General features: G+C 72.1%; 47 protein-coding genes. 31 read left to right on the top strand and 16 right to left on the bottom strand.

Annotated elements, in window-relative coordinates; translation table 11 throughout:
- Positions 1-204 precede the first annotated feature (204 nt).
- The gene (locus E1182_RS05715) at positions 205-1,539 is read left to right on the top strand and encodes a jacalin-like lectin (RefSeq protein WP_132261603.1); all 1,335 of its coding nucleotides are present in this window, start codon (positions 205-207) and stop codon (positions 1,537-1,539) included.
- A gap of 10 nt (positions 1,540-1,549) precedes the next feature.
- The gene (uvrC, locus tag E1182_RS05710) at positions 1,550-3,493 is read left to right on the top strand and encodes an excinuclease ABC subunit UvrC (protein ID WP_132261602.1); all 1,944 of its coding nucleotides are present in this window, start codon (positions 1,550-1,552) and stop codon (positions 3,491-3,493) included.
- 219 nt (positions 3,494-3,712) lie between these two features.
- Here the strand turns inward: uvrC and recQ are convergent, their stop codons facing one another.
- The 3 genes from recQ to E1182_RS05695 all read right to left on the bottom strand — a co-directional run bounded on the left by recQ (position 3,713) and on the right by E1182_RS05695 (position 7,552).
- The gene (gene recQ / locus E1182_RS05705) at positions 3,713-5,557 is read right to left on the bottom strand and encodes a DNA helicase RecQ (RefSeq protein ID WP_132261601.1); all 1,845 of its coding nucleotides are present in this window, start codon (positions 5,555-5,557) and stop codon (positions 3,713-3,715) included.
- Between the two features lie 247 nt (positions 5,558-5,804).
- Positions 5,805-6,890 carry a HAMP domain-containing sensor histidine kinase gene (locus E1182_RS05700; RefSeq protein ID WP_132261600.1) on the bottom strand — a complete coding sequence of 362 codons (1,086 nt, stop codon included), beginning with the start codon at positions 6,888-6,890 and terminating at the stop codon, positions 5,805-5,807.
- Positions 6,890-7,552 carry a response regulator transcription factor gene (locus tag E1182_RS05695; RefSeq protein ID WP_132261599.1) on the bottom strand — a complete coding sequence of 221 codons (663 nt, stop codon included), beginning with the start codon at positions 7,550-7,552 and terminating at the stop codon, positions 6,890-6,892. The genes E1182_RS05700 and E1182_RS05695 overlap by 1 nt, the downstream gene beginning before the upstream one ends.
- A gap of 121 nt (positions 7,553-7,673) precedes the next feature.
- On the opposite strand from E1182_RS05695, the gene E1182_RS05690 reads away from it, so the two are divergent.
- The 4 genes from E1182_RS05690 (at position 7,674) to E1182_RS05675 (ending at position 11,569) form a co-directional block, all read left to right on the top strand.
- Entirely contained in the window at positions 7,674-8,561 is an 888-nt protein-coding gene (locus tag E1182_RS05690) for an ABC transporter ATP-binding protein (protein ID WP_132261598.1), read from the top strand.
- Positions 8,558-9,547, top strand: a complete 990-nt coding sequence (locus tag E1182_RS05685) for a transporter (RefSeq protein ID WP_132261597.1) — start codon at positions 8,558-8,560, stop codon at positions 9,545-9,547. Before E1182_RS05690 ends, E1182_RS05685 begins: the two co-directional genes overlap by 4 nt.
- Before the next feature lie 26 nt (positions 9,548-9,573).
- Positions 9,574-10,599 (top strand): hypothetical protein, encoded by a 1,026-nt coding sequence (locus tag E1182_RS05680; RefSeq protein WP_207921280.1) that lies wholly within the window; start codon positions 9,574-9,576, stop codon positions 10,597-10,599.
- Positions 10,600-10,798: 199 nt separating this feature from the next.
- Positions 10,799-11,569 (top strand): SWIM zinc finger family protein, encoded by a 771-nt coding sequence (locus E1182_RS05675; protein WP_165942523.1) that lies wholly within the window; start codon positions 10,799-10,801, stop codon positions 11,567-11,569.
- A gap of 77 nt (positions 11,570-11,646) precedes the next feature.
- Here E1182_RS05675 and E1182_RS05670 read toward each other — a convergent pair whose 3' ends face one another.
- On the bottom strand, positions 11,647-11,988 hold the full coding sequence (locus E1182_RS05670; protein WP_132261595.1) for a hypothetical protein: 342 nt from the start codon (positions 11,986-11,988) through the stop codon (positions 11,647-11,649).
- Positions 11,989-12,311: 323 nt separating this feature from the next.
- On the opposite strand from E1182_RS05670, the gene rapZ reads away from it, so the two are divergent.
- The 8 genes from rapZ (at position 12,312) to E1182_RS05630 (ending at position 19,300) form a co-directional block, all read left to right on the top strand.
- Positions 12,312-13,181, top strand: coding sequence for an RNase adapter RapZ (rapZ, locus tag E1182_RS05665; RefSeq protein WP_132261616.1), 870 nt, complete (start codon positions 12,312-12,314; stop codon positions 13,179-13,181).
- Positions 13,178-14,140, top strand: coding sequence for a uridine diphosphate-N-acetylglucosamine-binding protein YvcK (gene yvcK, locus E1182_RS05660; protein ID WP_132261594.1), 963 nt, complete (start codon positions 13,178-13,180; stop codon positions 14,138-14,140). Before rapZ ends, yvcK begins: the two co-directional genes overlap by 4 nt.
- Positions 14,141-14,194: 54 nt before the next feature.
- Entirely contained in the window at positions 14,195-15,175 is a 981-nt protein-coding gene (whiA, locus tag E1182_RS05655) for a DNA-binding protein WhiA (RefSeq protein WP_132261593.1), read from the top strand.
- Between the two features lie 262 nt (positions 15,176-15,437).
- Complete coding sequence (gene gap, locus E1182_RS05650; RefSeq protein WP_132261592.1) at positions 15,438-16,442, top strand: type I glyceraldehyde-3-phosphate dehydrogenase; 1,005 nt, start codon at positions 15,438-15,440, stop codon at positions 16,440-16,442.
- A gap of 37 nt (positions 16,443-16,479) precedes the next feature.
- Entirely contained in the window at positions 16,480-17,679 is a 1,200-nt protein-coding gene (gene pgk, locus E1182_RS05645; RefSeq protein WP_132261591.1) for a phosphoglycerate kinase, read from the top strand.
- The gene (gene tpiA, locus E1182_RS05640) at positions 17,679-18,470 is read left to right on the top strand and encodes a triose-phosphate isomerase (protein WP_132261590.1); all 792 of its coding nucleotides are present in this window, start codon (positions 17,679-17,681) and stop codon (positions 18,468-18,470) included. The genes pgk and tpiA overlap by 1 nt, the downstream gene beginning before the upstream one ends.
- Positions 18,471-18,565: 95 nt before the next feature.
- Entirely contained in the window at positions 18,566-18,826 is a 261-nt protein-coding gene (gene secG, locus E1182_RS05635; protein ID WP_132261589.1) for a preprotein translocase subunit SecG, read from the top strand.
- Between the two features lie 129 nt (positions 18,827-18,955).
- Complete coding sequence (locus tag E1182_RS05630; RefSeq protein WP_132261588.1) at positions 18,956-19,300, top strand: RNA polymerase-binding protein RbpA; 345 nt, start codon at positions 18,956-18,958, stop codon at positions 19,298-19,300.
- 87 nt (positions 19,301-19,387) lie between these two features.
- Here the strand turns inward: E1182_RS05630 and pgl are convergent, their stop codons facing one another.
- The 5 genes from pgl to tkt form a co-directional block, all read right to left on the bottom strand.
- Positions 19,388-20,158: a 6-phosphogluconolactonase gene (gene pgl, locus E1182_RS05625; RefSeq protein WP_132261587.1), complete on the bottom strand. Its 771-nt coding sequence runs from the start codon at positions 20,156-20,158 to the stop codon at positions 19,388-19,390.
- A 129-nt stretch (positions 20,159-20,287) separates the two neighbouring features.
- Entirely contained in the window at positions 20,288-21,304 is a 1,017-nt protein-coding gene (locus E1182_RS05620) for a glucose-6-phosphate dehydrogenase assembly protein OpcA (protein WP_132261586.1), read from the bottom strand.
- 109 nt (positions 21,305-21,413) lie between these two features.
- Positions 21,414-24,593: a glucose-6-phosphate dehydrogenase gene (zwf, locus tag E1182_RS32915; protein ID WP_371687517.1), complete on the bottom strand. Its 3,180-nt coding sequence runs from the start codon at positions 24,591-24,593 to the stop codon at positions 21,414-21,416.
- A 76-nt stretch (positions 24,594-24,669) separates the two neighbouring features.
- On the bottom strand, positions 24,670-25,851 hold the full coding sequence (gene tal, locus E1182_RS05610; RefSeq protein ID WP_132261585.1) for a transaldolase: 1,182 nt from the start codon (positions 25,849-25,851) through the stop codon (positions 24,670-24,672).
- Between the two features lie 16 nt (positions 25,852-25,867).
- Positions 25,868-28,006, bottom strand: a complete 2,139-nt coding sequence (gene tkt / locus E1182_RS05605) for a transketolase (RefSeq protein ID WP_132261584.1) — start codon at positions 28,004-28,006, stop codon at positions 25,868-25,870.
- A 283-nt stretch (positions 28,007-28,289) separates the two neighbouring features.
- Here tkt and E1182_RS05600 point away from each other — a divergent pair, with 283 nt between their 5' ends.
- The 3 genes from E1182_RS05600 (at position 28,290) to E1182_RS05590 (ending at position 30,847) form a co-directional block, all read left to right on the top strand.
- Positions 28,290-29,249 carry a heme o synthase gene (locus tag E1182_RS05600; RefSeq protein WP_132261583.1) on the top strand — a complete coding sequence of 320 codons (960 nt, stop codon included), beginning with the start codon at positions 28,290-28,292 and terminating at the stop codon, positions 29,247-29,249.
- A 339-nt stretch (positions 29,250-29,588) separates the two neighbouring features.
- The gene (locus E1182_RS05595) at positions 29,589-29,921 is read left to right on the top strand and encodes a hypothetical protein (protein ID WP_132261582.1); all 333 of its coding nucleotides are present in this window, start codon (positions 29,589-29,591) and stop codon (positions 29,919-29,921) included.
- Complete coding sequence (locus tag E1182_RS05590) at positions 29,918-30,847, top strand: RimK family alpha-L-glutamate ligase (RefSeq protein WP_243706053.1); 930 nt, start codon at positions 29,918-29,920, stop codon at positions 30,845-30,847. Before E1182_RS05595 ends, E1182_RS05590 begins: the two co-directional genes overlap by 4 nt.
- Before the next feature lie 120 nt (positions 30,848-30,967).
- Here the strand turns inward: E1182_RS05590 and E1182_RS05585 are convergent, their stop codons facing one another.
- Complete coding sequence (locus tag E1182_RS05585) at positions 30,968-31,930, bottom strand: heme A synthase (protein ID WP_132261581.1); 963 nt, start codon at positions 31,928-31,930, stop codon at positions 30,968-30,970.
- A 98-nt stretch (positions 31,931-32,028) separates the two neighbouring features.
- Between E1182_RS05585 and E1182_RS05580 the strand changes: the two genes are divergently transcribed.
- The 8 genes from E1182_RS05580 to E1182_RS05545 are packed head-to-tail and all read left to right on the top strand — an operon-like array spanning position 32,029 to position 38,734.
- Positions 32,029-32,781 (top strand): metalloregulator ArsR/SmtB family transcription factor, encoded by a 753-nt coding sequence (locus E1182_RS05580; protein ID WP_132261580.1) that lies wholly within the window; start codon positions 32,029-32,031, stop codon positions 32,779-32,781.
- Positions 32,778-34,208 (top strand): Fe-S cluster assembly protein SufB, encoded by a 1,431-nt coding sequence (sufB, locus tag E1182_RS05575; protein ID WP_132261579.1) that lies wholly within the window; start codon positions 32,778-32,780, stop codon positions 34,206-34,208. The genes E1182_RS05580 and sufB overlap by 4 nt, the downstream gene beginning before the upstream one ends.
- A 60-nt stretch (positions 34,209-34,268) precedes the next feature.
- On the top strand, positions 34,269-35,411 hold the full coding sequence (gene sufD, locus E1182_RS05570) for a Fe-S cluster assembly protein SufD (RefSeq protein WP_132261578.1): 1,143 nt from the start codon (positions 34,269-34,271) through the stop codon (positions 35,409-35,411).
- The gene (locus tag E1182_RS05565) at positions 35,411-35,737 is read left to right on the top strand and encodes a non-heme iron oxygenase ferredoxin subunit (protein ID WP_132261577.1); all 327 of its coding nucleotides are present in this window, start codon (positions 35,411-35,413) and stop codon (positions 35,735-35,737) included. The genes sufD and E1182_RS05565 overlap by 1 nt, the downstream gene beginning before the upstream one ends.
- On the top strand, positions 35,737-36,510 hold the full coding sequence (gene sufC / locus E1182_RS05560; RefSeq protein WP_132261576.1) for a Fe-S cluster assembly ATPase SufC: 774 nt from the start codon (positions 35,737-35,739) through the stop codon (positions 36,508-36,510). The genes E1182_RS05565 and sufC overlap by 1 nt, the downstream gene beginning before the upstream one ends.
- A gap of 7 nt (positions 36,511-36,517) precedes the next feature.
- Complete coding sequence (locus E1182_RS05555) at positions 36,518-37,822, top strand: cysteine desulfurase (protein WP_132261575.1); 1,305 nt, start codon at positions 36,518-36,520, stop codon at positions 37,820-37,822.
- Position 37,823: 1 nt separating this feature from the next.
- Complete coding sequence (sufU, locus tag E1182_RS05550; protein ID WP_132261574.1) at positions 37,824-38,300, top strand: Fe-S cluster assembly sulfur transfer protein SufU; 477 nt, start codon at positions 37,824-37,826, stop codon at positions 38,298-38,300.
- The gene (locus tag E1182_RS05545; RefSeq protein WP_132261573.1) at positions 38,297-38,734 is read left to right on the top strand and encodes a metal-sulfur cluster assembly factor; all 438 of its coding nucleotides are present in this window, start codon (positions 38,297-38,299) and stop codon (positions 38,732-38,734) included. Before sufU ends, E1182_RS05545 begins: the two co-directional genes overlap by 4 nt.
- Before the next feature lie 54 nt (positions 38,735-38,788).
- Here E1182_RS05545 and E1182_RS05540 read toward each other — a convergent pair whose 3' ends face one another.
- A complete protein-coding gene (locus tag E1182_RS05540) occupies positions 38,789-39,535 on the bottom strand; it encodes a glyoxalase (RefSeq protein WP_132261572.1) in 747 nt (248 codons plus the stop codon).
- Positions 39,536-39,887: 352 nt separating this feature from the next.
- On the opposite strand from E1182_RS05540, the gene E1182_RS05535 reads away from it, so the two are divergent.
- Positions 39,888-40,493 (top strand): LysE family transporter, encoded by a 606-nt coding sequence (locus E1182_RS05535; protein WP_132261609.1) that lies wholly within the window; start codon positions 39,888-39,890, stop codon positions 40,491-40,493.
- Between the two features lie 60 nt (positions 40,494-40,553).
- Positions 40,554-41,207, top strand: coding sequence for an acVLRF1 family peptidyl-tRNA hydrolase (locus E1182_RS05530; protein WP_132261571.1), 654 nt, complete (start codon positions 40,554-40,556; stop codon positions 41,205-41,207).
- Between the two features lie 39 nt (positions 41,208-41,246).
- Here E1182_RS05530 and E1182_RS05525 read toward each other — a convergent pair whose 3' ends face one another.
- Positions 41,247-42,155 (bottom strand): neutral zinc metallopeptidase, encoded by a 909-nt coding sequence (locus E1182_RS05525; RefSeq protein ID WP_132261607.1) that lies wholly within the window; start codon positions 42,153-42,155, stop codon positions 41,247-41,249.
- 239 nt (positions 42,156-42,394) lie between these two features.
- Here E1182_RS05525 and E1182_RS05520 point away from each other — a divergent pair, with 239 nt between their 5' ends.
- The 4 genes from E1182_RS05520 to E1182_RS05505 all read left to right on the top strand — a co-directional run bounded on the left by E1182_RS05520 (position 42,395) and on the right by E1182_RS05505 (position 47,361).
- Positions 42,395-43,999: an ABC-F family ATP-binding cassette domain-containing protein gene (locus E1182_RS05520; protein WP_132261570.1), complete on the top strand. Its 1,605-nt coding sequence runs from the start codon at positions 42,395-42,397 to the stop codon at positions 43,997-43,999.
- A gap of 226 nt (positions 44,000-44,225) precedes the next feature.
- Entirely contained in the window at positions 44,226-44,453 is a 228-nt protein-coding gene (locus tag E1182_RS05515; RefSeq protein ID WP_007462679.1) for a helix-turn-helix domain-containing protein, read from the top strand.
- Between the two features lie 46 nt (positions 44,454-44,499).
- Positions 44,500-45,267 carry an enoyl-CoA hydratase/isomerase family protein gene (locus E1182_RS05510; protein ID WP_132261569.1) on the top strand — a complete coding sequence of 256 codons (768 nt, stop codon included), beginning with the start codon at positions 44,500-44,502 and terminating at the stop codon, positions 45,265-45,267.
- A gap of 111 nt (positions 45,268-45,378) precedes the next feature.
- A complete protein-coding gene (locus tag E1182_RS05505; RefSeq protein ID WP_207921281.1) occupies positions 45,379-47,361 on the top strand; it encodes an ABC transporter ATP-binding protein in 1,983 nt (660 codons plus the stop codon).
- Here E1182_RS05505 and mug read toward each other — a convergent pair.
- The 4 genes from mug to E1182_RS05485 form a co-directional block, all read right to left on the bottom strand.
- Complete coding sequence (mug, locus tag E1182_RS05500; RefSeq protein ID WP_132261605.1) at positions 47,358-47,945, bottom strand: G/U mismatch-specific DNA glycosylase; 588 nt, start codon at positions 47,943-47,945, stop codon at positions 47,358-47,360. The genes E1182_RS05505 and mug overlap by 4 nt on opposite strands.
- Positions 47,946-48,076: 131 nt before the next feature.
- Positions 48,077-48,838: an SDR family oxidoreductase gene (locus E1182_RS05495; protein ID WP_132261568.1), complete on the bottom strand. Its 762-nt coding sequence runs from the start codon at positions 48,836-48,838 to the stop codon at positions 48,077-48,079.
- A gap of 32 nt (positions 48,839-48,870) precedes the next feature.
- The gene (locus E1182_RS05490; RefSeq protein WP_371687516.1) at positions 48,871-49,383 is read right to left on the bottom strand and encodes a hypothetical protein; all 513 of its coding nucleotides are present in this window, start codon (positions 49,381-49,383) and stop codon (positions 48,871-48,873) included.
- On the bottom strand, positions 49,380-50,192 hold the full coding sequence (locus E1182_RS05485; RefSeq protein WP_132261567.1) for a DUF692 domain-containing protein: 813 nt from the start codon (positions 50,190-50,192) through the stop codon (positions 49,380-49,382). The genes E1182_RS05490 and E1182_RS05485 overlap by 4 nt, the downstream gene beginning before the upstream one ends.
- Between the last annotated feature and the right edge of the window lie 45 nt (positions 50,193-50,237).

Genomic DNA, 50,237 nt, shown 5'->3' with positions numbered 1-50,237 from the left:
CTTCGAGGGGGGTGGGGATCATTTCGTGAATAACATTCGGTTACCGGATGGTAAGCGGTTGGCGGTGGGTATCGGAAGGTGTCAATCGTGGCGTCGCCCGGTTGTTACCCAGGAGTATTGAGCGGCTCGGGTTGTTTGGATAGCCTTCGATCCCACTCGGCCGGGATCCCCCGCCCGGCCGCCGCACTCCAGATTGGACCGTCGATGAAGGTCGTCCGTCTGCTCACGTCCGCGGTGCTGCTCGCGGCCGTGCTCCCCCCGACCGGGGCGGCCACCGCCGCGCCCGGCAGCGCCGCGACCACCCCCGCCGCCGGGTCGTTCTCCGTGCTCACCTACAACGTCGCGGGCCTGCCGGAGCTGATCTCCAGCGGCGACCCCGCGACCAACACCCGGCCGATCGGCGAGCGGATCAACGGGTACGACATCGTGCACGTCCAGGAGGACTTCAACTACCACGCCGACCTCTACGCCACCGACCGGCACCCGCACCGCACCCCGACCAGCGGGGGCGTGCCGTTCGGTGACGGCCTGAACACCCTGTCGAACTTCCCGTACAGCGACTTCGCCCGGGTCAAGTGGAACTCCTGCAACGGCACCGACTGCCTCACCCCGAAGGGCTTCACCGCCTCCCGGATCCGGCTGGCCGAGGGCGTCTTCGTGGACTTCTACAACGCCCACCCCAACGCCGGCAGCACCGAGGCCGACCTGGCCGCCCGCCGGTCGAACCTGTCCCAGCTCTCCGCGTACATCTCGGCCCACTCCGCCGGAAACGCGGTGGTCCTGATGGGCGACCTCAACGTCCGCTGGACCCGCACCGGCGACAACATCCGCGACCTGGTGGCCGCCAACGGCCTCACCGACGTCTGGGTCCAGCAGGAGCGGAACGGGACGCCGCCGGCCGCCGGCAGCCCCGCGCTGCTCTGCGACCCGGCGAACGTGACGAACGGCTGCGAGGTGGTCGACAAGATCCTCTACCGGAGCAACCGGCTGGTCCGGCTCGACCTGCGCCGCTACCACAACGAGCACACCAAGTTCCTGACCCCGACCGGTGGCCCGCTCTCCGACCACTACCCGCACGCCGCCTGGTTCGACTGGAGCCTCAACCCGACGCTGCGGGCCAGCGACACCTGGGGCGGCCCGCACGGCACCCCGTTCACCGACCTCGGCGCCGCCGGCTCCCGGGTCACCGGGATCACCCTGCGCGGCGCCAGCCGGCTCGACCAGGTCGCGCTCACCCTCGCCGACGGGCGCACCCTCACCCACGGCGGCACCGGCGGCACCGCCACCTCCCTGGCGCTGGCCGACGGCGAGCACGTCACCCAGGTCACCCTCACCCAGGGCAAGAAGGACGGGCACACCCGGATCTTCTCCGCCCGGCTCACCACCGACCGGGGCCGGGTGCTCGCCGCCGGCACCCCGACCGCCGAGGCGGTGACCTTCACCGCGCCGCCCGGCGGCCGGCTGGCCGGCTTCTTCGGCCGCAGCGGTACCGAGGTCGACCAGCTCGGCGTGATCTGGAGTGTCGGCGGCAACGGATAGTCTCAAAGCCGTGGCAGATCCCTCGACCTACCGTCCCGCGCCCGGCACCATCCCCGAGTCACCGGGGGTCTACCGGTTCCGCGACGGCACCGGCCGGGTGATCTACGTCGGCAAGGCGAAGAACCTGCGCGCCCGGCTCAACTCGTACTTCGGCGATCTGCTGGGTCTGCACGAGCGGACCCGGCAGATGGTCACCACCGCCGAGTCGGTCGACTGGATGACCGTCGCCACCGAGGTCGAGGCCCTCCAGCAGGAGTTCACCTGGATCAAGCAGTACGATCCGCGCTTCAACGTCCGCTACCGCGACGACAAGTCCTACCCCTACCTGGCGGTGACCCTCGACGAGGAGTACCCGCGGCTGCAGGTGATGCGTGGCGCCAAGCGCAAGGGGGTGCGGTACTTCGGGCCGTACTCGCACGCCTGGGCGATCCGCGAGACGCTCGACCTGCTGCTGCGGGTCTTCCCCGCGCGGACCTGCTCCGCCGGGGTGTTCAAGCGGGCCGGCCAGGTCGGCCGCCCCTGCCTGCTGGGATACATCGGCAAGTGCTCCGCACCCTGCGTCGGCACCGTCTCGGCCGAGGAGCACCGGCGGATCGTCGACGACTTCTGCGACTTCATGGCCGGGCGCACCGACAGCATGGTGCGCAAGCTGGAACGCGAGATGCGGGAGGCCAGCGAGCAGCTGGACTTCGAACGGGCCGCCCGGCTGCGCGACGACGTGGCCGCGCTGCGCCGGGCCATGGAGAAGCAGACCGTGGTGCTCGGCGACGGCACCGACGCCGACGTGGTCGCCTTCGCCGACGACCCGCTGGAGGCCGCCGTCCAGGTCTTCCACGTCCGCGACGGCCGGGTACGCGGCCAGCGCGGCTGGGTGGTGGAGAAGACCGAGGAGCTGACCACCGGCGACCTGGTGCACCACTTCTGCACCCAGGTCTACGGCGGCGAGCAGGGCGAGGCCGACGTCCCCCGGGAGCTGCTCGTCCCCGAGCTGCCCGCCGACGCCGACGCCCTCGCCGACTGGCTCACCACCCGGCGGGGCAGCCGGGTCACCCTGCGGGTGCCCCAGCGCGGCGACAAGAAGGCGCTGCTGGAAACCGTCGACCGCAACGCGCGCGACGCCCTCACCCGGCACAAGCTCAAGCGGGCCGGCGACCTGACCACCCGTGGCAAGGCACTCGACGAGATCGCCGAGGCTCTCGGCATGCGTACCTCGCCGCTGCGCATCGAGTGTTACGACGTCTCCCAGATCCAGGGCACCGACGTGGTGGCCAGCATGGTCGTCTTCGAGGACGGCCTGCCCCGCAAGAGCGAGTACCGCCGGTTCATCGTCCGGGGCGCCACCGACGACCTCTCCGCCATGTCCGAGGTGCTGCGCCGCCGCTTCGCCCGCTACCTCGACACCCGTGCCGAGACCGGGGAGATCGGCGAGGAGACCGCGTCGGACCCCGACCGCCCCGGCATCGACCCGACCACCGGCCGGCCGCGCAAGTTCGCGTACCCGCCGCAGCTGGTGGTGGTCGACGGCGGCGCACCCCAGGTCGCCGCCGCCGCCCAGGCCCTGGCCGACCTTGGCATCGACGACGTGGCGCTCTGCGGGCTGGCCAAGCGGCTGGAGGAGGTGTGGCTGCCCGACGACGAGTACCCGGTCATCCTGCCGCGCACCTCCGAGGGGCTCTACCTGCTGCAACGGGTTCGTGACGAGGCGCACCGCTTCGCCATCACGTTCCACCGGCAGCGGCGCTCGAAGCGGATGACCGAATCGGCGCTGGACGACGTGCCCGGCCTCGGTGAGGTACGCCGCAAGGCGCTGTTGCGGCACTTTGGTTCCCTCAAGCGGCTCGCCGCCGCCACCGTCGAGGAGATCACCGAGGTTCCGGGGGTGGGGAAGCGGACCGCCGAGGCGGTTCTCGCCGCCCTGAACGGCGACGCCGCCAAGGCCGCCGCCACCGACTGACCCGGCACGACTGAGCCCAGCCGATCCCCGTCTGCCCGTCGCCGCTGTCCGTCGCCCGTCGCCTCCCCGCCCCCGGGCACGTGCCTGGTCGCCTCGTTTGCGGCAGGTGGGGGTGTCCGGGGTGCTGGTCGGCCCGACATGGCGCAGGCTGAGTGGATCACCGGCGTGGGGGCACCGGCGTGGATCACCGGTGGGTGAGTGGGTGGATCGGTTGGCCGGTCAGGTGGGATCGGCGAGGACGGCGAGGATCTGCTCGCCGTACTTGGCGAGCTTGTTCTCGCCGACCCCGCTGACCCGGGACAGCTCGGCCAACGAGCCCGGCGCGTCGGTGGCGATCTGCCGCAGCGTCGCGTCGTGGAAGATCACGTACGCCGGGACACCCTGCTGCTTCGCGGTCGCCGCCCGCCAGGCGCGCAGCCGCTCGAACACGCCGGTGGCCTGTGGGGTCAGGTCGGCGACCACGGTGGCCGCGCCGCGCGGCTTCGCCGACCGGGACGACACCGACCGCTCCGGCTCGCGGCGCAGGGTGATGGTGCGGCGGCGGCCCAGCACCTCGGCGCTGGCGTCGGTGAGCGCCAGCGTGCCGTAGTCACCCTCGACCGCCAGCAACCCCTCGGCCAGCAGTTGCCGGACCACCGCGCGCCACTCCGACTCGCGCAGGTCGGTGCCGATGCCGAAGGTGCGCAACGAGTCGTGACCGTACTGGCTGATCTTGTCGGTCTGCTTGCCGAGCAGGATGTCCACGCAGTGGCCGGCACCGAACCGCTGGTTGCGCTCCCGGTCGAGGCGGTAGACGGTGGAGAGCAGCTTCTGCGCGGGGACGGTCCCGTCCCAGGTCTCCGGGGGCTCCAGGCAGGTGTCGCAGTTACCGCAGGTGGCGGTGCCGGTCTCGCCGAAGTATTCCAGCAGCTGCGCCCGACGGCAGCGGATCGTCTCGCAGAGCGCCAGCATCGCGTCCAGGTGGGTGGCGAGGTTGCGCCGGTGGGCCAGGTCCCCCTCGGACGTCTCGATCATCTTGCGTTGCTGCACCACGTCCTGGAGCCCGTACGCCAGCCAGGCGGTCGACGGCAGCCCGTCCCGGCCGGCGCGGCCGGTCTCCTGGTAGTAGCCCTCCACCGACTTGGGCAGGTCGAGGTGGGCGACGAACCGGACGTCCGGCTTGTCGATGCCCATCCCGAACGCGATGGTGGCGACCATGACCAGGCCGTCTTCGCGCAGGAAACGCTGCTGGTTCGCGGCGCGGGTGGCCGCGTCCAACCCGGCGTGGTACGGCAGCGCGGCGATGCCGTTGGCGACCAGGAACTCGGCGGTCTTGTCCACCGAGGCCCGGGACAGGCAGTAGACGATGCCGGCGTCGCCCGGGTGCTCGTCGCGCAGCAGGGCGAGCAGTTGCCGGCGCGGCTCCCGCTTGGGCACGATCCGGTACTGGATGTTGGGCCGGTCGAAGCTGGCCACGAAGTGCCGTGCCCCGGTGAGCTGGAGCCGGGTGGCGATCTCGGCCCGGGTGGCGCTGGTCGCGGTGGCGGTCAGCGCGATCCGGGGCACCGCCGGCCAGCGCTCGTGCAGCATCGACAGGGCCAGGTAGTCGGGGCGGAAATCGTGCCCCCACTGCGCGACGCAGTGCGCCTCGTCGATCGCGAAGAGGCTGATCCGGCCCCGGTCGAGCAGTTGCTGCACGCCGCGGGTGCCCAGCGCCTCCGGGGCCAGGTAGAGCAGGTCCAACTCGCCGGCGACGAACGCCCGCTCGACCCGGCGGCGGGCGTCGAGATCCTGGGTGGAGTTGAGGAATCCCGCCCGGACGCCGACCGCGGTCAGCGCGTCGACCTGGTCCTGCATCAGCGCGATCAGCGGCGAGACCACCACCGCGACGCCGTCGCGGACCAGCGCCGGGATCTGGTAGCACAGCGACTTGCCGCCACCGGTGGGCATCAGCACCAGCGCGTCACCGCCGGCCACCACGTGCTCGACCACCTCCTGCTGGCAGCCGCGGAAGGCGTCGTAGCCGAAGACCCGGCGGAGCACCCCGAGGGCGTCGGCGGTGTCCAGATCGGTGGGGGAGGACATCGTGGGATTGTACGAGCGGTGGCCGACAGCGCCCGACATCGACCGCGAGCGCGGCGGATTGTCATACGGGGAGAGGGGTCAATGTCGCCAGCGCATGGGCGATGGCGGCGCGGCCTGCGACTCGGCCCGCCCAGCTGACGTCCTCGGCGGGGCTGCCGCCGTCCTGATGCCGGCTCTTCCTGCTACACCGCCTGGCCGGTCATCTGGTCAGCACCGACCAGGCATTCCGGCCTGACCGCGGTGAATTTCATCCGGGGAACCCGATCTCGATGTCGAGACCGCCGGTGGCCCGGGTCCGGGCGTCGAGGGTTGCCCCGTGCGCCGCAACGATCGCGCGGACGATGGCCAGACCGAGTCCATGCCCGTGTCCGTCGGGGTGCCTGGTCCGGCGGTTGCCGACCTGTCGGAACGGCTGGAAAAGGGCGTCGACCTCGTCGGGTGGCACCATTGGGCCGGAGTTGCTGATCCGGATGGCGCCGCCGGTCGCGGTGGTCGTCGTGCTGATTTCGACCCAGCCGCCCGGAGCGTTGTGCCGCACGGCGTTGTCGATCAGGTTGACAACCAAGCACTCGATCAGGTCGGGGTCGCCGGTCGCCGGTGCCGGATCGAGGGCGGTGTGCATCCGGATGCTTCGCCGGGCGGCGTCCTGATGGCGGGCGGCTACCACCTCGGCAGCGGTGCCGGCGACGTCGAGCGGGATACGCAGTTGGGGGCCCTGTTCGCCGTGCGCGAGGGCGAGCAGGGCCTCGATGAGGCGTTCTTGTTGGCCGTTGAGTGTAAGGACCTCGTGGCAGGCCGACCGTAGGGTCTCGGCGGTGGCGTCCGGGTCGGCGAGCGCGACCTGGAGCACCGTCCGCTCGGCGGTGAGTGGGGTACGCAGTTCGTGCGAGGCGTTGGCGACGAAGTGCCGTTGTGACTCGAACGTGGCCTGTAGCCGCTGAAACAGGTCGTCGAGCGTCTCGGCCAGGTCGGTGAACTCGTCGTGCAGACCGGTCCGGCCGAGCCGGCGGTGCAGGTCGCTGGCGGAGATCTCCCGGGCGGTGGCGGTGATGGTGCGCAGAGGGCGCAGGAACCGGCCGGCGACGAACCAGCCGAGCAGCAACGAGACCACCACCAGGCCAGCGATGGCCCACGCCGAGGTGGTGAATTGCCGGTCCAGGTGACCGGCGTCGCCGGGGACGACGGCGGGGTCCGCGACCGGACCCGCCGGGATGGCCTGCCTGTTGCCCAGCAGCGAGATCGAGAGCAGCACGACGCCGGAGATCAGGAAGGGCACGGCGTAGAGGAGCGTGAGCTGGACGTGCAGGCTCCGCCGGGGAAGCCGGACGCGCATCAGGGTTCGCCGATCCGGTAGCCACCCTCGCGAACGGTGTGGATGATCGGAGGGTCGCCCAGCTTGGTGCGCAGCCTGCGGATGGTGGTCTTCACCGCCGTGGTGAACGGGTCCGCCGCCTCGTCCCAGACCCGTTCGAGCAGATCCTCCGTTGATACGAGCCGGCCGCGCGCGGCGAGCAGGCATTCCAGGACGGCGAACTCCTTCGGGCTCAGCTCCAGCCGGCGTCCTTCGCGGGTCGCCACCCGCCGGCCCGGGTCGAGCGTGAGCTCCCCGTACTCCAGAATTGGTGGCACGGCCGTGCCCGGCCGCCGACCGAGCGCCCGCACCCGCGCCACCAACTCGGCGAAGTCGAAGGGCTTGGCGAGGTAGTCGTCGGCGCCGAGGCCCAGGCCGTCGACCCGCTGTTTCACCGACGAGGCCGCGGTCAGCATCAGCACTCGGGTCGCCGAGTGCTCGTCCACGATCCGCCGGCACACCTCGTCGCCCGGCACGCCCGGCAGGTCGCGATCGAGCACCACCACGTCGTAGCGGGTCACGGCCAGGTTATCGAGGGCCGCGTGGCCGTCGAGGACCACGTCCACCGCTATGCCCTCACGGCGCAACCCGACACCCACCGTACGAGCCAGCACCTCGAAATCCTCGACCACGAGCACGCGCATGATCCCCACCATGCCACGGCCCGGGTGTCAGAACGGTGTCACCCGGCGGCACCGTCATGACACCGGCGTCCGCGTAGAACCGAAACCTGCAAACCGCGTTAGCAGGACGGAAAGGCTACGGATGGACATCGTTCTCGAAACTGATCAGCTCGGGAAGAGGTATGGCAAGGCCTGGGCGCTGCGGGACTGCTCGCTGCGCGTTCCGGCCGGGAGGGTGGCCGCGCTGGTCGGCCCCAACGGAGCGGGCAAGAGCACCCTGTTGCACCTGGCGGTCGGTCTGTTGCGGCCGGACGCCGGCGCCGTACGGGTCTTCGGCCGCACGCCGTACGACGACATCGCCGTCCTGTCCGAGGTCGGTTTCGTGGCGCAGGACACGCCACTGTACCGGGACTTCACGGCGGACGAGCTGTTCACCATGGGCGTCAAGCTGAACCGGCGCTTCGACACCGCGTTGGCGCACCGCCGGCTGGCGCAGATCGGCATCCCGCGCGACAAGCCGGTCGGCAAGCTGTCCGGCGGTCAGCGTGCCCAGGTCGCCCTCGCCCTGGCGATGGCCAAGCGCCCACGACTGCTGTTGCTCGACGAGCCGGTCGCCAGCATCGACCCGCTGGCCCGGCGGGAGTTCCTCCAGGCGCTGATGGCCGTGGTCGCCGAGACGGGCACCACGGTGCTGCTGTCCTCGCACATCCTGGCGGATCTCGAACGCACCTGCGACTACCTCATCGTGCTGCACGCCTCTCAGGTCAAACTCGTCGGCGACGTCGGCACCCTGCTCGCCGCGCACCGGCAGCTGGTCGGGCCCCGAGACGGCGGCCCGCTGCCCGCCGGGGTCGCGCGTGTGGTGCGGGCCGAGCACACCGATCGGCAGTCCACGCTGCTGGTCCGCACGAACACTCCGCTGCGGGATCCGGCATGGAAGGCGCGCGATGTGACTCTGGAAGACCTCATCCTCGCCTATCTCGGCGACGGCGACTTCCGTTCGCATGCCGCGTGGGAGGTGCCGGCATGATCTGGCTCGCCTGGCGGCAGCACCGCAAGCAAGCACTGTTCACCGCGATCGGCCTCGCGATCCTCGCCGTGTTCATGGTCCCCACCGGTCTGGCCATGCGGTACACCTTCGCCGACCTGGGCCTGGACGACTGCGTCCGCGCGCTGGGTACCGCCTCGATGATCCCGGCCGACGCCGACACCTGCGGCAAGGCGTCCATCCAGTTCAACGGCCAGTACAGCGTGATGACCATGATCGGTGTGCTCTTCCTCGTCCTGCCGCTGTTGGTCGGGCTGTTCTGGGGAGCGCCGCTGGTCGCCCGCGAGATCGAGCAGGGCACCCACCGCATGGTCTGGACCCAGGGCGTCAGCCGGGGACGCTGGGCACTGGTCAAGTTCGGAGTCGCCGGCGCCGTCGCGCTCGTCGCCTCGGTGATCTACGGACTGGGCGTCTCGTGGTGGCTGACCCCGATGAGCCAGGCCGGGCAGCACGGCCGCTTCAACGTCTTTTTCTTCGACATGCAGGGCACGGCCCCGATCGGCTACACGATCTTCGCGGTCGTGCTCGGCATCTTCGCCGGCACCATCTGGCCCAAGGTGCTGCCGGCGATGTCCGCCACGCTCGTCGGGTTCCTCGGGCTGCGCATCATCCTGACGACACTCGCCCGGCCGCACTACCTGCCCGCCCGCGTCCTGACCTTCCCGATCAAGGACGCCACCGAGCAGACCAACCCGGCCGCCGGCGACTGGATCCTGTCCTACGGCATCCGCGACGCCTCCGGCAAGATGGTCACAGCGAACGCGCAGATCGCCTGCGCGCCCGACGCCACCGGACCGGGCGCCGCGTGCGGCGCCGACCTCGGCATCGCCTCGGGTGCCTACAACTGGCAGCTCTATCAGCCCGGAACCCGGTTCTGGCTGTTCCAGGGCATCGAGACCGGCATCTTCCTCACCGCCGCCGCCCTACTGCTCTACCTCGCCGTCCGCCGCATCCGCCACGTCGCATGACCGCGAAGCCGTCCAAGGGAGGCCCCATGCGCACACTCACCTACCTCGCCGCCGCGGCCCTGGCCGCCGGCGTGGCCCTGCTGGCCACCATGCCGTCCGAGTCATCACCGGCCGCCGCCACGGGCGCCGGCCCCCAGGACGCCCAGAAGGCCATCCTCGCCGCGTTCGACCGCTATGACGTCGTGGCCGGGGCCAGCCCGAACGACATCTTCCTCGACCTGATCCGCAATCCCGCCTTCCCCGGCAGGGCCGACGTCATCGCCGTCGAGTGTGGCAACTCGCTCTACCAGCCACTTCTGGACCGCTACATCGCGGGCCAGGACGTGCCGCTGGCCGAGGTGCGCCAGGTGTGGCGCAACACCACCCAACCGAGCTGTGGGTTCTCCGTCTTCTACGAACGGCTCTTCCCGCTCGTACGCGAGGTCAACAAGAGCCTGCCGCCGGCGGAGAAACTGCGCGTGCTGGCCTGTGATCCGCCCATCGACTGGAACACGGTGACCAGCCCCGAAGGGCTCGCGCCCTTCGAGGAACGGGACCGCACCATCGCCGCGCTGATGAAGAAAGAAGTGCTCGCCAAAGACCGAAAGGCTCTCATGCTCTTCGGGATCAGTCACCTGCTGCACCGCGGCGGCAGCGCGGTCGCGATGTACGAGCAGGAGTTCCCCGGCGTCACGTACACCATCGCCACGCATTTCGGCTTCCAGAAGGACAACGAGAAGCTGGAGCAGCGGCTGGCCCGCTGGCCGGTGCCTTCGGTCGTACCGTTCGCGGGAACCTGGCTGGGCCAACTCGACGCGTCATACTTCGAGTCCCGGCCCGGGCAGCCGCCCGCAGCCATGGGCTACCCCGGCGCCGACGCCTACCTCTACACCGGCCCCCGGGCCCTCATCCTGCGGCAACAGATCGCCGCCTCCACGGTCCTGGACACGGCCTACCTCGCGGAACTCCGGCGACGAGCCGCCGCCGTAGAGGACCCCCCAGACGGCCTCATGCACCCAGAAACGTTCTTCCAGCGCGAACTCGAGTCAGGCGCATTGGAATTCGGGTCCTAACACATCAGGGGCGAGGAGCTGGGACTCCTCGCCCCTGATGACGCTGACCGGCGACGCCACTGAGACCGCCCAGCCGCAGTCGAAGCGGTAGTCGAACGGCCGGCCGAGAGGGTCGCGAGCGTGTCACCGAGGGGCGCGCCGGTAGGGGGCAGCCGGTCAGCCGGAGGTGATTGTGCCGGCGGGCGGGGGAGCGTCCTGCGTGATCCGGGAGACCGGACAGCCGCCGTACGAGGTATGGGTGGGAATCACCACGGACGGCTTCCACGCCGAGTGCGACTGCCCGGCCGGCGCGGAGCTGTGCGCGCACGCGGTGGCCCTCACCCTCGCTGCCCTGGCGGACGGCTTCGCCTGGTCCTCGGCGGCCACCCCGCCGTCGGTCATGGCGGTCGACCTCCGGGTCGCCGAGCTGGCCGACCTCGCGCGGAGCATCCCCGCCCGACCACTGGCGTTGCTGGTCGCCGAGTGGGCGGCCACGGATCGCGTGCTGGAGACCGCGTTGCGGGCGCACGCCGGCCAGCTCGCCCCCCACACCGCCGCCGAGTTGGACGGCATCCGTCGGACGATCGACAACCTCGCCCACGACGCGAGGAGCGGCCACCGTTGGGATCTGCACGACGTGGAGAAGGCCGGTCGGGCGATCGTCGAGGAGGTCGAGGTGCTCGCCCAACGACCGCCGACCGAGGAGACGTTGCTGCTGGTCGAGCGGGCCGCCCGCGCCTGGGACGGCATCTCCGGCTACCTCTCCGACGCCTGGGAGACGTACGAGGAGGAGCCGGCCGAGATCGGGGGCGCGCTACGGGCGGTCCACGTGCAGCTCTGCGAGCAGGTCCGACCGGATCCGGACGAGCTGGCTGCCCGGCTGGCCGAGATCATCGGGGCGGCCGAGGTCGAGTCCTGCCTCGACGAGCCGTGGGACTACCTCGGCGTGCTCGGCCGCCAGCGGGTCAAGGCGCTCCAGAACCGCCGCTGACGGTCGCCAGCATCCAGGCCGCCGGTACGCCGACCGGCGGGGGCGACCGGTCGGCCCGGTCGCCCCGAGGGGGCTGATCAGGCCCCGGTCGGTCGGTTGGCCAGCGCTCGCGGCGGGGCTTTCATCCCCACCACGATGTCGACAATCTCGATGTAGCGGGCCTTGCCGCCCGTCCGGAACGCCGTGGCTGCCGCGTTGATCTCCTCCAGGGTGTCCGCCTCCACCATGGTGACCTGGTCGTATTTGCCGTTGACGCCGGTGCAGACCACGTGGGTGAGCTGCTTGGCGAAGCGGGCCAGGTCGCGGGCGTGCTCGCGGGAGACCTCTCGGATGCCCTCCTCGCCGAGGGCGAAGTACTCCGGACTGATCTTCATGAACAGGAAGCCGACGTATTTGTTCTTCGCGGCCAGATCGTGCATGGCGCCCTCCGGTTCTGCGGGCCGTCACCTGCGGCGACCACGCAAAGAATGGGCTCGATAGCAGATCGTGAGCAACGAAACGATCTGTCGGGATTGCGACCGACACGGTGCCCCGCTCTGCCCGCCGGACCCGGGCCCGGACACCGCAAGGGCGGACCACGGCCGCCGGGCGTCGGTGTGGGCGGGCGGACCAACCGGCCCGGCGGGATAGAGTCGCTGATCGACCATGCGCGGCCGGGTGGACCGGACCGGCGTCACGGACCCGGGAGTGGTGAGTGAGCGAGGCGCGGACGGCCGACGGGTACGCCCCGGACGGCACGGCGATGACGGAGACGGACACCTCGTTGGTGGTGGTGACCGGGCTGTCCGGCGGTGGCCGCAGCACGGTGGCTCGGGCGTTGGAGAACGTCGGCTACTACGTGGTGGACAACCTGCCCCAGACGCTGCTGCTCGACATGGCCGAGCTGGCGGTCAAGGCCGGCGGCGCCGCCCGGCGTACCGCCATGGTGCTGGACGTGCGGTCCCGGGCCTTCTCCACCGACCTGGCCGGCGCGATCCGGGAGTTGAAGGAGCGCGGCTACTCACCCCGGGTGGTCTTCGTCGACGCCGACGACGAGGTGCTGATCCGCCGGTTCGAGAGCGTCCGGCGGTCGCATCCGTTGCAGGGGGAGGGGCGGCTCGCCGACGGTATCGCCGTGGAGCGTGGGCTGCTGGAGGAGGCCCGCGACCAGGCCGACGTCATCATCGACACCAGTCAGCTCAACGTCAACCAGCTCCGCCGGCGCATCGAGGAACTCTTCGGTGGCGAGGACGCCCGCCGGCTGCGGGTGACGGTGCTCTCCTTCGGTTTCAAGTACGGCCTGCCGCCGGACGCCGATTTCGTGCTCGACGCCCGGTTCCTGCCCAACCCGTACTGGGTGCCGGAGCTGCGCGAGCACACCGGCCGGGAGGAGTCGGTCAGCGCGTACGTGCTCGGCCAGGAGGGTGCCGACGCGTTCGTCTCCGCGTACGCCGACCTGGTCGGCGCGACCACGGCCGGGTTCGAGCGAGAGGGTAAGCGCTACCTGACCGTGGCCGTGGGCTGCACCGGCGGCAAGCACCGCAGCGTCGCGATCGCCGAGGAACTTTCCGGTCGGCTGCGCCGGTCCGGTCTGGCCGCCAACGCCCAGCACCGGGACCTGGGGCGGGAATGACCGCGACGAAGGTGGTCGCCTTCGGCGGGGGGCACGGACTGTCCGCCTCGTTGCGGGCGTTGCGGCACACCGCCGGCGAGCTCGACCTGGACATCACCGCGGTGGTGACTGTCGGCGACGACGGCGGCTCCAGCGGCCGGCTGCGCGCCGAGCGCGGCGGTCTGCCCCCGGGCGACCTGCGGCAGGCCCTCGTCGCGCTGGCCGGTGACCACCCGGCCACCCGGCGCAGCGCCGGGTTGTTCCAGCACCGGTTCAGCGGCGACAGCGGCGACGGCCTGGCCGGGCACGCGGTGGGCAACCTGGTCCTCTGCGGCCTGATGGAGCAGCTCGGTGACCCGGTGGCGGCGTTGGAGCACGCCGGCGCGATGCTCGGCGCGGTCGGCCGGGTGCTGCCGATGTCGCCGCAGCCGGTCGGCATCGAGGCCCAGGTCCGCGGCGCCGACCCGGGGCGGCCCGACGAGGTACGCACCGTGCGCGGCCAGCACCAGGTCGCGGTGACCACCGGACGGGTGGAGTCGCTGCGGCTCACCCCGGACGCCCCGGCCGCCTGCGCCGACGCGGTGACCGCGGTCGGTGCGGCCGACTGGTTGATCTTCGGGCCGGGCAGCTGGTACACCAGCGTGCTGCCGCACCTGCTGGTGCCGGGGCTGGCCGACGCGATCGTCGCCAGCCCGGCCCGACGGCTGGTCACGCTCAACCTGGCGAACGAGAAAGAGACCCTCGGGCTCTCCGTCGCCGACCACCTGGCCGCCCTGCACTGGTACCTTCCGCAGCTCACCGTCGACTACGTGCTGGCCGATTCGAAGGCGGTGGGTGACCCCGAACCGGTCAGCCGTGCGGCAGAATCGCTGGGTGCCCGGCTGGTTCTCGCCCCCGTCGCCGTCACCGACGGCTCCCCCCGTCATGATCCGGTCGCCCTGGGCGCCGCGTTGGTGCCTGTCCTGGGCGCCGATCGTTAAGCACGTACGTAATCACCGGCGACACGCCGGTACCGGTCCGTGGAGGGGCGCACAATGGCGATGACGGCTGCGGTCAAGGACGAACTGAGCCGGGTCGACGTGCCCAAGCCCTGCTGCCGGCGGGCGGAGATGGCCGCGCTGCTCCGGTTCGCCGGCGGGCTGCACATCGTCTCCGGTCGGGTGGTGGTGGAGGCCGAGCTGGACACCGGGGCGGTGGCCCGACGGCTGCGTCGGGAGATCGCCGAGGTGTACGGGTACCCCAGCGAGATCCATGTGCTGGCCTCGGGTGGGCTGCGCAAGGGCAGCCACTTCATCGTCCGGGTGGTCAAGGACGGTGAGTCCCTGGCCCGGCAGACCGGGCTGCTCGACGTGCGCGGTCGCCCGGTGCGTGGCCTGCCGCCGCACGTGGTGGCGGCCAACGTCTGCTGCGCGGTGTCCGCGTGGCGGGGGGCGTTCATGGCGCACGGCTCGCTGACCGAGCCCGGCCGCTCCAGCGCACTGGAGATCACCTGCCCCGGGCCGGAGTCGGCGTTGGCCCTGGTCGGCGCGGCCCGGCGGATCGGCATCACCGCCAAGAACCGCGAGGTGCGTGGGGTCGACCGGGTGGTGGTCAAGGACGGCGACGCGATCGCCGCGCTGCTCACCCGGATCGGCGCGCACTCCAGCGTGCTGGCGTGGGAGGAGCGGCGGGTCCGCCGTGAGGTGCGGGCCACCGCCAACCGGCTGGCCAACTTCGACGACGCCAACCTGCGCCGCTCGGCGCGGGCGGCGGTGGCCGCCGCCGCCCGGGTCACCAGGGCGCTGGAGATCCTCGCCGACGACGCCCCCCACCACCTGACCTCGGCCGGGCGGCTGCGCCTGGAACACCGGCAGGCATCCCTGGAGGAACTGGGTGCGCTGGCCGACCCGCCGCTGACCAAGGACGCCATCGCCGGGCGGATCCGCCGGCTGCTGGCGCTGGCCGACAAGCGCGCCCGCGACCTGGGCATCCCGGATACCGAAGCGGCCGTCACGCCGGACATGCTCGTGGTCTGATAGGACGGTGGGCCGGCGCGGGCGAGGCGGGATCCCACCCGCCGCAGCGCGGCGGCGCACGCTCGGATAAGGTCGCTGCGTACGGCAAGGGGGCCGGCACAGGCACTCCTCGCCGTGCTGCACCGCCTCCGGCGGTCAGATCCTCACGACCGCGGCGGGGTGGCCGAGATGAACCGTCAACGGCCGGCTCCAACGGTCGGCGAAAACACCTCCGCCGGCCCGCGTCTGACGCCGGCGGACAACACGCGAGGAGATGGGACCTGTGACCATCCGGGTTGGCATCAACGGCTTCGGCCGCATCGGCCGTAACTTCTTCCGGGCGGTGCTGGCGTCCGGCGCCGACATCGAGGTCGTGGCGGTGAACGACCTGACCGACAACGCGACGCTCGCCCACCTGCTCAAGTACGACAGCATCCTGGGTCGCCTCCCGCACGAGGTGAAGGCCACCGCCGACGAGATCACCGTCGGCGGCAAGATTATCAAGGCGTACGCCGAGAAGGACCCGGCGAAGCTGCCGTGGGGCGAGGTCGGCGCGGACGTCGTCATCGAGTCCACCGGTTTCTTCACCGACGGCACGAAGGCGAAGGCGCACGTCGACGGCGGGGCCAAGAAGGTCATCATCTCCGCCCCGGCGAAGAACGAGGACGTCACGGTCGTGATGGGCGTCAACCACGACCAGTACGACCCGGCGAAGCACACCATCATCTCCAACGCCTCCTGCACCACCAACTGCCTGGCCCCGATGGCCAAGGTGCTGCACGACACGTTCGGCATCCAGCACGGTCTGATGACCACCATCCACGCGTACACCCAGGACCAGAACCTGCAGGACGCGCCGCACAAGGATCTGCGTCGGGCCCGGGCCGCCGCGCTGAACATCGTGCCGACCTCGACCGGCGCGGCCAAGGCGATCGGCCTGGTGCTGCCGGAGCTGAAGGGCAAGCTGGACGGCTACGCGCTGCGGGTGCCGATCCCGACCGGCTCGACCACGGACCTGACGGTGAACCTCAACCGCGAGACCACGGTGGACGAGGTCAACGCCGCGATCAAGGCCGCCGCCGACGGCCCGCTCAAGGGCATCCTGGTCTACAACGAGGACCCGATCGTCTCCGCCGACATCGTCACCGACCCGGCGTCCTGCATCTTCGACGCGCCGCTGACCAAGGTGATCGGCAACCAGGTCAAGGTCGTCGGCTGGTACGACAACGAGTGGGGCTACTCGAACCGCCTGGTCGACCTGGTCAAGCTGGTGGGTCAGTCCCTGTGAGTGCGAACCCCGCAGTCACGAACGGGAGGCTGGCTCGGTGAGCATCCGCAACCTCGACGACCTGCTCGCCGAGGGGGTGTCGGGTCGGCGCGTGCTGGTGCGCGCCGACCTGAACGTTCCCCTCGACAAGCAGACCGGTGAGATCACTGACGACGGCCGGATCCGGGCCGTCCTGCCGACCCTGGGCGCGCTGGTCCAGGCCGGCGCGAAGGTGGTCGTCTGCTCGCACCTGGGCCGCCCGAAGGGCGCCCCGGACCCGCAGTTCAGCCTCCGCCCGGTCGCCGGGCGGCTCGGTGAGCTGCTCGGCGCGCCGGTGCACTTCGCCACCGACACCGTCGGTGACTCGGCCCGCGCCACCGTGGCGGGCCTGGCCGACGGCCAGGTCGCCCTGCTGGAGAACCTGCGCTTCAACCCGGGCGAGACCAGCAAGGACGCCGCCGAGCGGGGGGCGTTCGCCGACCAGCTCGCCGCCTTCGGCGAGGCGTACGTCGACGACGCCTTCGGCGCCGTGCACCGCAAGCACGCCAGCGTCTTCGACGTGCCGGCCCGGCTGCCGCACGTGGCCGGCCGTCTGGTGCTGCGCGAGGTGCAGGTGCTCGGCAAGCTGACCGGCGAGCCGGAGCGCCCGTACGTGGTGGTGCTCGGTGGGTCGAAGGTCTCCGACAAGCTGGCGGTGATCGAGGCGCTGTTGCCGAAGGTCGACCGGCTGCTCATCGGCGGCGGGATGTGCTTCACCTTCCTCAAGGCCCAGGGCCACGAGGTGGGCACCTCGCTGCTGGAGGAGGAGATGGTGCAGACCTGCCGCAACCTCCTGGAGCGGGCCCCGGGCAAGATCATGCTCCCGGTCGACGTGGTGGCCGCGGACGCCTTCGCCCCGGACGCCGCGCACGACACGGTCCCCGCCGACGGCATCCCGAGCCACCGGCTCGGGCTGGACGTCGGGCCCCGGACGGTGGCGGGTTTCGCCGCCGTGATCTCCCAGGCGAAGACGATCTTCTGGAACGGGCCGATGGGCGTGTTCGAGATGGCCGCGTTCGCGGCCGGCACCCGAGGGGTCGCCGAGGCGATCACCAAGGCCGACGCGTTCAGCGTGGTCGGCGGCGGTGACTCCGCCGCCGCGGTCCGTGCCTTGGGGCTGGACGATTCCGCCTTCGGGCACATCTCCACCGGAGGCGGCGCCTCCCTGGAGTACCTGGAGGGCAAGACCCTCCCCGGCATCGCGGCCCTGGAGAACTGATGGCGAGCGTGAGCCGCCGGCCACTGATGGCCGGCAACTGGAAGATGAACCTCAACCACCTCGAGGCCAACCTGCTGGTGCAGAAACTGGCCGCGAGCCTCACCGAGAAGCAGCTCACCGACGTCGAGTGCGTCGTCCTGCCGCCCTTCACCGACCTGCGCACCGTGCAGACCGCGGTGGACGGCGACAAGCTGCTGATCGGCTACGGCGCACAGGATCTGTCGCCGTACCAGTCGGGGGCCTACACCGGGGACATCTCCGGCCCGATGCTGGCGAAGCTGGGCTGCACCTACGTGGCGGTCGGCCACTCCGAGCGGCGGCAGTACCACCACGAGGACGACGCCCTGGTCAACGCCAAGGTGGCCGCCGCGCTGGCGAACGGGCTCACCCCGATCCTGTGCATCGGCGAAGGGCTGGAGATCCGGGAGCAGCTCAAGCACGTGCCGCACTGCTGCGACCAGCTCGACGCCGCCCTGAAGGGGCTCACCCCCGAGCAGGTCACCAAGGTCGTCGTGGCGTACGAGCCGGTCTGGGCGATCGGCACGGGCAAGACGGCGACCCCGGACGACGCCCAGGAGGTGTGCGGCGAGGTCCGCAAGCGCCTGGTCGAGACCTACGACCAGGCCACCGCGGACCAGGTCCGGGTCCTGTACGGCGGGTCGGTCAAGTCCTCGAACGTGGCCGCGATCATGGCCCAGCCGGACGTGGACGGGGCCCTGGTGGGCGGCGCCAGCCTGGACGCCGAGGAGTTCGCGAAGATCTGCCGGTTCCCGGAGCACACTGCGCGCTGATCGCTCGCTATCCTTGACTCCGCCCGTCCACCGGCCGGTGCCGTCGTGCCCGACCTGTCCGGGCGAGGATCATAACGAGAGGACTGACCCCAGCCATGCCGATCTGGTTCGCATACACGTTGATCGTGTTGCTGGTCATCACGAGCGTGCTGCTCACCATGCTGATCCTGCTGCACCGCGGTAAGGGCGGCGGCCTGTCCAGCATGTTCGGCGGCGGTGTCAGCTCCAGCCTGGCCGGCTCGTCGGTGGCGGAGAAGAACCTGGACCGCTACACCGTCCTGGTGAGCGTCATCTGGTTCGCCTGCATCATCGGGCTGGGCCTCTGGCTCAAGCTCGCGCTCACCAACGGGGCCTGATCCCGTCGGAGTCTCGGCGTACAATCTGCGCGCGGTCCGTCACGGACCGCGCGCAGTTGTGTTTGTGCACCGCGTCGCCGCCGCCACCCTCCGGGCGGTGGTCCCCTCCGACGACAGGAGCGAATTGCTGTGCCCAGTGTCAACATCATCCGGGGTGCGCGGGTCGGGTCGGCCCCCGAGCGCCCCGCCGAGCGCTACGAGCTGGCACCGCGCCGTCCGGTGACCTACTGGTGCCGCAACGGGCACGCCACCGAGATCAAGGTGGCGGTGGAGGCCGAAACCCCGTCGGTCTGGGACTGCCCGCGCTGCGGTCTGCCGGCAGGCCGGGACGCGGACAACCCGCCGGGCCGGGTCCGTCCGGAGCCCTACAAGACCCACCTGGCGTACGTGAAGGAGCGGCGCAGCGACGCCGAGGGGGAGGCGATCCTGGCCGAGGCCCTGGCCGCCCTGCGTCAGCGCCGCGGTCGCGGCTGACCCGCCGCGGCCCGACCGCCGCACCTGCCGGGCAGCGACAGCGGAGCCCCCGACCCGGTGGCGGGTCGGGGGCTCCGGGCACGTCGATCAGCGCAGGCTACGCGAGCGCGGCGGCACGCCGGCCGCGGCCGCCCGGTCCAGCAACCAGAGGGTACGCGCCACCCCCCGCACACCCGCCGCCGGCAACTGCCGTGGCCCGGCCCCGGCCAGCGCCATGCCGACCGCCCGGGCCTTGTCCCCGCCGCTGGCCACCAACCAGACCTCCTCGGCGGTGTTGATCGTCGGCAGGGTGAGGGTGGTCCGCACGGGCGGTGGTTTCGGGCTGCCCCGCACGGCGCTGACCGGCCGGGTGTCGTGGTGCACCGGATGCTCGGGGAAGACCGAGGCCACGTGCCCGTCCTCGCCGACGCCCAGCATCAGCACGTCGAAGTGGGGGAGCGCGGCGTGGCCGGGACGAGCCGCCCGCGCCAGTTCCTGCGCGTACGTGGCCGCCGCCGCCTCCGGGTCCGGCCCGTCGGGGCCGTCGGAGGCCGGCATCGGATGCACCCGGGCCGGGTCCAGTGGCACCACGTCCAGCAGCGCCGCCCGGGCCTGCGTCTCGTTGCGCTCCGGGTCACCGGCGGGCAGGAAACGCTCGTCGCCCCACCAGACGTCCACCCGGGACCAGTCGACCGCGTCCCGGGCCGGCAGCGCCGCCACCGCCCGGTACACGGCCGCGGCGATCCGGCCGCCGGTCAGCACCACCGCGGCCTGACCCCGCTCCGCCTGCGCGTCGAGCAGCTTCACCACCAGTCGGGCCGCCACCGCCTGCGCCAGCAGGTCGGCGTCGGCGTGGACGGCGACACTCGCCTCACTCATGTCTGCCTTCGTTTCCGGACCACGTCCACGCGGCCCTGTCGTCGTGCCGGGGCCGGTGAACCCCGTTGCCGGTGGGCCGCACCCGCCCGGTCCGTGTCGGCGACGACCCGTCGCCGACACGGACGGCCGTCAGTGGTTCGCGCTGGTGCCCGCGTGTGCGGTCACCCCGGCCTCGGCGCGTCGCGCCGTGGCCGGATCCTTCCACACGTGCACCCGCTTGGCGGGGCGCTGCTCCAGCCCGGTCAGTCCGGCCGCGGCGCCCAGCGCCTCGGCGTACACCTGGTCGGCGTCGAGCCGGCGCAACTCCTCGGCCAGTTCGTCACCGAGGGGGCGACGCACCAGCGGCAGTATCCGGTCGTCCTGGCCGGTACGCCGGAACGTCGCCAGGCTGTCGTCGCGGGTGAGGGTCAGCTCGTCGCCGTTGGCGCAGCGCAACTGCACCTGACGCATCCGGGGGTACGCGTCGGTGTGCTCCCCGCGGGGGGCGATGCCGAGCCGCGCGGCCAGCCAGCCGCGCATCAGCGCCGCCGTCGGGTCGGCGCGCGGCGCGACCACCGTCGCCTCGGTGACCCGGGCCTCGGTGGTGTCGAACGCCCCGGCGACCAGGGTCCGCCACGGGGTGATCCGGGTCCACGCCAGGTCGGTGTCGCCCGGGGCGTAGTCCCGGGCCCGCTGCCGCAGCGCCTCGATCGGGTCGGCGGCCTGCGCGGCGTCGGTGATCCGCCGGTCGGCGACCACGCCGAGGAAATCGGTGGCGATCTCATCCGGCGGCTCGCCGTGCCACCAGGTGACCACCGGGACGTCCGGCACCAGCAGCGGCATCACCACCGACTCGGCGTGCAGGGCCAGCCGCCCGTACATCCGGGTGACCACGGCCTCGCAGGGGCCGAGCCGGCCGCCGACGACGATCTCCGCGTCCAGCCGGTTGCGTTCCCGTTCGATGTCCGAGCGGACGACGACCAGCAGCCGGCACGGGTGGGCCGCGGCGGCGATGGTAGCCGCCGCCTCCGCCTCCCGGACCCGCTTCTCGTCCACCACCACGATCAGGGTCAGCGCCATTCCGCTGGCCACCCCGCCCGCGCTGCGCCGCTCCGCGGCCAGCGCCTTGACCACCTCGTTGCCGGTGGTGTCCCACAGGCCGATCACTGGAGCCTCCCGGTCTGCTCGCTTCGACTCTCCACGGCCGTCCGGCGACGGCGGCGACTCGCCCCGGCCACCGGGCGCTCTGCCCCGGCCACCGGACGGCGGCGCCCGCTCACGCCCGCCGCCAGGCGCGGCCCTCGCGGGCCAGCATCTCGTCGGCCGCCCGCGGCCCCCACTCGCCGGCCCGGTACGGCTCCGGCTTCGTGCCCTCCCAGGCGTGCTCCAGCGGATCCACCACCGCCCAGCTCTGCTCCACCTCGGCGGCGTCCGGGAACAGCGTCCGGTCACCGATCAGCACGTCCAGCACCAGCCGCTCGTACGCCTCCGGGCTGGACTCGGTGAACGCCTCGCCGTACTGGAAGTCCATCGCGATGTCGCGGACCTCCATCGTGGTGCCCGGCACCTTCGAGCCGAACTTCAGCACCACGCCCTCGTCCGGCTGCACCCGGATGACCAGCTGGTTGGGGCCGAGCGACTCCATGTCGGCGGCGTTGAAGGGCAGGTGGGGTGCCTTCTTGAAGATGACGGCCACCTCGGTGACCCGGCGCGGCAGCCGCTTGCCGGCCCGGATGTAGAACGGCACCCCCGCCCAGCGGCGGTTCTGGATGCCCAACTCGACGGCGACGTACGTCTCGGTGGTGGAGTCCGCCGGCACGCCGTCCTCGTCCAGGTAGCCGACCGCCCGCTGACCGCCCACCCAGCCGGGCAGGTACTGGCCGCGTACGGTGCCGTGGGCGATGTCCTTCGGCAGGGTGATCGCCTTGAGCACCTTCAGCTTCTCGGCCCGGATCTCGTCGGCGTCGAAGCTGGTCGGCTCCTCCATCGCCACCAGGGCGAGCAGTTGGAGCAGGTGGTTCTGCAGCACGTCACGGGCGGTGCCGACCGAGTCGTAGAAGCCGGCCCGGGTGCCGATGCCGACGTCCTCGGCCATGGTGATCTGCACCGAGTCGACGTACTTGGAGTTCCACAACGGCTCGAAGAGGTTGTTGGCGAACCTCAGGGCGAGGATGTTCTGGACCGTCTCCTTGCCCAGGTAGTGGTCGATCCGGAACACGTCCTGGCGGGTGAAGACGTCGTCGACCAGGTCGTTGAGTTCCTTGGCCGAGGGCAGGTCGTTCCCGAACGGCTTCTCCACCACCACCCGGCGCCAGCCGCCGCACTTCTCGTTGTCCGCCATGCCGGTGCGGGCCAGCTGCTTGAGCACCACGGGGAAGGCCGCCGGGGGGATGGAGAAGTAGAAGGCGGCATTGCCGTGGATGCCGTGGCTGTCGCGCAGGTCGTCCAGGGTGCGGGCGAGCCGGTCGAACGCGGCGTCGTCGTCGAACGAGCCGCCGACGAACTTGATGTTGCCGGCCAGCCGGGACCACACCTCCTCCCGCCACGGCGTGCGGGCGTGCTGCTTGGCCGCCTCGTGGGCCAGCGACTCGAAGTCGCCGTCGCCCCAGTCCCGCCGGGCGAAGCCGAGGACCACGAATCCGGGGGGCAGCAGACCCCGGTTGGCCAGGTCGTAGACCGCCGGCAGCAACTTCTTCCGCGCCAGGTCACCGGTCACCCCGAAGATCACCAGAGCGCAGGGCTCCGGGATCCGGGGGAGTCGTCGGTCCTGCGCGTCGCGCAGCGGGTTCACGCCGCCTCCTCGCTCGGTCTGGTCCAAGTTGTCCATCGTTGCGTCCGTCATCGTGCCGATCGCATCCCGTAGCTGCGCCAGGCCGGCCGGTCGGTCGGTCAGGTGCAGCCGCAGCACCGGCCGACCCAGGTCGGTCAGCGCCTGCCGGTCACCGGCGACCTGCGCCGCCTGCAACCGTCCCAGGGAGTACGGGCGGTCCGGCACCGGCAGATCAGCGTCCACCGCACCGGTGACCTGAAGATAGCCGTCCGCCGGCGAGCCGCTCGGGTCGTACCATTCGGTGGAATGCGGCAGCCGGCCCCAGCCGAAGGTCACCGGCCGCCCGATTGCCCGTGCCAGCGCCGGCCGCAGTCGGGCCGCGTCGGCGTCGGCCACCGGGTCCAGGTACGCGGCCACCGCCAGCGCGCCGCCGTCGCCCACCTGGCCCGCCAGGTGGCGCAGCGCGCCGCGCAGGTCGGCGGGGGCGCCCGGTGGGGCGTACACCTCGATGGCGCCCTCGGTGAACGAGGGCGTCGGCTCTCCGGCGGCCAGGGCGTGGCCGAGGTTCGGCGTGCCGCCGGCCTGGGGCGGGTCGCCGCTGCGCGCCGCCGTGGCCAGCGCCGTCGCGTACTCCCAGGCCAGGAAGTGCGCGCCGAGCGGTCCGGTGACCGCCAGGTCGGCGGGGCACCCACCACCAGGTACCGCCCCGGCGGTCAGCGCGCCGCCGTAGCTGACGGTCAGCACGCCCGGCCCGCCCACGTCGGGCGCGTCCGGGGACTCCACCGGTACCGGCCGGATACCGGCCCGGGCGAGCAGCCGGGCGATCCAGTCACCGAGGCCGTCCAGGCCGGTGCCGTCGGGGACCAGTGCGACCGTGCCGCGCCCGCCGCGGGCCGCCGCGGCCAGCGCCGCCCCCAGCGCCAGGGCGGGATCGTCCTCGTCGTGGGACAGGGCCGCCGCGAACGCCTCGGCGTCGTCCAGGACCGCCGCCACCTCGACCCCGGCCAGCGCGGCCGGGACCAGATCCAGCGCGGTCAGCGCCGGGTACCGGGCGTCCGGGCGCGGGCCCACCGGCAGCACCAGTACGCCCAACTCGTCGGCGGTGGCCGCCAGCGGCGAGCCGGGGGCGGTCACCACCACGAAACGCCGGGCCGCCTCAGCCTTGATCATTCCGGCGCTCAGGAACGCCCGCCAGTACGCCCGGCCCAGCGCGTCGACCGTCACCGAGTCGCCGTCCGGATCGGCCAGCACGACCACGGTCCGGTCCAGGCGGTCGGCCAGCGCCGCGCGCACCCGCCCGGGGTCGGTGCCGTCGAGCACGGTCAACGGCCGGCCCAGGGTGCGGGCCATGGCCTCGGCGGACAGCGTCGTGCCGGCCGGGCCGACGAGCACCACGTGGTCCAGGTCGCCCAGCTCGGCGACCAGTTCGGCGAGCTGGGCGACCAGCTCCCGGCGGTTGCGGTGGGCGTCCGCGGGGACCGGCCCGGACGATGTCTCCGGCCCTGGCCCGGTCAGCGTCGCCGGATTCGGCTCGGTCAGCGCTGCCCGGTCCGGGTGGGCCAGTCGCGCCGGAAGGCCGCGCGCGACCAGCTCCGCGCGGACCGCCGCACTGCCGGCCACACCGTCCGCGCCGTGCACGGCGAACCCGGCGGTCGCCACCGCCGGGCCGGCCATCAGGTCAGTCATGTCGCCGTCCGTCCCGGGTCGGCGGTGGCGTCCCGCGCCGCGCGGCCCTCGCCCCGCGGCGCGTCGGACGCCATCGTCACGCGTTGCCGCCGGCCTGGGCGGCGGCCCGCGCGTTGCCCTTCGCGGCCGCGCCCGGCCGACCGGTGCCCTGCGCCGCCTCGGACAGGGACTTCCGCACCCCGTCGAGCAGCTCCTGCCAGCTGGCCTCGAACTTCTCCACGCCCTCGCGCTCCAGGGTGGCGATCACGTCGGTGATGTCCACCCCGACCGACTCCAGGTCGGTGAAGACCCGCCGCGCCGCGTCGTACGACCCGGTGATGGTGTCGCCCCGGGTCTCGCCGTGGTCGGCGTAGGCGTGGATCACCGACTCGGGCATGGTGTTGACCGTGCCGGGGGCGATCAGCTCCTCGACGTAGATGACGTCCCGGTAGTCCGGGTTCTTGGTCGAGGTGGACGCCCACAGCGGTCGCTGCGGGTGCGCGCCCGCGTCGGCGAGGGCCTGCCAGCGGGCGGAGGAGAAGACCTCGCCGTAGCGCTCGTAGGCGAGCTGGGCGTTGGCGACGGCGGCCTTGCCGCGCAACGCCTTGGCCTCGTCCGAGCCGATCTTCTCCAGTCGTTTGTCGACCTCGGAGTCGACCCGGGAGACGAAGAAGGAGGCCACCGAGCCGATCTTCGACAGGTCGTGGCCGTTCGCCTTCGCCTGCTCCAGGCCGGCGAGGAAGGCGTCCATCACCTGCGAGTAGCGCTCCAGGCCGAAGATCAGCGTGACGTTGACGCTGATCCCCTCGGCCAGGGTCGCGGTGATCGCCGGCAGACCGGCCTCGGTCGCCGGGATCTTGATGAACAGGTTCGGCCGGTCCACCAGCCACCACAGCGCCTTGGCCTCGGCGACGGTCTTCTCCGTCTCGTGGGCCAGCCGGGGGTCGACCTCGATGGAGACCCGGCCGTCGACGCCACTGCTCGTGTCGTACGAGGGGCGCATCACGTCGCAGGCCCAGCGCACGTCGTACGTGGTGAGCATGCGGACGGCCTCCTCGACGTCCACGCCCCGGGTGGCCAGCTCCCGCAGTTGCCGGTCGTACTCGTCGGCGTCAGCCAGCGCCTTGGCGAAGATGGTCGGGTTGGTGGTCACCCCGGCCACGTGCTTCTCCCGGCGCAGCTGGTCCAGCCCGCCGGAGCTCAGCCGCACCCGGGAGAGGTCATCGAGCCAGACCGCCACGCCTGCGGCGGTGAGTTCGCTCAGCCTGTCCGTCGTCATACCGTTCACGCTCCCCTCAGTTGCCGGTCGTGAAACCGGTGATGTCGCCCACCCGGGTCAGCGCCGCGTGCGCGGCGGCCACGATCCGGTCGGGGGTGAACCCGAACTGCTCGAAGAGCACCGAGTGCGGGGCGCTCGCGCCGTAGTGCTCCAGGCTGACGCTCTCGCCGCAGTCACCGACGATGCCGCGCCAGGACATGGCGATGCCCGCCTCCACGCTCACCCGAGCCTTTACCCCGCGCGGCAGGACCGACTCCCGGTACGCCTCGTCCTGCTCGAAGAACCACTCCTGGCAGGGCATCGACACCACCCGGGTCGGGGTGCCGTCGGCTTCCAGCCGCTCCCGGGCGGTGAGGCAGAGCTGCACCTCGGAACCGGTACCGACGATGATCACCTGCGGCTTGCCGGTGGACGCCTCGGCGAGCACGTAGCCACCCCGGGCCACGCCCTCCGCGCCGGCCAACTGCTCGCGGTCCAACGTCGGCAGCGCCTGGCGGCTCAGCGCCAGCGCGGTCGGCCGGTCGGTGTGCTCCAGCGCCCGCCGCCACGCCCAGGCGGTCTCGTTGGCGTCGGCCGGCCGGACCACGTCCAGGCCGGGGATGGCGCGCAGCGCGGTCAGGTGCTCCACCGGCTGGTGGGTGGGGCCGTCCTCGCCGAGACCGATCGAGTCGTGCGTCCAGACGTAGACCACCGGCAGCTTCATCAGCGCGGCGAGCCGCACCGAGGGGCGCATGTAGTCGCTGAACACCAGGAAGGTGCCACCGTACGGGCGGGTGCCGCCGTGCAGGGCGATGCCGTTGAGGATCGCGCCCATGGCGTGCTCGCGGATGCCGAAGTGCAGCGTGCGGCCGTACTCGTGGCCGGGGAAGTCCTTGGTGGCGTGGACGGCCGGGATGAACGACGGCTCGCCCTTCATGGTGGTGTTGTTGCTCTCGGCCAGGTCGGCCGAGCCACCCCAGAGCTCCGGCAGCACCGGGGCGAGGGCCTCCAGCACCTTGCCCGAGGCGGCCCGGGTGGCGATGCCCTTGGCGTCGGCGGGGAAGGTCGGCAGGGCCTGGGTCCAGCCCTCGGGGAGCACCCGGCCGGCGATCCGGTCGTAGAGCGCGCGGCGCTCCGGGTTCGCGCCCGCCCAGGCGTCGAAGGTCTGCCGCCACTGCTGCTGGGCGGCCTCGCCCCGGCTCATCACCTGCCGGGCGTGGCCGAGCACCTCCTCGTCGACCTCGAAGGTGCGCTGCGGGTCGAAGCCGAGGATCCGCTTGGTGGCGGCCACCTCGTCGGCGCCGAGCGCCGAGCCGTGGATCTTGCCGGTGTTCTGCTTGTTCGGCGCGGGCCAGCCGATGATGGTGCGCAGCGCGATGAAGGACGGGCGGCCGGTCTCCGCCTTGGCGGCCAGCAGCGCCCGGTACAGCGCCTCGACGTCCTCGTGGTAGTCGCCCTGGTCGGCGTCGCCGGCCCGCCAGTCGACCGTCTGCACGTGCCAGCCGTACGCCTGGTAGCGGGCCGCGACGTCCTCGCTCTTGGCGATCCGGGTGTCGTCCTCGATGGAGATCTCGTTGTCGTCGTAGATCAGGCAGAGGTTGCCCAGCTGCTGGTGTCCGGCGAGCGCGCTGGCCTCGTGGCTGATGCCCTCCTCGATGTCGCCGTCGGAGGCGATGCACCAGATGTCGTGGTCGAAGACCGAGGCGCCCGGCTCGGCCTCCGGGTCGAACAGGCCACGCTCGCGGCGGGCCGCCATCGCCATCCCGACCGCGTTGCCGAGGCCCTGGCCCAGCGGGCCGGTGGTGGTCTCCACGCCCGGGGTGTGCCCGTGCTCCGGGTGGCCCGGGGTGAGTGAGCCCCACTGCCGCAGCGACTTCAGGTCCTCCAGGCTCAGCGGGTAGCCGGAGAGGAACAGCTGGATGTAGAGGGTGAGGCTGGAGTGGCCGGCGGAGAGGACGAACCGGTCGCGGCCCGGCCAGTTCGGGTCGGCCGGGTTGTGCCGCATCACCCGGTTGAAGAGCAGGTACGCCGCGGGCGCGAGGCTCATGGCGGTGCCCGGGTGGCCGTTACCGGATCTCTCCACGGCGTCCATGGCCAGCACGCGGACGGTGTCGACGGCCCGACGGTCGAGGTCGGACCAGTTGAGTGCGGGGTGCTCGGGTCGGTTGGCAGCCACGATGGTTTGTGCTCCTCGGCAGATGGGCGGAACCCTCACTGGTGACCCTATCGAGCGGCCGTAAACGTCCGCCCGGGGATCTCTGCACGTAGCTGGGTACGTGCCTGACCAGATGATCGTTCAGGGTCGGGTGCGAGGTGATCCACCGAAGGTGTGACGGCTCGCACCGTTGACGGGTCGCCCGGGCAGCCAAAACGACGCCGCGTAGTCTGTGGGGCGGTGTGTGGGCCCGGACGGGTCCGGCCGCCCCGTCCCCCCTGCCGAAGCCGGAAGGTGGCAATCCGTGAGCATGATCACCGAGCGCCCCGTCAGCAACTCTGCCGGGCAGCCGCCGGTGCGCACGGTGACGGAGGAGCCGGCGACACCGCGTCGGGACGTCCGGGCCGTGGTCTCCGCCTACGTCGCGTTGACCAAGCCGCGGATCGTCGAGCTGCTGTTGGTGACGACGGTGCCGGCGATGATGCTGGCCGAGGGTGGGATGCCCTCGCTCTGGCTGGTGACGGTGGTGCTGGTGGGTGGTTCGCTCGCCGCCGGTGCGGCCAGCGTCCTGAACTGTTACATCGACCGGGACATCGACCAGCTGATGCGGCGCACCAAGCGTCGGCCGCTGCCCGCGCACACCGTCTCGCCGCGCAACGCGCTGGTCTTCGGGCTGGTGCTGGCGGTGGTGTCGACGGTGTTGATGGCGGCGTTGACCAACCTGCTGGCCGCCGCGTTGACGCTGGCCGCGATCGTCTACTACGACCTCGTCTACACGCTCTGGCTCAAGCGCACCACCACCGCGAACACCTTCTGGGGTGGGGCGTGCGGGGCGGCCCCGGTGCTGATCGGCTGGGCGGCGGTCACCGGCTCCCTGGCGCCGCAGGCGTGGGCGCTGTTCGCGGTGGTCTTCTTCTGGCAGATGCCGCACTTCTACCCGCTGGCCATGAAGTACAAGGACGACTACGCCCGGGCGGGGATCCCGATGCTGCCGGTGGTCGCCTCGGCCCGCCGGGTCAACGCGGAGATCCTGGTCTTCGCCTGGCTGACCGTGCTCGCCTCGCTGCTGCTGTGGCCGCTGGGCATGAGCCTGGTCTACGGCGTGCCGGCCCTGGTGGTGGGGGCCGTCTTCCTCATCGAGGCGCACCGGCTGTGCCGGCGGGTGGTCCGCGGCGATGCGGTCAAGCCGATGCGGCTGTTCCACTGGTCGACCACCTACCTCACCATCCTGTTCGCGGCCGTCGCGCTCGACGCGCTGGTCTGACGCGGGCTCGACGCGCTGTCCGACGCAGTCGGGCGGCTGGTCCGGCGCGCGACCGGGGCGTCGGTCTGGCGTGACCGGCCCACTGGCCTGACGCGCGCCCCGCAGCGCGGTCAGCGCTTTCTGCTCTGCTGCCACCGGCGCGCCACCGCCTGACGCGCCTCGCGCGTAGGGTGGAAAATCCGACAGATGGGGGTTTTCCTGGCCGTCCGTTTTCGCCTTCTCTTTCCGACACGTCGGGGCGAATCACCTGCGGTTTTTCGTAAACCCGTTCGTAATTGGCATCACAAAAGGTTCATCGTTCTCGCCCCCACGGGTGCGTCTCTGCTTAGGCTGCGCGTCATGGCAGATGGTTCCGATACAACGCTGGCGACGGAGCAGAGCGCGGAGCAGGCCCCCAACGGCCTGGTCGCCGGCATCAGGTCGTTCGCCGCCGGACACGGCGGCGCGAAGGCGGTCATCGAGTACGTCGGCAAGCGCGGGGCCCGGATCGTCCTCGTCGGCTCCGACGGCGCGTGGGCCGACCAGTTCGCCGACGACACCGTCGTCGCGCGGCAGGCGTGCGCCAAGGCGGGAGTCGCCGTCGAGAACGCCTGGGAACGCGAACTCATGGACCAGATGCGTCCGAGCAACGATCTCTGGCGGTCGATGTCCCGGCGCACGATGGCGCGGTGACCCAGACCTTGACCCACCACAACGCGGCCCGGGGGGAACTCCGGGTCGCTCTCGTCACCTGCGACCGGTTCGCCGACCTCGAGTCCGACGACCGGCTCGTGCTCGCCCCGCTCGCCGAACGGGGCATCGCGGTGGAGCCGGCCGTCTGGGACGACCCCGACGTCGACTGGGCCGCCTACGACCTGGTCGTGCTCCGTTCCCCGTGGGACTACGCACCGCGCCGCGACGAGTTCGTGGCCTGGGCGGAGAGCGTGCCGCACCTGCTCAACCCGGCCGACCTGGTGCGCTGGAACACCGACAAGCGGTATCTGGGCGAGCTGGCCGCCGCCGGCGTTCCGACCGTGCCGACCTGCTGGGTCGAGCCGGGCGCGGACTGGACCCCGCCGGACGGCCCCGGCCAGTACGTGATCAAACCGGCGGTCAGCGCGGGCAGCCAGGACACCGGCCGCTACGACCCGGCCGATCCGGAGCACCGGGAGCTGGCCGCCGCGCACGTGCGTCGGCTCTCCGCGGCCGGGCGGGTCACCATGGTCCAGCCGTACCTCGACGCGGTGGACACGGCGGGGGAGACGGCGCTGCTCTTCCTGGCCGGTCCAACGGGCCTGGCCTACAGCCACGCGATCCGCAAGGGCCCGATGCTGGACGGTCCGGACCACGGTGTCGAGGGGCTCTACCGGCCGGAGGTGATCGACGCCCGCACCGCCACGCCGGAGCAGTTGGCCGTCGGGCAGCAGGTCCTGGCCGCCGTGCCCGGGGGTGCGGACCGGCTGCTCTATGCCCGGGTGGACCTGATCCCGGGCGCGGACGGCAGGCCGGTCCTGGTGGAGCTGGAGTTGACCGAGCCGTCGCTGTTCCTCGGGTACGCCGACGGCGCTGCCGATCGCCTCGCCGAGGCGATCATGATCCACCTGGCCCGCCGGGGCTGAGCCCTACCGGACACTCGCCACCTCGCGCCGTCAACGAGCCGGATGTCCGGTTCGTTGCCGCCGGGGACAGGCCCGGACGCCGCGCCTTGCGGTTACCGCACCCCGGGGGCCCCGGCCCGCTCAGACGGCGGCGGGGACGCGACCGGCGGTCGGCGCGGGCTGCGGGGCGGGCTCGACCGGGCGGCGTTCCCGGGTCGACCAGAGCACCGACAGGGTGGCCAGCAACACCAGGCAGGAGCCGAGCATGTGCGCGCCCACCAGGAGCGCCGGCAGGTCGGTGAGGTACTGCACGAAGCCGATCACACCCTGGCCCAGTTCGACACCGACCAGCACGAGGGCCGCCCGGGCCGCCCCGGCGGCGCCGACCGCCCGGAAGGCGAACACCAGCGCCACGGAGAGGCCGATCAGCAGGAACACGGCATCGGCGTGCACCTGGGAGATCTGCTCCGGGTCCAACCCGTTGCGGGCGGCCCCGTGGTCGCCGGCGTGCGGGCCGCTACCGGTCACCCAGGTGCCCACCACCAACACCGAGGCGCTGACCGCCGTGGTGAGCCCGGCCAGGGTGCGCAGCGGGCCGGGCACCACGGGCACCACCGGCCCGTCCGGGTCGGTGGTGCGCCGCCACAGCGCGTACGCGGCGGCGATCACCACCATGGAGGCGAGGAAGTGCAGCCCGACCACCCACGGGTTGAGGTTGGTCAGCACGGTGATCCCGCCGATGACCGCCTGCGCGGGGATGCCGAGCAGCACGGCCACCGCCAACGGCAGCAGCCGGCGCCGGCGCGGTCGGTGCGCCAGCACCGCCAGCACCACGGCGAGCGCGATGGCCCCGACGGCGAAGGCGAGCAACCGGTTGCCGAACTCGATCACCCCGTGCACGCCCATCTCGGGGGTGGCGGTGTACGACTCGTCGGTGCACCGCGGCCAGGTCGGGCAGCCCAGGCCCGAGTCGGTGAGCCGGACCGCCCCGCCGGTCACGACGATGGCCACGTTCGCCACGATCGAGGCGTACGCGAGGCGACTCAGCAGGGTGTCGGAGACCGGGAACCGGACGGGAGCCTTCACGCCTCGAATCCTACGCATCGTAGTGGACGCCGATCGGGTGACTCCGCCATCGCGGTGTCGGGGATCACCGGGGGTCCGGTTTGCAGGCCCGGAGCGAATTACGTAACGTTGCCGTTGTGAAAAACGCGGCGGCGCTCTCCGGGCACCCGCCGGTGACCGGAACGGTCACCGGTGTGCCGCCGTCCGCCGATCTGCCCACCCGTGACCGGGTCACCCAGCTGCTGCTGGAGCGGGGGGCGACCACCGCCGCCCAGCTCGGCTCGGCGCTCGGGCTGAGCCCGGCCGCGATCCGTCGGCACCTGGACGCCATGCTCGCCGACGGTGACGTGATCGCCCGGGAACAGGTCGTCCGGGGCAGCCGCGGGCGGGGCCGCCCGGCCAAGGTGTTCCTGCTGACCGACGCCGCCCGGGGCCGGTGCGGCACGCACCACTACGACAACCTGGCCACCGGGGCGCTGCGCTGGATCGCCCGCAACGGCGGTTCCACGGCGGTGGCGGCGTTCGCCGCCGAGCAGGTCGCGGCGCTGGAGGCGCGCTGCCGGGCCGCCATGGAGGACGCCGGGGACGACCCGCTCGCGCGGGCGGAGGCACTCGCCACCGCGCTCACCGCCGAGGGTTACGCTGCCAGCGCGTCCACGATCGCCTCCGGCGGCCAGCTTTGCCAGCACCACTGCCCGGTGGCGCACGTGGCCGCCGAGTTTCCCCAGCTGTGCGAGGCCGAGACCGGGGTCATCTCCCGACTGGTCGGCACCCACGTGCAGCGCCTGGCCACCATCGCCCACGGCGACGGGGTGTGCACCACGCACATTCCGGCCCAGCCGCGCGTTCAGTCCGGTAACACCGTCACCACTGTGAGGACAGATAGATGACCGAGCAGATCGTCCAGCCCCTGACCCAGGAAGAGCAGCTCGCCGCCCTCGGTCGCTACGAGTACGGCTGGGCCGACCCCGACGCCGCCGGGGCGGTCGCCCAGCGCGGCCTCAGCGAGGCGGTGGTGCGGGACATCTCGGCCAAGAAGAACGAGCCGGCCTGGATGCTCGACCTGCGCCTGAAGGGCCTGCGCCTGTTCGGTCGCAAGCCGATGCCGGCGTGGGGCGCCGACCTCACCGGGATCGACTTCGACAACATCAAGTACTTCGTGCGGTCCACCGAGAAGCAGGCCACCAGCTGGGAGGACCTGCCGGAGGACATCAAGAACACCTACGACAGGCTGGGCATCCCGGAGGCGGAGAAGCAGCGGCTGATCGCCGGTGTGGCGGCCCAGTACGAGTCCGAGGTGGTCTACCACAAGATCCGTGAGGACCTGGAGGAGCAGGGGGTCGTCTTCCTCGACACCGACACCGCCCTCAAGGAGCACGAGGACCTGTTCAAGGAGTACTTCGGCACGGTGATCCCGGTCGGTGACAACAAGTTCGCCGCGCTGAACACCTCGGTCTGGTCCGGCGGGTCGTTCATCTACGTGCCGAAGGGCGTGCAGGTGGAGATCCCGCTGCAGGCCTACTTCCGGATCAACACCGAGAACATGGGCCAGTTCGAGCGGACGCTGATCATCGTCGACGAGGGCGCGTACGTGCACTACGTCGAGGGCTGCACCGCTCCCATCTACTCCTCGGACTCGCTGCACAGCGCCGTGGTGGAGATCATCGTCAAGAAGAACGCCCGTTGCCGGTACACGACCATCCAGAACTGGTCGAACAACGTCTACAACCTGGTCACCAAGCGCGCCGTGTGCCACGAGGGCGCCACCATGGAGTGGATCGACGGCAACATCGGCTCCAAGGTCACCATGAAGTACCCGGCGGTCTACATGACCGGCGAGCACGCCAAGGGCGAGGTGCTCTCGGTGGCCATGGCCGGCGAGGGCCAGCACCAGGACGCCGGCGCCAAGATGGTGCACGCCGCGCCGCACACCAGCAGCACCATCGTCTCCAAGTCGATCGCCCGGGGCGGTGGCCGCACCTCGTACCGGGGTCTGGTGCAGGTGCTGGAGGGCTCGCACCACAGCCGGAGCACGGTCAAGTGCGACGCGCTGCTGGTCGACACCATCTCCCGCTCGGACACCTACCCGTACGTCGACATCCGCGAGGACGACGTGTCGATGGGGCACGAGGCGACCGTCTCCAAGGTCAGCGAGGACCAGCTCTTCTACCTGATGAGCCGGGGCCTGAGCGAGGACGAGGCGATGGCGATGATCGTGCGCGGCTTCATCGAGCCGATCGCCAAGGAACTCCCGATGGAGTACGCCCTGGAACTCAACCGCCTGATCGAGCTGCAGATGGAGGGCGCGGTCGGCTGACGCCGCCCGACCCTCCCTCCGCTCAATGACACCGCCGTCCCGGAACAGACCAAGGAAGAGATGACTACCCAGGCTTCCGCGCCGCCCGAGACCAAGTCGCAGGCGCTCCGCTCGTACGACGTCGCCGACTTCCCGGCCCTCACCGGCCTGGAGGAGGAGTGGCGTTTCACCCCGCTCAAGCGCCTGCGTGGCCTGGTGGGCGTGGCTCCGGCCGCGCCCGCCGGGGTCCGCCACGAGTACGGCGACCTGCCCCAGGGCGTCACCGTCGAGCGGATCGGCCGGGACGACCCGCGGATGGGCGGCGTGCTCACCCCGTTCGACCGGGTCAGCGCGCTGGCGTACGGCGGGGTCGTCGAGCCGTTGCTGGTGTCGGTGGCCGCCGACACGGTGGTGGACACGCCGGTGGGCCTGCGGGTGGTCGGCGAGGGCGCGGACGCGGTCGCCTTCGGGCACACCTACGTCGAGGTGGGGCGCTTCGCCGAGGTGACCCTGGTGCTGGAGCACGTCGGCTCGGCCACGCTGGCCGACAACGTCGAGGTGTCGGTGGCCGACGGGGCGAAGCTGACCCTGGTCACCGTCGCCGACTGGGCCGACGACACCGTGCAGGCGCAGCACCTGAAGATCAGGCTGGGCCGGGACGCCAAGGCCACCCACGTGCAGGTCACCCTCGGCGGGGACCTGGTCCGACAGTTCACCTCCGTGGAGTACACCGGCCGGGGTGGCGAGGCCGAGTTGTACGGCCTCTACTTCGCCGACTCCGGACAGCACCTGGAGCACCGGCAGCTGGTCGACCACAACGTGCCGGACTGCCGCAGCTACGTCGGCTACCGGGGCGCGTTGCAGGGCGACGACGCCCGGACGGTCTGGGTGGGCGACGTGCTCATCCGGGCCGAGGCGACCGGTACGGACACCTACGAGATCAACCGGAACCTGCTGCTGTCCGACGGGGCGCGGGCGGACTCCGTACCGAACCTGGAGATCGAGACCGGCGAGATCGCCGGTGCCGGGCACGCCAGCGCCACCGGTCGCTTCGACGACGAGCAGCTGTTCTACCTGATGGCCCGGGGTATCCCGGAGGCCGAGGCCCGTCGCCTGGTGGTCCGGGGCTTCTTCGCCGAGCTGATCAACAAGATCCCGGTCGGGGAGCTGCGCGAGCGGCTCGGCGACGCGATCGAGGCCCGGCTCACGAAGGTCGGCGCGTGATGATCAGGATCTGTGCGAGCGAGGACGTGCCGAAGGGCAGCGTGATCAGCGCCGACGTGGACGGCACCACGATCGCCGTGGTGCACGGCGAGGACGACCGGTTCTACGCCGTGCACGACGAGTGCTCGCACGCCGCGGTCGCCCTCTCCGAAGGCGAGGTCGAGGACTGCACGCTGGAATGCTGGCTGCACGGATCCCGTTTCGACCTACGGACCGGCGAGCCGACCGGACTGCCCGCCACCGAACCCGTACCCGTCTACCCCGTCGAGATCCGCGACGGTGACATCTACGTCGACCTGACGCCGAGCAATGGAGTGACCCGATAATGAGCACCCTGGAGATCCGCGACCTGCAGGTGTCGGTGAAGCTGCCCGAGGGTGAGCTCAAGCCGATCCTGCACGGCGTCGACCTGACCGTGCGCTCGGGGGAGACCCACGCGATCATGGGCCCGAACGGCTCCGGGAAGTCGACCCTGGCGTACTCGATCGCCGGCCACCCCAAGTACGAGATCACCGGCGGTTCGGTGACCCTCGACGGCGTCGACGTGCTGGAGATGTCCGTCGACGAGCGGGCCCGCGCCGGTCTCTTCCTGGCCATGCAGTACCCGGTCGAGGTTCCCGGCGTCTCGGTGGCGAACTTCCTGCGTACCGCCAAGACCGCCATCGACGGCGAGGCGCCGAAGCTGCGCACCTGGGGCGGCGAGCTGCGCGGCGCGATGCAGCGCCTGCAGATGGACCCGGCGTTCGCCCAGCGCAACGTCAACGAGGGCTTCTCCGGTGGTGAGAAGAAGCGGCACGAGATCGTGCAGCTGGAGCTGCTCAAGCCGAAGATGGCCATCCTCGACGAGACCGACTCCGGGCTGGACGTGGACGCGCTGCGCGTGGTCAGCGAGGGCGTCAACCGGGTCCGCGACACCGGCGACACCGGCCTGCTGCTGATCACCCACTACACCCGGATCCTGCGTTACATCAAGCCGGACTTCGTGCACGTCTTCGTCGCCGGCCGGATCGTCGAGCAGGGCGGCCCGGAGCTGGCCGACAAGCTCGAGGAAGAGGGCTACGAGCGCTACGTCGCCGGGGCCGGCTCGGCGCGGGCCTGAGGCAGACATGACCTCCATCGCGATCCCGGCGGGCATGCCGCAGTACGACGACGCGCCCCGCTTCGACGTGGCGCGGGTGCGGGCCGACTTCCCGATCCTGGACCGGGAGGTCAACGGGCACCCGCTGGTCTACCTCGACAGCGCCAACACCTCGCACAAGCCTCGGCAGGTGCTCGACGTGCTCGCCGAGCACTACGCGACGCACAACGCCAACGTGTCGCGCTCGGTGCACACCCTGGGCACCGAGGCGACCGAGGCGTACGAGGGCGCCCGGGCGAAGATCGCCGCGTTCGTCAACGCGCCGAGCGTGGACGAGGTGGTGTTCACCAAGAACTCCACCGAGGCGATCAACATCGTGGCGTACGCGTTCTCCAACGCCTCGCTGCGGCCCGACGCCGACCCCCGGTTCCGGCTCGGCCCGGGTGACGAGATCGTCATCTCCGAGATGGAGCACCACTCGAACATCGTCCCGTGGCAGCTCCTCGCGGAGCGGACCGGCGCGACCCTGCGCTGGTTCCCGGTCACCGACGCCGGGCGGCTGGACGAGTCGGGGCTGGAGGAACTGGTCACCGAGCGGACGAAGATCGTCTCGCTGGTGCACACCTCCAACATCCTCGGCACCGTCAACGCCACCGCGCGGATCACCGAGCGGGTCCGTCGGGTCGGCGCGCTGCTGCTGCTGGACTGCTCGCAGTCGGTGCCGCACATGCCGGTGGACGTGGTCGACCTCGACGCCGACTTCGTCGTCTTCACCGGGCACAAGATGTGCGGGCCGACCGGCATCGGCGTGCTGTGGGGCCGGGGCGAGCTGCTCGCCGCGATGCCTCCGGTGCTCGGTGGCGGCTCGATGATCGAGACGGTGTCGATGGCGCGGTCCACGTTCGCCGCGCCGCCGGCCCGGTTCGAGGCGGGCACCCCGCCGATCGCCGAGGCGGTCGCGCTCGGCGCGGCGGTGGACTACCTCACCGGCATCGGGATGCGCGCGATCCAGTGGCACGAGAAGGAGCTGACGGCGTACGCGCTGGATGCCCTCGCCACCGTGCCCAAGCTGCGGATCTTCGGTCCGACCGTGCCGGTCGGCCGGGGCGGGACGATCTCGTTCGCCCTCGGCGACGTGCATCCGCACGACGTGGGGCAGGTCCTCGACTCGCTCGGCGTGCAGGTGCGGGTGGGGCACCACTGCGCGAAGCCGGTGTGCACCCGGTTCGGGGTGCCGGCGATGACCCGCGCCTCGTTCTACCTGTACACCACCACTGAGGAGATCGACGCCCTGGTGGCGGGGCTCGAGCAGGTGCGGAAGGTGTTCGACTGACATGCAGCTCGACCAGCTCTACCAGGAGATCATCCTGGACCACTACAAGCACCCGCACGGCCGTGGCCTGCGCGACACCGAGGACCCGGCGGCCCGGGTGGCCGAGGCGCACCACGTCAACCCGACCTGCGGTGACGAGATCACCGTCCGGGTGGCCGCCGACGGCGACCGGCTCGCCGACATCTCGTACGACGGGATGGGCTGCTCGATCAGCCAGGCGTCGGCGAGCGTGCTGCACGAGCTGCTCACCGGCCGGGGCGCGGGTGAGGCGTTCGTGGTGCACCAGGCGTTCGTGGAGTTGATGTCCGGCCGTGGGCAGGTCACGCCGGACGAGGACGTGCTCGGTGACGGGGTGGCGTTCGCGGGTGTCGCGCGCTACCCGGCCCGGGTCAAGTGCGCGCTGCTGCCGTGGATGGCGTTCAAGGACGCCGCGGCACGCGCCGGCGTGGGCGCGAGCCCGACGGAGGTGAAGGCATGAGTTCTGAGGAGACCACCGGCACGCCAGAGACCGGTGCCGTGGCGACCGACGGCGCGCTGCCGGCCGGCGGCCCGACCGCCTCGGCGGCCGACGGCGCCGCCTCCGGCGGCAAGGCGGCTGTCGCCGACATCGAGGAGGCGATGAAGGACGTCGTCGACCCCGAGCTGGGCATCAACGTGGTCGACCTCGGCCTGGTGTACGGCGTGCACGTCGACGACCAGAACGTCGCGACGCTGGACATGACGCTCACCTCGGCGGCCTGCCCGCTGACCGACGTGATCGAGGACCAGGCCCGGCAGGCGCTGACCACCGGGCCCGGCGGCGGACTGGTCGACGACATCCGGATCAACTGGGTCTGGCTGCCGCCGTGGGGCCCCGACAAGATCACCGACGAGGGGCGTGACCAGCTGCGCTCGCTCGGCTTCAACGTCTGAGCATCGCTGCGTCGAGCGCGGGCACCCTGTTCCGGGTACCCGCGCTCGACACGTCTACGACTCCGCTTCGGGCAGCCAGGGGACGAGCACGGCCGGGTCGGCGACCCAGCGCATGACCCGCTCCCGCTCCGGCGCGGTCAGCGGCAGCGCCCGCAGCCGGGTCCCCCACTCGGGCACCCGCTCGGGTTCCTCCAGCGCCACCGACAGCTCGATCAACGCGGCCAGTGCCAGCGCCTGCTCCACGGCCGGCGCGGCCTCACCGTGCCGGCGCAGGCCGGAGTTGAGCGCCCGGAACGCGGCCCGGTCGTCGTGTTTGAAATCTCGCAGAATCCGGGCGTTGTCGAGCACCCGGGCCAGTCCTGATAGCTGCTTCGAACCGCCGTACTCCAGCCCGGTCGGCTCGTCCCGCTGGATGAAGGTGACCCAGTTCCCCGACGGGTCGACCACGGTGAACCGCGAGGCGCCGGGGCGGTAGCGGGTGATCCGGGGTCGGTCCCTGGCGAGCACCCGGCCGTAGGCGCGGCGCATCGCCTCGCTGAACGTCGCATGGTACGGGGCGACCGCGTCGACCATCACGAGACAGCCGCCGGTCTTCTCGGCCGACGGGTCCACGCCGCTCGGTGCGCCACCGTAGTGCAGCTCGAACCCGCTCCACCCGAACGCCAGGTACAGGTACGGCCTCGTCTGCCGCCAGGTCACCGCGAAGCCGAGGGCCTGCCAGAACTCCAGGGTCTCCTCCACCGACACGCAGTGCAGCACTGGCACGGTGGTCTCGTTGGGCTGGACACGGTCCACGGTCATCAGCGCCCCTTCTGGCTAGCGGTCGATCGGTTCGGCCATTGTGTCCGCGGGCGGTGGCCCGGGGTCCACGCGGAACGCGACAGCTTTCCGGGCCTCTGCTTGGCGGGTGCGAGGGTTCTCCGGAACTGCCACACCTGATCTGCGCCCGCGTCCGGGCGGATTCGCCGCTGCCCGGAGGGAGCAAAACCCAGAGGCGGGACGGCCCGGTGCCGGGCCAGAATGGCGTGGTGATCGAGGCGTACCGGATGCGGGTCCCTGTTCGTGCGGCCACCACCGCCCGCCGACAGCGGACCACCTCGGCGTCGGTCGCGACCCGTCGCCCGCCGTCGTGACGGCGGCCTTCCTGGCCGGCATGATCGCGGGGTACGGGGTCGCGATCCCGGTCGGCGCCATCGCCGTGCTCGTCATGGGGTTGGCCGCGCGGACCTCGTTCCGGGTGGGTGCCGCCGCCGCGCTCGGGGTCGCCACTGCCGACGGTCTGTACGCGGCGGCCGCGGCGCTCGGCGGAGCCGCCCTCGCCTCCCTGATCACCCCGATCGCCGGCCCGCTGCGGGTGGTCGCCGCTGCGGTGCTGTTCGGCCTGGCCGTCCGCACCGCCTGGTACGCGCTGCGTCCAGCGGTCGGTCCGACGCCGGCCGCCACCCCTCGCCGCGGCTTGGACAGCCCGTCCCGAGCCTTCGCCGGAGTGCTCGCGCTGACCCTGCTGAACCCGGCCACCGTGGTCTACTTCGCGGCGCTCGTCCTCGGCCGCCGGGACTCCACCGACCCGGACCTGCCGGCCGCGTCGGCGTTCGTGCTCGGGGCGTTCCTCGCCTCGGCGAGCTGGCAACTACTGGTCGCCGGTGGGGGTTCCCTGGTCGGCCGGGTGCTGGCGGGCCCGCGCGGTCGCCTGGTCACCGCCCTGCTCTCCAGCGCGTTGATCGCCGCCCTCGCCGTGGCCACCCTGCTGCCGGCCTGAGCGTCGGTCTCGCACCAGATCGCTCCTTGCGGACGCGGTCGGGTGGCGTAGGTTCGGGAGGTGAGGATCAGAGCCGCAGTCGGTGGCGGCCGGTGGGTCGAGGTGGCCCCGGCCCGCGTCGCCCGCTGGGTGGCGGGCTTCGCCGACCGGCACGGCCCGCCCACCACCACCGCCCTGGGGTACGGCCTGCTGCTCACCGCCCCGGACGGTGCCACGGCCGAGCTGCACACCCCACCGGGCGCGCCGCGTGTGCCGGACCTGACCGGCTTCGTGGGGGCGGCCGCCGCGCCCCGCCGGATCGGCCTGCTGCTCGCCCGCAAGGGCGCGGTCGCGGTCGGCGTCGCGGTGGGGGAGGAGTTGGCCGTCTCCAAGGTGGACACCCGGTACGTGCAGGGGCGGACGGCGGCGGGTGGCTGGTCCCAGCAGCGTTTCGCCCGACGACGGGACAATCAGGCCAGGGCGGCGCTCGGCGACGCGGTCGAGTTGGCCGTGCGGCTGCTGCTGCCGGAGGCGTCGACGCTGACCACGCTGGTCTGCGGCGGCGACCGGCGGGCGGTGGACACCGTGCTCGCCGACCGGCGACTCGCGCCACTGGCGGCGCTGCGCGCCGAGCGGCTGCTGGATGTGCCCGAGCCCCGCCACGCCGTGCTGGTCGGGGCGGTCGCCGCCGCCCGAGCGGTGCACATCCGGGTCCGTGACCCGGATGTGTCCTGAGCCGTCCCGGCGCCGGCCGGTGGGTGTCGGGGTCGTCGGTCAGCGGCCGACGCCGAAGGTGTCGCAGGACTTCGGGTCGCCGGTGGAGTACCCCCGGGTGAACCACTCCTTACGCTGGGCGGACGAGCCGTGGGTGAACTCCTCCGGGTTCACCGGGCGGTTCGCCCGCTCCGAGATGGCGTCGTCGCCGATCTTCTCGGCGGCGTCGACGGCCTGGCTGATGTCCTGCTCGGTGATGCTCGTGAAGAGCGGTTCGCCGGTCGCGTCGGCGGTGCCGGTGGCGTTCTTCGCCCAGGCCCCGGCGTAGCAGTCCGCCTGCAACTCCATCTGCACCGACAGGGCGTTCGCGTTGCCCGGGTCGCGCTGCTGCTGGCGGCGCACCTGCGCCTCGGTGCCGAGCAGGGTCTGCACGTGGTGGCCGTACTCGTGGGCCAGCACGTACGGCTGGGCGAACTCGCCGGCCGCGCCGAGCTGGTCGGCCAGCACCCGGTAGAAGGCGAGGTCGATGTAGACCTGGCGGTCGGCGGGGCAGTAGAACGGGCCGACGCCGGAGTCGGCGGCGCCGCAGGCGGTGGTGACGCGCTGGTCGAAGAAGACCGTCCTCGCCGGCCGGTACTGCTCGCCGAACGCCTCCGGCAGCGCCGTACGCCAGTACGCCTGGATCGAGTTGACGTAGAGGTTGTTGCGGCAGTCGAGCTGCTGGAGGGCGTCGTCGGCGGCGCACTTCTGTTCCAGGGCGGTGTTGTCGCCCTGCTCTGCGCCGTCCATGGCCGCGTTCAGCCCGAAGCCGCCGCCGACCAGCGCGACCAGCACGGCGATGACGATCCCGACGATCCCTCCGCGTCCCCCGCCGATCGGGATGGGGATGCCCATCCCGCCGCCACCGCCGGATCCCCGCCGGTCGTCCACCTGACTGGTGTCGATCCGCGCGTTCTCGTTCAGCTCCATGTTGACCCCGATCACCGATTCGTCACGTCGCTGCGGCACCGGACCGGGTCCGGAGGTCGTCTCGATACCCGATGATCTTGATCGGTAATCCGGGCGGCGCCGCTCGGGTCGCCCGGTACAATTGCCCCCGTGCTGCTCTGCGAAGGCTGAACCGCCCCGCGCCGACGGTCCATCGGGCCCGCCGGCCGTTTCGCGTGCCCTGAGTCAGCCCTTCCAGACCCCGAGAGCGAGTACCGGAAATGATCAATGCCACCGGCCTGGAGCTGCGCGCCGGCTCCCGGATCCTGCTGTCCGACACCACCCTGCGGGTGCAGCCGGGTGACCGGATCGGCCTGGTCGGCCGCAACGGCGCCGGCAAGACCACCACGCTGAAGGTGCTGGCCGGCGAGGGGCAGCCGTACGCCGGCCAGATCGACCGGCGCAGCGCGATCGGCTACCTGCCGCAGGATCCGCGTACCGGCGACCTGGACGTCACCGGGCGGGACCGGGTGCTCTCCGCCCGGGGGCTGGACGTGCTGATGGCCCAGATGAAGGAGCTGGAGGCCCGGCTCGCCGAGGACGCCGACGAGAAGCTGGTCCGCCGCTACGGCGCGCTGGAGGACCAGTTCGCCGCCCTCGGCGGGTACGCCGCCGAGGCCGAGGCGGCCCGGATCTGCGCCAACCTCGGGCTGCCCGACCGGGCCCTGGCGCAGACGATCGGCACCCTGTCCGGCGGTCAACGGCGCCGGATCGAGCTGGCCCGGATCCTGTTCCGCGACGCGGGTGAGAACGGCGGCGGCATCCTGCTGCTCGACGAGCCGACCAACCACCTGGACGCCGACTCGATCACCTGGCTGCGCGGCTTCCTCGCCAACCACAAGGGCGGGCTGATCGTGATCTCCCACGACGCCTCGCTGCTGGAGTCGGTGGTCAACAAGGTCTGGTTCCTGGACGCCACCCGCTCGGTGGTCGACGTCTACAACCTGGGCTGGAAGGCGTACCTGGAGGCGCGGGAGGTCGACGAGCGGCGTCGGCGCCGGGAGCGCGCCAACGCCGAGAAGAAGGCCGGCGCGCTGATGGCGCAGGCCGACAAGATGCGGGCCAAGGCCACCAAGACCGTGGCCGCGCAGAACATGGCCCGCCGGGCCGAGAGGCTGCTCTCCGGCCTGGACGAGGTCCGGGTGGCCGACAAGGTGGCCAAGGTGCGTTTCCCGACCCCGGCGCCGTGCGGCAAGACTCCGCTCACCGCGACCGGCCTGTCGAAGTCGTACGGCTCGTTGGAGATCTTCACGGACGTGAACGTCGCGGTGGACCGGGGTTCCCGGGTGGCGATCCTCGGTCTCAACGGCGCCGGCAAGACCACCCTGCTGCGGATGCTCGGTGGACTGCTGCAGCCGGACACCGGCTCGGTGAACCCGGGGCACGGGCTGCGGCTGGGCTACTACGCCCAGGAGCACGAGACGCTGGACGTGGAGCGGACGATCCTGGAGCACATGCGCAGCGCCGCGCCGGAGCAGACCGACACGGACCTGCGCCGGATCCTCGGCGCGTTCCTCTTCTCCGGCGAGGACGTGGACAAGCGCGCCGGGGTGCTCTCCGGCGGCGAGAAAACCCGGCTGGCCCTGGCGACCCTGGTCTGCTCGGGGGCGAACGTGCTGCTGCTGGACGAGCCGACCAACAACCTCGACCCGGTCAGCCGGGAGCAGGTGCTGGACGCGATCGCCCGGTACCCGGGCGCGATCGTGCTGGTGACGCACGACCCGGGCGCGGTGCTGGCCCTCAAGCCCGACCGGGCGATCCTCCTGCCCGACGGCGACGAGGACGCCTGGAGCGACGACCTCCTGGAACTCGTCGAACTGGCCTGACCCCCATCTCAGAGCCCCGCTGACCACGCAGTTGGCGGCACTGTCGGAGACGAGCACGGCCGCCAACCTCATGCTCCAGAGGGAGGGGAGGGTCACTCTATCGGGAAGCTGACATTGCATAGCGTGTCGGTTGGCGAAGAGTTGATATCTGGCGCATGATCGTTCGAGGCGGTCTAATAGGTGGGACCGTATCCGAACCGCACAGTCTGGGACGTGAGGAATCAGCATGGCAGCCACTGGCACAGCCACCAGCACTGAGAAGGGTCGCCGGATCGTCGGAGCCGAGCGTCAGACGCTCGCCAAGGACCTGGTAAAGCGGTACACCTCGGGCGAGAGCATCCGTGCTCTCGCGGCCTCGACCGGACGATCCTACGGGTTCATCCACCGGGTGCTCACCGAGTCCGGGGTGCAGCTGCGCCAGCGTGGCGGCGCCCGGCGCCGCAAGAAGGCGTGACCCGCCCCGCAGTGTCGTCCATCAGCGTCGCGCTCCGGGCGGTCCGGTGACCGCAGAGACGACCGGGGTACGACTCGACTGCGACGGGCCGGTCGCGACGGTCACGTTGTGCCGGCCCGACGTGCTCAACGCACAGACTCCGGCGATGTGGCGCGCCATGCGCGACTTCTCCCGGGATCTGCCCGGCGACGTGCGTGTCGTCGTCGTGCGCGGCGAGGGACGGGCGTTCTCCGCCGGCCTCGACCTGTCCGTGGCCGGCGCCACCGGACCCGGGTCCTTCGCCGAGCTGTCCCGCCTGCCCGAGCAGGAGTGCGCGGACCTCATCGCCGAGTTCCAGGCGGGCTTCACCTGGCTGCACCGCCCCGACGTGATCTCGGTGGCGGCCGTGCAGGGGCATGCCATCGGTGCCGGTTTCCAGCTGGCTCTCGCCTGTGACCTGCGGGTGCTCGCCGAGGACGCCAGGCTGTCGATGGCCGAGGTGACCCTCGGCCTGGTCCCCGACCTGGCCGGCACCAAGCGCCTCGTCGAGCTGGTCGGATACTCCCGGGCGCTGGAGATCTGTGCGACCGGCCGGCGGTTGGACGCCACCGAGGCGGACCGCCTGGGCCTGGCCAGCATCGTCGTGCCCCCCGCCGAGCTGGACGGCGCCGTCCGGGACCTCACCGCCGGGCTGCTGGCGGGCAACCGGGACGCAGTGGTGGAGATCAAGGCGCTGCTCGCCGGCGCGGCGTCGCGGACCCACGCCGAGCAGCAGCGCGCGGAGCGGGAGGCGCAGACCCGCCGTCTGCGTGATCTCGCCGGCAGGGGAGAATAGTAAGGACCGCTCGGGAAGATCCGGGTTACTGCCGAAGTTGTCGTAGTCGTCGGGAGAATCGGACCCGACGGTGCGGCACGTGCAGGACCGGAGGTGACGATGTCCAACCCGATGTCCGGCGGGGGCATGGCCAATTGGGGCATGCTCCGGTCGATGCGCAGCCGCGACGAGGTCGACGCACACCGGCTGCAGCGCGGCACCGCCCGCCGGATCGTCGCGTTCGCCCGCCCCTACCGGCGGGACATCGCCGTCTTCCTGGTCACCGTGGTGATCGCCGCGATCATCGGGGTGGCCACGCCGGTGCTCGCCGGTGACGTCATCAACACCATCACCCGGGGCGGGCCGGACGCCGGTGACGCGGTCGTCCGCCTGGCGCTGGTCATCGCCGCCCTGGCGATCGCCGACGCGCTGTTCTCCCTGGCCCAGCGGTGGTACTCGGCGCGTATCGGCGAGGGCATCATCCTCGATCTGCGCACCCGGGTCTACGACCACGTGCAGCGGATGCCGTTGCAGTTCTTCAGCCGCACCCAGACCGGCGCCCTGGTCAGCCGCCTCAACAACGACGTGATGGGTGCCCAGCGGGCCTTCACCTCGACGCTGTCCGGAGTGGTCAGCAACGTCATCCAGCTGGTCCTCACCGCCGCGGTGATGTTCACCCTCTCCTGGCAGATCACCACCCTGTCGCTGGTGCTGCTGCCGATCTTCATCCTCCCGGCCCGCCGGGTCGGGCGACGGCTGGCCGAGATCACCCGGGAGTCGTACAACCTCGACGCCAAGATGAACGCGACCATGACCGAACGGTTCGGGGTGGCCGGAGCGTTGCTGGTCAAGCTCTTCGGCTCGCCGGAGGAGGAGGCCCGGCGTTTCGCCCGCCGCGCCGAACGGGTCCGGGACATCGGCATCCAGTCCGCGATGTACTCGCGGACGTTCTTCGTGGCGATGCTGCTGGTCGCCTCGCTGGCCCAGGCGCTGACCTACGGCCTGGGCGGCTGGTTGGCGGTCACCGGCGCGGTCAGCGCCGGCACGGTGGTCACCCTCGCGCTGCTGCTCACCCGCCTGTACGGTCCGCTGACCGCGCTGTCCAACGTCCGGGTGGACGTGATGAGCGCGCTGGTCTCCTTCGACCGGGTCTTCGAGGTCCTCGACCTGCGTCCGGGCATCGAGGAGAAGCCGGACGCGGTGCCGGTGCCCCGGGGCGACGGCCGGGTGGAGTTCCGTGAGGTCCGATTCCGCTACCCGGCCGCCGCCGAGGTGTCGCTCGCCTCGCTGGAGGAGGTGGCCACCCTCGACCGCACCGTCAACGAGCCGGTGCTCAAGGGCGTCTCGTTCACCGTCGAACCGGGCCAGATGGTGGCCCTGGTCGGCCCCTCCGGCGCCGGCAAGTCGACCCTGTCGATGCTGATCTCCCGGATCTACGACGTCACCGACGGGGCGGTGCTGGTCGGCGGTGTCGACGTACGCGACGCCACCCTCGCCTCGCTGCGCGACGAGATCGGTGTCGTCACCCAGGACAGCCACCTCTTCCACGAGACCATCCGGGAGAACCTGCGGTACGCCAAGCCGGACGCCGCCGACGACGAGATCTGGGCGGCCCTCGCGGGCGCGCAGGTCGCCGACCTGGTCCGAACCCTGCCCGACGGGCTGGACACCATGGTCGGCGAGCGCGGTTACCGCTTCTCCGGCGGCGAGAAACAGCGCATCGCCATCGCCCGGCTGCTGCTCAAAGCCCCGTCGATCGTGATCCTCGACGAGGCCACCGCCCACCTGGACTCGGAGAGCGAAGCGGCCGTGCAGCGCGCGCTGTCGGTGGCGCTGACCGGGCGGACGGCGCTGGTCATCGCGCACCGGCTCTCCACGGTCCGGGACGCCGACCAGATCCTCGTCCTCGACGACGGGCGGATCGTCGAGCGCGGCCGGCACGACGAACTGGTCGCCGTCGGCGGCCTCTACGCCGAGCTGTACCGCACCCAGTTCGCGGTCACCGACTCCCCGCGGCCGTACGCCGAGGGCGAGGTGCCGGACCCGGTGGTCACCACCGTGCCGATGGGCACCTACGTCGCCCGGGAGCCGCTGCCACCCGCCGCCGCCAACTAGCCGCCGGCGACGGCGGCGCGCAGCTCGCCGAAGGCGACGCCGAGCGTCTCCGGGGTGAAGTGGGCGTTCAGCCCGCTCGGGTTGGGCAGCACCCAGAGCCGGGCGCCGGCCAGCAGCTCCGGCTGTGGACCGAACCCGGCCCGAGGCCGGGCGAAACCGATCCGGTAGGCGGTCACCCCGACCACCGCCACCCAGGCCGGCCGGTACCGGGCGACCTTGTCGGTGAGGATCGCCCCGCCGGCGATCAGCTCCTCCGCGGTCAACTCGTCGGCCCGGGCACTGGCCCGGGCCACCATGTTGGTGATCCCCAGGCCGAGGCCGGGCAGCAGGCTCTGCTCGCTGGGGTGCAACCGGCGCGGGGTGAAGCCGCCCCGATGCAGCGCCGGCCAGAAGCGGTTGCCGGGGCGGGCGAAGTGCCAGCCGGTCGCCGCCGACCAGAGACCCGGGTTGATGCCGACGAAGAGCACGTCCAGGCCGGACGTGATGACGTCCGGGATGGTCTGGTCCGCCGCGGCGGCCAACTCCTCCGCAGTCGGTCGGGCACCGGACCCGGGGTGGTCGACGGCCGCGGCGGGCGGGCCGATCCGCGACGTCGGGTCGGCGACGCCTCCGGGCGTCCTCGGGTCCTGGCGGCGGCCCCTCGGCCGGGAGTCCGACGGCGCGTCCGTGCGGCCCCGCCGGGGACCGGTGGGGCCGGATGGACGCCGTGGTGGGGTCACAGCCCGCGCAGGGCGCCGCCGTCGACCGGCACGGTCACCCCGGTCACGTACCCGGCGGCGGGGGAGAGCAGGAACGCGGCCACCCGGCCGAACTCGACCGGATCACCGATCCGGCGCAGCGGGATGCCGGCCTCCGCCTCGACCCGGGCCGCCGCCGCGTCGCCTGTGGCGGCGAAGAGTTCCCGGTTGCGGTCGGTCATGATGCGCCCGGGCAACAACCCGAGCACCCGTACGCCCCGGGGGCCGTACTCGTCGGCCATGTCCTTGGCCACCCCCGCCAGGCCGGGCCGCAGGCCGTTGGAGATGCCGAGGCCGGGCACCGGACTGCGGGCCGAGGTGGACAACACCAGCCCGATCGCGCCACCGCCGGTCAGCGCGGCGGCCACGGTGCGGGCGGTGCGGACACTGCCCAGGAAGACCGTCTCGAAGGCCTGCCGCCACTGCGTGTCGTCGACCTGGGCGGCGGTGCCGGGCGGCGGTCCGCCGACCGAGACCAGCGCGCCGTCCAACCGGCCGAAGTGTTCCCGGGCGGCGGCGACCAGCCGCTGCGGGGTGGCCGGGTCGGCGAGGTCGGCGGTGATCCCGATGGCGCGCGCCGCTCCGCCCAGCCGGTCGACCGCCTCGGCCACCCGCTCGGGTGCCCGCGCGGAGACGACCACCCGGGCGCCGTCGGCGACGAGACACTCGGCGGTGGCGAAGCCCAACCCGCGGGAGGCACCGGTCAGCACGTACACCCGGTCGGTGAGTCCCAGATCCATGAGGTCGATCCTGCCGTACCGGCCGCGCCTGCTCAGCGCTGGGCGGCGCGCAGCAGGCGTACCCGACCGGCGACCTGCACCGCGACGGCGCCGCCGGCGCGGGCGACGGCCGGCAGCCGGCGCGGTCGCGGCGCGGTGCGACCGTCGTAGCGGTCGGCCGCCTCGCGCTCGGCCAGCTCCTCGGCGCCGGGGGCGGGCAGCGTGCCGCGGTCGCGCAGGGTGCGGGCCAGATCCCAGCCGTCGCGCAGGGGGCCGCTGCCGGGTCGCCCGTCGGCCCACCGCCGGAAGGTGTCCCACCAGGCGTCGCCGAGTCCGGCGGCGAGGCGGGGCCAGCGGCGGGCGACCTCGCCGGCCCGCTTGCGCAGCAGGGCGAGCCGGGCCGCCGCCAGCGGGCCGGCGGCGAAGCCGGGCGGCGGGGTGCCCCCGGCGACCAGGGCCGCCACCAGCGCGGCCTGCCGCGCGGCGAGGTCACCGGCCGGCTGTCGCGGCCGTTCGCCGCCCGGTCGTGCGGCCGGCGGCCCGGCCTGGGTGCCGCGGCGGCTCACGTGACCACCGGGTACCCGGAGGCGGCGGCCAACGCGTCCAGCTCCGCACACAGTTCGTGCGCCGGCGGGTAGTGGCCGTCGCGCTCCAGCAGCACCGCCGGCGGACGGTGCCGGGCGCAGAGCGCCTCGACCAGATCGAGCACCTCCGGCGGCACCGGGTCGGCGTGCGTGTCGTGGTAGTAGCCACCCTGCTCGGCACCGCCGGCCACGTGGACGTAGGCGACCCGGTCCAGCGGTAGCCGGTCCAGCAGGGCAGCGGGGTCGCCACCCCGGTTACGGGCGTTGGCATGCAGGTTGGCCAGGTCGAGCAACAGCATCGCCCCGGTGGCGTCGAGGATCTCGGTGAGGAAGTCCGCCTCGTCCAGTTCGTCGTCCGGCCAGTCGAAGAGCGCGGCGACCGGTTCCAGCGCGAGTGGCACCGGCAGCTCCGCCTGCGTGCGCCGGACGTTCGCCACCACCGCGGCCACCGCCTCCCGGCTGCGGGGCACCGGCAGCAGGTGCCCGGCCTCCAGACCGCCGGCCCGGACGAACGCGATGTGTTCGCTGACCAGCGGTGCCCCGACCAGATCCGCCGCCCGCGCCAGGTGGGCGACCCGGGCCGGCTCGACCGGCTCCGCGCCGCCGAGGGAGAGCCGCACCCCGTGCGGTACGACGGCGACGCCGCGTTCCCGCAGCTCGGCGAGACCGACCGGGGCCCTGTCGTGTACCGCCTCGGCCACCACCTCGACGAACCGCAACCCCGGCAGCTCGGCGACGAAACCGGCGATCTCCGGTCGCCAGCCGATGCCGACCCCGACCGGGCCGGTCATCCGCCGCACCCGCCGCCGCCGCAGCCACCGCCACCGCCGCAGGAG

This window comes from Micromonospora sp. KC721, assembly GCF_004348355.1.
GTDB lineage: Bacteria > Actinomycetota > Actinomycetes > Mycobacteriales > Micromonosporaceae > Micromonospora.
This window is presented reverse-complemented; position numbering and strand designations above follow the sequence as displayed.

Coding starts and splice junctions, on each gene's coding strand:
- E1182_RS05585 (WP_132261581.1), bottom strand. CDS start 31,930: ATGCGTAGGATTCGAGGCGTGAAGGCTCCCGTCCGGTTCCCGGTCTCC.
- recQ (WP_132261601.1), bottom strand. CDS start 5,557: ATGTCCTCCCCCACCGATCTGGACACCGCCGACGCCCTCGGGGTGCTC.
- zwf (WP_371687517.1), bottom strand. CDS start 24,593: ATGACTGACCTGATGGCCGGCCCGGCGGTGGCGACCGCCGGGTTCGCC.
- E1182_RS05680 (WP_207921280.1), top strand. CDS start 9,574: ATGCGCACACTCACCTACCTCGCCGCCGCGGCCCTGGCCGCCGGCGTG.
- E1182_RS05535 (WP_132261609.1), top strand. CDS start 39,888: ATGATCGCGGGGTACGGGGTCGCGATCCCGGTCGGCGCCATCGCCGTG.
- E1182_RS05485 (WP_132261567.1), bottom strand. CDS start 50,192: ATGACCGGCCCGGTCGGGGTCGGCATCGGCTGGCGACCGGAGATCGCC.
- E1182_RS05515 (WP_007462679.1), top strand. CDS start 44,226: ATGGCAGCCACTGGCACAGCCACCAGCACTGAGAAGGGTCGCCGGATC.
- E1182_RS05520 (WP_132261570.1), top strand. CDS start 42,395: ATGATCAATGCCACCGGCCTGGAGCTGCGCGCCGGCTCCCGGATCCTG.
- E1182_RS05700 (WP_132261600.1), bottom strand. CDS start 6,890: ATGCGCGTCCGGCTTCCCCGGCGGAGCCTGCACGTCCAGCTCACGCTC.
- yvcK (WP_132261594.1), top strand. CDS start 13,178: ATGACCGCGACGAAGGTGGTCGCCTTCGGCGGGGGGCACGGACTGTCC.
- sufC (WP_132261576.1), top strand. CDS start 35,737: ATGAGCACCCTGGAGATCCGCGACCTGCAGGTGTCGGTGAAGCTGCCC.
- sufD (WP_132261578.1), top strand. CDS start 34,269: ATGACTACCCAGGCTTCCGCGCCGCCCGAGACCAAGTCGCAGGCGCTC.
- tpiA (WP_132261590.1), top strand. CDS start 17,679: ATGGCGAGCGTGAGCCGCCGGCCACTGATGGCCGGCAACTGGAAGATG.
- secG (WP_132261589.1), top strand. CDS start 18,566: ATGCCGATCTGGTTCGCATACACGTTGATCGTGTTGCTGGTCATCACG.
- E1182_RS05540 (WP_132261572.1), bottom strand. CDS start 39,535: ATGACCGTGGACCGTGTCCAGCCCAACGAGACCACCGTGCCAGTGCTG.
- E1182_RS05555 (WP_132261575.1), top strand. CDS start 36,518: ATGACCTCCATCGCGATCCCGGCGGGCATGCCGCAGTACGACGACGCG.
- rapZ (WP_132261616.1), top strand. CDS start 12,312: ATGACGGAGACGGACACCTCGTTGGTGGTGGTGACCGGGCTGTCCGGC.
- E1182_RS05505 (WP_207921281.1), top strand. CDS start 45,379: ATGTCCGGCGGGGGCATGGCCAATTGGGGCATGCTCCGGTCGATGCGC.
- E1182_RS05695 (WP_132261599.1), bottom strand. CDS start 7,552: ATGCGCGTGCTCGTGGTCGAGGATTTCGAGGTGCTGGCTCGTACGGTG.
- E1182_RS05595 (WP_132261582.1), top strand. CDS start 29,589: ATGGCAGATGGTTCCGATACAACGCTGGCGACGGAGCAGAGCGCGGAG.
- E1182_RS05670 (WP_132261595.1), bottom strand. CDS start 11,988: ATGCACGATCTGGCCGCGAAGAACAAATACGTCGGCTTCCTGTTCATG.
- pgl (WP_132261587.1), bottom strand. CDS start 20,158: ATGAGTGAGGCGAGTGTCGCCGTCCACGCCGACGCCGACCTGCTGGCG.
- E1182_RS05565 (WP_132261577.1), top strand. CDS start 35,411: ATGATCAGGATCTGTGCGAGCGAGGACGTGCCGAAGGGCAGCGTGATC.
- sufU (WP_132261574.1), top strand. CDS start 37,824: ATGCAGCTCGACCAGCTCTACCAGGAGATCATCCTGGACCACTACAAG.
- E1182_RS05685 (WP_132261597.1), top strand. CDS start 8,558: ATGATCTGGCTCGCCTGGCGGCAGCACCGCAAGCAAGCACTGTTCACC.
- E1182_RS05495 (WP_132261568.1), bottom strand. CDS start 48,838: ATGGATCTGGGACTCACCGACCGGGTGTACGTGCTGACCGGTGCCTCC.
- sufB (WP_132261579.1), top strand. CDS start 32,778: ATGACCGAGCAGATCGTCCAGCCCCTGACCCAGGAAGAGCAGCTCGCC.
- tal (WP_132261585.1), bottom strand. CDS start 25,851: ATGACGACGGACAGGCTGAGCGAACTCACCGCCGCAGGCGTGGCGGTC.
- E1182_RS05715 (WP_132261603.1), top strand. CDS start 205: ATGAAGGTCGTCCGTCTGCTCACGTCCGCGGTGCTGCTCGCGGCCGTG.
- E1182_RS05690 (WP_132261598.1), top strand. CDS start 7,674: ATGGACATCGTTCTCGAAACTGATCAGCTCGGGAAGAGGTATGGCAAG.
- E1182_RS05545 (WP_132261573.1), top strand. CDS start 38,297: ATGAGTTCTGAGGAGACCACCGGCACGCCAGAGACCGGTGCCGTGGCG.
- E1182_RS05525 (WP_132261607.1), bottom strand. CDS start 42,155: ATGGAGCTGAACGAGAACGCGCGGATCGACACCAGTCAGGTGGACGAC.
- whiA (WP_132261593.1), top strand. CDS start 14,195: ATGGCGATGACGGCTGCGGTCAAGGACGAACTGAGCCGGGTCGACGTG.